General features: G+C 56.3%; 51 protein-coding genes, 1 tRNA gene, 1 other RNA gene and 2 pseudogenes (2 of these 55 only partly in view). 20 read left to right on the top strand and 35 right to left on the bottom strand.

The window, feature by feature from the left end:
• The 3 genes in view from bcsA to bcsR are tightly spaced (at most 12 nt apart) and all read right to left on the bottom strand, a layout consistent with a single transcriptional unit that may run on beyond the window.
• A protein-coding gene (bcsA, locus tag ACA108_00850; GenBank protein ID XEX96124.1) for a UDP-forming cellulose synthase catalytic subunit crosses the window boundary here: on the bottom strand, nucleotides 1–2,306 show its 5' portion. It extends 316 nt beyond the left edge of the window; 2,306 of the gene's 2,622 nt are visible here — the first part of the coding sequence; the start codon lies at nucleotides 2,304–2,306; its stop codon lies beyond the left edge, outside the window.
• On the bottom strand, nucleotides 2,303–3,052 hold the full coding sequence (gene bcsQ, locus ACA108_00845; GenBank protein ID XEX96123.1) for a cellulose biosynthesis protein BcsQ: 750 nt from the start codon (nucleotides 3,050–3,052) through the stop codon (nucleotides 2,303–2,305). The genes bcsA and bcsQ overlap by 4 nt, the downstream gene beginning before the upstream one ends.
• A gap of 12 nt (nucleotides 3,053–3,064) precedes the next feature.
• Nucleotides 3,065–3,250 carry a cellulose biosynthesis protein BcsR gene (gene bcsR / locus ACA108_00840; GenBank protein XEX96122.1) on the bottom strand — a complete coding sequence of 62 codons (186 nt, stop codon included), beginning with the start codon at nucleotides 3,248–3,250 and terminating at the stop codon, nucleotides 3,065–3,067.
• A gap of 172 nt (nucleotides 3,251–3,422) precedes the next feature.
• Between bcsR and bcsE the strand changes: the two genes are divergently transcribed.
• From bcsE to bcsG, 3 genes are read left to right on the top strand one after another with little or no spacing between them, the layout of a single operon-like run.
• Entirely contained in the window at nucleotides 3,423–4,985 is a 1,563-nt protein-coding gene (gene bcsE, locus ACA108_00835) for a cellulose biosynthesis protein BcsE (GenBank protein XEX96121.1), read from the top strand.
• A gap of 2 nt (nucleotides 4,986–4,987) precedes the next feature.
• Nucleotides 4,988–5,179: a cellulose biosynthesis protein BcsF gene (bcsF, locus tag ACA108_00830; protein XEX96120.1), complete on the top strand. Its 192-nt coding sequence runs from the start codon at nucleotides 4,988–4,990 to the stop codon at nucleotides 5,177–5,179.
• Complete coding sequence (gene bcsG, locus ACA108_00825) at nucleotides 5,172–6,851, top strand: cellulose biosynthesis protein BcsG (GenBank protein XEX96119.1); 1,680 nt, start codon at nucleotides 5,172–5,174, stop codon at nucleotides 6,849–6,851. Before bcsF ends, bcsG begins: the two co-directional genes overlap by 8 nt.
• 50 nt (nucleotides 6,852–6,901) lie before the next feature.
• Here the strand turns inward: bcsG and ACA108_00820 are convergent, their stop codons facing one another.
• From ACA108_00820 to ACA108_00785, 8 genes are all read right to left on the bottom strand, one after another.
• On the bottom strand, nucleotides 6,902–7,795 hold the full coding sequence (locus ACA108_00820; GenBank protein ID XEX96118.1) for a LysR family transcriptional regulator: 894 nt from the start codon (nucleotides 7,793–7,795) through the stop codon (nucleotides 6,902–6,904).
• Between the two features lie 59 nt (nucleotides 7,796–7,854).
• Nucleotides 7,855–9,039 carry an MFS transporter gene (locus tag ACA108_00815; protein ID XEX96117.1) on the bottom strand — a complete coding sequence of 395 codons (1,185 nt, stop codon included), beginning with the start codon at nucleotides 9,037–9,039 and terminating at the stop codon, nucleotides 7,855–7,857.
• Between the two features lie 269 nt (nucleotides 9,040–9,308).
• The gene (gene dppF / locus ACA108_00810) at nucleotides 9,309–10,313 is read right to left on the bottom strand and encodes a dipeptide ABC transporter ATP-binding subunit DppF (GenBank protein XEX96116.1); all 1,005 of its coding nucleotides are present in this window, start codon (nucleotides 10,311–10,313) and stop codon (nucleotides 9,309–9,311) included.
• Nucleotides 10,310–11,293 (bottom strand): dipeptide ABC transporter ATP-binding protein, encoded by a 984-nt coding sequence (gene dppD / locus ACA108_00805; GenBank protein ID XEX96115.1) that lies wholly within the window; start codon nucleotides 11,291–11,293, stop codon nucleotides 10,310–10,312. The genes dppF and dppD overlap by 4 nt, the downstream gene beginning before the upstream one ends.
• 10 nt (nucleotides 11,294–11,303) lie before the next feature.
• Complete coding sequence (dppC, locus tag ACA108_00800; GenBank protein ID XEX96114.1) at nucleotides 11,304–12,206, bottom strand: dipeptide ABC transporter permease DppC; 903 nt, start codon at nucleotides 12,204–12,206, stop codon at nucleotides 11,304–11,306.
• 8 nt (nucleotides 12,207–12,214) lie between these two features.
• Nucleotides 12,215–13,234 carry a dipeptide ABC transporter permease DppB gene (dppB, locus tag ACA108_00795; GenBank protein XEX96113.1) on the bottom strand — a complete coding sequence of 340 codons (1,020 nt, stop codon included), beginning with the start codon at nucleotides 13,232–13,234 and terminating at the stop codon, nucleotides 12,215–12,217.
• A 168-nt stretch (nucleotides 13,235–13,402) separates the two neighbouring features.
• Entirely contained in the window at nucleotides 13,403–15,010 is a 1,608-nt protein-coding gene (gene dppA, locus ACA108_00790) for a dipeptide ABC transporter periplasmic-binding protein DppA (GenBank protein ID XEX96112.1), read from the bottom strand.
• Nucleotides 15,011–15,637: 627 nt separating this feature from the next.
• Entirely contained in the window at nucleotides 15,638–16,153 is a 516-nt protein-coding gene (locus ACA108_00785) for a hypothetical protein (protein ID XEX97996.1), read from the bottom strand.
• A gap of 178 nt (nucleotides 16,154–16,331) precedes the next feature.
• Between ACA108_00785 and ACA108_00780 the strand changes: the two genes are divergently transcribed.
• Nucleotides 16,332–18,374, top strand: a complete 2,043-nt coding sequence (locus ACA108_00780) for a lipase family protein (GenBank protein XEX96111.1) — start codon at nucleotides 16,332–16,334, stop codon at nucleotides 18,372–18,374.
• Entirely contained in the window at nucleotides 18,358–19,143 is a 786-nt protein-coding gene (locus ACA108_00775) for a hypothetical protein (protein ID XEX96110.1), read from the top strand. Before ACA108_00780 ends, ACA108_00775 begins: the two co-directional genes overlap by 17 nt.
• Before the next feature lie 427 nt (nucleotides 19,144–19,570).
• Here the strand turns inward: ACA108_00775 and ACA108_00770 are convergent.
• From ACA108_00770 to eptB, 5 genes and pseudogenes are all read right to left on the bottom strand, one after another.
• Nucleotides 19,571–20,473, bottom strand: a pseudogene (locus ACA108_00770) (DUF5906 domain-containing protein).
• 87 nt (nucleotides 20,474–20,560) lie between these two features.
• Nucleotides 20,561–20,740 (bottom strand): annotated as a pseudogene (locus tag ACA108_00765) (integrase arm-type DNA-binding domain-containing protein).
• Between the two features lie 11 nt (nucleotides 20,741–20,751).
• Nucleotides 20,752–20,877, bottom strand: a non-coding RNA gene (locus ACA108_00760) — RtT sRNA.
• Nucleotides 20,878–20,909: 32 nt separating this feature from the next.
• Nucleotides 20,910–20,986 (bottom strand) — tRNA-Pro (locus ACA108_00755).
• A gap of 100 nt (nucleotides 20,987–21,086) precedes the next feature.
• Nucleotides 21,087–22,769 carry a kdo(2)-lipid A phosphoethanolamine 7''-transferase gene (gene eptB / locus ACA108_00750; protein XEX96109.1) on the bottom strand — a complete coding sequence of 561 codons (1,683 nt, stop codon included), beginning with the start codon at nucleotides 22,767–22,769 and terminating at the stop codon, nucleotides 21,087–21,089.
• Nucleotides 22,770–23,045: 276 nt separating this feature from the next.
• Here eptB and ACA108_00745 point away from each other — a divergent pair, with 276 nt between their 5' ends.
• Nucleotides 23,046–23,630, top strand: coding sequence for an HD domain-containing protein (locus tag ACA108_00745; GenBank protein XEX96108.1), 585 nt, complete (start codon nucleotides 23,046–23,048; stop codon nucleotides 23,628–23,630).
• Here ACA108_00745 and ACA108_00740 read toward each other — a convergent pair.
• Both ACA108_00740 and ACA108_00735 read right to left on the bottom strand, forming a co-directional pair.
• On the bottom strand, nucleotides 23,621–24,835 hold the full coding sequence (locus ACA108_00740) for an MFS transporter (protein XEX96107.1): 1,215 nt from the start codon (nucleotides 24,833–24,835) through the stop codon (nucleotides 23,621–23,623). The genes ACA108_00745 and ACA108_00740 overlap by 10 nt on opposite strands.
• Before the next feature lie 368 nt (nucleotides 24,836–25,203).
• Nucleotides 25,204–25,920, bottom strand: a complete 717-nt coding sequence (locus ACA108_00735; protein ID XEX96106.1) for an autotransporter domain-containing protein — start codon at nucleotides 25,918–25,920, stop codon at nucleotides 25,204–25,206.
• A gap of 140 nt (nucleotides 25,921–26,060) precedes the next feature.
• On the opposite strand from ACA108_00735, the gene tag reads away from it, so the two are divergent.
• Entirely contained in the window at nucleotides 26,061–26,624 is a 564-nt protein-coding gene (tag, locus tag ACA108_00730) for a DNA-3-methyladenine glycosylase I (protein ID XEX96105.1), read from the top strand.
• A complete protein-coding gene (locus ACA108_00725) occupies nucleotides 26,621–27,061 on the top strand; it encodes an N-acetyltransferase (GenBank protein XEX96104.1) in 441 nt (146 codons plus the stop codon). Before tag ends, ACA108_00725 begins: the two co-directional genes overlap by 4 nt.
• Here ACA108_00725 and ACA108_00720 read toward each other — a convergent pair.
• Nucleotides 27,030–29,303: a molybdopterin guanine dinucleotide-containing S/N-oxide reductase gene (locus tag ACA108_00720; GenBank protein ID XEX98192.1), complete on the bottom strand. Its 2,274-nt coding sequence runs from the start codon at nucleotides 29,301–29,303 to the stop codon at nucleotides 27,030–27,032. The two genes, ACA108_00725 and ACA108_00720, sit on opposite strands and share 32 nt — an antisense overlap.
• A 210-nt stretch (nucleotides 29,304–29,513) precedes the next feature.
• Here ACA108_00720 and ACA108_00715 point away from each other — a divergent pair, with 210 nt between their 5' ends.
• From ACA108_00715 to ghrB, 6 genes are all read left to right on the top strand, one after another.
• Nucleotides 29,514–30,173, top strand: coding sequence for an OmpA family lipoprotein (locus ACA108_00715; protein XEX96103.1), 660 nt, complete (start codon nucleotides 29,514–29,516; stop codon nucleotides 30,171–30,173).
• Between the two features lie 136 nt (nucleotides 30,174–30,309).
• On the top strand, nucleotides 30,310–31,329 hold the full coding sequence (locus tag ACA108_00710; protein ID XEX96102.1) for a LacI family DNA-binding transcriptional regulator: 1,020 nt from the start codon (nucleotides 30,310–30,312) through the stop codon (nucleotides 31,327–31,329).
• A gap of 113 nt (nucleotides 31,330–31,442) precedes the next feature.
• Nucleotides 31,443–32,192 carry a sugar phosphate isomerase/epimerase family protein gene (locus ACA108_00705; protein XEX96101.1) on the top strand — a complete coding sequence of 250 codons (750 nt, stop codon included), beginning with the start codon at nucleotides 31,443–31,445 and terminating at the stop codon, nucleotides 32,190–32,192.
• A 3-nt stretch (nucleotides 32,193–32,195) separates the two neighbouring features.
• Nucleotides 32,196–33,134, top strand: a complete 939-nt coding sequence (locus ACA108_00700; GenBank protein XEX96100.1) for a sugar kinase — start codon at nucleotides 32,196–32,198, stop codon at nucleotides 33,132–33,134.
• 67 nt (nucleotides 33,135–33,201) lie between these two features.
• Complete coding sequence (locus ACA108_00695; GenBank protein XEX96099.1) at nucleotides 33,202–34,485, top strand: MFS transporter; 1,284 nt, start codon at nucleotides 33,202–33,204, stop codon at nucleotides 34,483–34,485.
• 63 nt (nucleotides 34,486–34,548) lie between these two features.
• A complete protein-coding gene (gene ghrB / locus ACA108_00690) occupies nucleotides 34,549–35,523 on the top strand; it encodes a glyoxylate/hydroxypyruvate reductase GhrB (GenBank protein ID XEX96098.1) in 975 nt (324 codons plus the stop codon).
• Nucleotides 35,524–35,565: 42 nt separating this feature from the next.
• Here ghrB and ACA108_00685 read toward each other — a convergent pair whose 3' ends face one another.
• From ACA108_00685 to ACA108_00660, 6 genes are all read right to left on the bottom strand, one after another.
• Entirely contained in the window at nucleotides 35,566–35,868 is a 303-nt protein-coding gene (locus ACA108_00685; GenBank protein XEX96097.1) for a type II toxin-antitoxin system RelE/ParE family toxin, read from the bottom strand.
• A complete protein-coding gene (locus ACA108_00680; GenBank protein ID XEX96096.1) occupies nucleotides 35,868–36,122 on the bottom strand; it encodes a type II toxin-antitoxin system Phd/YefM family antitoxin in 255 nt (84 codons plus the stop codon). The genes ACA108_00685 and ACA108_00680 overlap by 1 nt, the downstream gene beginning before the upstream one ends.
• A 219-nt stretch (nucleotides 36,123–36,341) precedes the next feature.
• A complete protein-coding gene (locus tag ACA108_00675) occupies nucleotides 36,342–36,704 on the bottom strand; it encodes a YibL family ribosome-associated protein (GenBank protein XEX96095.1) in 363 nt (120 codons plus the stop codon).
• A 78-nt stretch (nucleotides 36,705–36,782) separates the two neighbouring features.
• Complete coding sequence (mtlR, locus tag ACA108_00670) at nucleotides 36,783–37,325, bottom strand: mannitol operon repressor MtlR (GenBank protein ID XEX96094.1); 543 nt, start codon at nucleotides 37,323–37,325, stop codon at nucleotides 36,783–36,785.
• Nucleotides 37,326–37,370: 45 nt separating this feature from the next.
• Nucleotides 37,371–38,519 carry a mannitol-1-phosphate 5-dehydrogenase gene (mtlD, locus tag ACA108_00665; GenBank protein ID XEX96093.1) on the bottom strand — a complete coding sequence of 383 codons (1,149 nt, stop codon included), beginning with the start codon at nucleotides 38,517–38,519 and terminating at the stop codon, nucleotides 37,371–37,373.
• Nucleotides 38,520–38,696: 177 nt separating this feature from the next.
• Nucleotides 38,697–40,616, bottom strand: coding sequence for a PTS mannitol transporter subunit IICBA (locus ACA108_00660; GenBank protein ID XEX96092.1), 1,920 nt, complete (start codon nucleotides 40,614–40,616; stop codon nucleotides 38,697–38,699).
• A 503-nt stretch (nucleotides 40,617–41,119) separates the two neighbouring features.
• On the opposite strand from ACA108_00660, the gene ACA108_00655 reads away from it, so the two are divergent.
• The 3 genes from ACA108_00655 to selB all read left to right on the top strand — a co-directional run bounded on the left by ACA108_00655 (nucleotide 41,120) and on the right by selB (nucleotide 45,017).
• On the top strand, nucleotides 41,120–41,728 hold the full coding sequence (locus ACA108_00655; protein XEX96091.1) for a glutathione S-transferase: 609 nt from the start codon (nucleotides 41,120–41,122) through the stop codon (nucleotides 41,726–41,728).
• Between the two features lie 71 nt (nucleotides 41,729–41,799).
• On the top strand, nucleotides 41,800–43,191 hold the full coding sequence (gene selA, locus ACA108_00650) for an L-seryl-tRNA(Sec) selenium transferase (protein XEX96090.1): 1,392 nt from the start codon (nucleotides 41,800–41,802) through the stop codon (nucleotides 43,189–43,191).
• Nucleotides 43,188–45,017, top strand: coding sequence for a selenocysteine-specific translation elongation factor (gene selB / locus ACA108_00645; protein XEX96089.1), 1,830 nt, complete (start codon nucleotides 43,188–43,190; stop codon nucleotides 45,015–45,017). Before selA ends, selB begins: the two co-directional genes overlap by 4 nt.
• Nucleotides 45,018–45,121: 104 nt before the next feature.
• Here selB and ACA108_00640 read toward each other — a convergent pair whose 3' ends face one another.
• Entirely contained in the window at nucleotides 45,122–45,991 is an 870-nt protein-coding gene (locus tag ACA108_00640) for an ROK family protein (GenBank protein ID XEX96088.1), read from the bottom strand.
• A gap of 189 nt (nucleotides 45,992–46,180) precedes the next feature.
• On the opposite strand from ACA108_00640, the gene ACA108_00635 reads away from it, so the two are divergent.
• A complete protein-coding gene (locus tag ACA108_00635; protein ID XEX96087.1) occupies nucleotides 46,181–47,719 on the top strand; it encodes an aldehyde dehydrogenase family protein in 1,539 nt (512 codons plus the stop codon).
• A gap of 179 nt (nucleotides 47,720–47,898) precedes the next feature.
• Here ACA108_00635 and ompA read toward each other — a convergent pair whose 3' ends face one another.
• Together ompA and ACA108_00625 are read right to left on the bottom strand one after the other, a co-directional pair.
• On the bottom strand, nucleotides 47,899–48,936 hold the full coding sequence (ompA, locus tag ACA108_00630) for a porin OmpA (protein ID XEX96086.1): 1,038 nt from the start codon (nucleotides 48,934–48,936) through the stop codon (nucleotides 47,899–47,901).
• 157 nt (nucleotides 48,937–49,093) lie between these two features.
• Nucleotides 49,094–49,723: a helix-turn-helix domain-containing protein gene (locus tag ACA108_00625; protein XEX96085.1), complete on the bottom strand. Its 630-nt coding sequence runs from the start codon at nucleotides 49,721–49,723 to the stop codon at nucleotides 49,094–49,096.
• A gap of 186 nt (nucleotides 49,724–49,909) precedes the next feature.
• On the opposite strand from ACA108_00625, the gene ACA108_00620 reads away from it, so the two are divergent.
• Together ACA108_00620 and ACA108_00615 are read left to right on the top strand one after the other, a co-directional pair.
• On the top strand, nucleotides 49,910–50,260 hold the full coding sequence (locus ACA108_00620) for a DUF3302 domain-containing protein (GenBank protein ID XEX96084.1): 351 nt from the start codon (nucleotides 49,910–49,912) through the stop codon (nucleotides 50,258–50,260).
• A gap of 2 nt (nucleotides 50,261–50,262) precedes the next feature.
• The gene (locus tag ACA108_00615) at nucleotides 50,263–51,402 is read left to right on the top strand and encodes an HlyD family secretion protein (protein ID XEX96083.1); all 1,140 of its coding nucleotides are present in this window, start codon (nucleotides 50,263–50,265) and stop codon (nucleotides 51,400–51,402) included.
• Between the two features lie 298 nt (nucleotides 51,403–51,700).
• Here the strand turns inward: ACA108_00615 and yajD are convergent, their stop codons facing one another.
• The 7 genes from yajD to hypA all read right to left on the bottom strand — a co-directional run.
• Nucleotides 51,701–52,045 (bottom strand): HNH nuclease YajD, encoded by a 345-nt coding sequence (gene yajD, locus ACA108_00610; protein XEX96082.1) that lies wholly within the window; start codon nucleotides 52,043–52,045, stop codon nucleotides 51,701–51,703.
• A 51-nt stretch (nucleotides 52,046–52,096) separates the two neighbouring features.
• The gene (gene flhA / locus ACA108_00605) at nucleotides 52,097–54,181 is read right to left on the bottom strand and encodes a formate hydrogenlyase transcriptional activator FlhA (protein XEX96081.1); all 2,085 of its coding nucleotides are present in this window, start codon (nucleotides 54,179–54,181) and stop codon (nucleotides 52,097–52,099) included.
• 171 nt (nucleotides 54,182–54,352) lie between these two features.
• Nucleotides 54,353–55,363: a hydrogenase expression/formation protein HypE gene (gene hypE, locus ACA108_00600; protein XEX96080.1), complete on the bottom strand. Its 1,011-nt coding sequence runs from the start codon at nucleotides 55,361–55,363 to the stop codon at nucleotides 54,353–54,355.
• A 66-nt stretch (nucleotides 55,364–55,429) separates the two neighbouring features.
• Entirely contained in the window at nucleotides 55,430–56,536 is a 1,107-nt protein-coding gene (hypD, locus tag ACA108_00595) for a hydrogenase formation protein HypD (GenBank protein ID XEX96079.1), read from the bottom strand.
• The gene (locus ACA108_00590; GenBank protein XEX96078.1) at nucleotides 56,536–56,796 is read right to left on the bottom strand and encodes a HypC/HybG/HupF family hydrogenase formation chaperone; all 261 of its coding nucleotides are present in this window, start codon (nucleotides 56,794–56,796) and stop codon (nucleotides 56,536–56,538) included. Before ACA108_00590 ends, hypD begins: the two co-directional genes overlap by 1 nt.
• A complete protein-coding gene (hypB, locus tag ACA108_00585; GenBank protein ID XEX96077.1) occupies nucleotides 56,787–57,650 on the bottom strand; it encodes a hydrogenase nickel incorporation protein HypB in 864 nt (287 codons plus the stop codon). Before hypB ends, ACA108_00590 begins: the two co-directional genes overlap by 10 nt.
• Nucleotides 57,643–57,671, bottom strand: the end of a protein-coding gene (gene hypA / locus ACA108_00580) for a hydrogenase maturation nickel metallochaperone HypA (protein XEX96076.1). Its footprint extends 331 nt past the window's final position; 29 of the gene's 360 nt are visible here — the last part of the coding sequence; its start codon lies beyond the right edge, outside the window; it ends in the stop codon at nucleotides 57,643–57,645. The genes hypB and hypA overlap by 8 nt, the downstream gene beginning before the upstream one ends.

The following is a 57,671-nucleotide window of genomic DNA, read 5'->3' as shown; positions in this document are numbered from 1 at the left end:
CCGTCAAAGACGCGCACGACCTGCGCCGGGAAGAAGAACTCCTGCTGCCCGCGTTTGAGCAGCAGGTTCACTTTCTGCCCTTCCAGCACGTTGGCGGAGCCGTCAAGTTTGATCCCTACCCCACCGTCTGAATAATCCAGCACGGTGCAGGGGAAGAGGTGACCGTCTTCGCGGGCGACAGCCGCTGGCATACGAATCTCAACGCGGTGGGAATGGCGAACCTGCTTACTTTCCACCGAAACCGCAACGGCACCGCCGAGTATAATCAGGTTATAGGTCACCCACACGATGCTCACAATACAGGTCAGCGCCTCGTTTTCAGGCCCGTAGAAGAAGCGCCAGATGCCGAACGCGACGCCAAGCAGGTTGAGCATCACCAGCCACAGATACGGCTTGGTGATCACCCAGTCGACATATTCGTTCTCCACCAGGCCGCCCTTCGCCGTCACGTTAAACGTGCCCTTGTGCGGGTTAAACAGCGCCACCAGCGTCGGCTGGGCGATGTACCAGGCCAGCACCGTTTCGTAAATTTCACTCCAGAACGAGTGGCGGTATTTCCCCTGAATTTTCGAGTTCGTCAGGCTTGCGTGAATCATATGCGGCAGTACGAACAGCGCGATACTCAACGCCGGCGCGTAGATGATATAGGCATGAAGCAGCAGAAACGCCAGCGGCGCGGTCAGGAATATCAGCCGTGGAATACCGGACAGGAAGTGGAACATGGCGTTGGCGTAGCACAAACGCTGCGCCAGCTTCAGCCCCTTGCCGAACAGCGGGTTATCGAGGCGGAAAATCTGCGTCATTCCCCGCGCCCAGCGAATACGCTGGCCGATGTGCGCCGAAAGGCTTTCCGTCGCCAGGCCCGCAGCCTGAGGGATACGCAGATAGGCAGACGTCCAGCCCCGTCTGTGTAAACGCAGCGAGGTATGGGCATCTTCGGTCACGGTTTCTACGGCAATACCGCCAATCTCATCCAGCGGCTCACGGCGAATAACCGCGCAGGAGCCGCAGAAGAAGGTGGCATCCCACATGTCGTTTCCGTCCTGCACCAGCCCGTAGAACAGCGTCCCTTCGTTAGGGGTTTTACGGAAACGCCCCAGATTGCGTTCAAAAGGATCCGGCGAGAAGAAGTGGTGCGGCGTCTGCATCATCGCCAGCTCTTTCTCTTTGAAGAACCAGCCCATGGTCAGCTGCAGGAACGAGCGTGTCGGCACGTGGTCGCAGTCAAAAATCGCCACGAACTCGCCGGTGGCGTGCTTCAGGGCGTTGTTGATGTTACCGGCTTTGGCATGCTCATGTGTGGTACGGGCGATGTATTTCACGCCCACCTGTTCGGCAAACTCACGGAATACCTCGCGGCCACCGTCATCCAGAATCCAGATGTTCAGCTTGTCTTTCGGCCAGTCGATGCCCAGCGAGGCGTAAATCGTGCCCTTCACCACGCTTAAGTCTTCGTTATAGGTCGGCACAAAAATATCCACTACCGGCCAGGTGCTGGTATCTTTCGGCATCGGCACCGGCTGGCGGTTGAGCGGCCAGACAATCTGGAAGTAACCCATGATCAGCACCAGCCAGGCGTAGGTTTCCGCGAACAGCAGAATCAGCCCGCACACCAGGCTGACCGGATCGTTCCAGTTCAGCGTCGAGGTATAGCGCCACCAGATATAGCGGCACGACACGGTCAGCGACAGCACGATAAGCACCAGCGCGGCGAAGCGCCCGGGAATGCGGCGCACCAGCAGCGCCACGCCCCACAGCAGCATCAGGAAGATGAACTGGGAAAGCGGGTTAAACGGCTGGGTCACGCACATGATCGCCAGAATAAACGAGAACATCACGATCACGCCTATCAGCACGCGGCGCAGACCTTTACTCAGGTGGCGCAGCTCTTTCTGTTTGCTAAGGTGACTGGTCTGCTCCGAAAAACGCTCGGGCATTTTATCGAGCCAGGCATGCCAGCGTGCGCGGACAGCCTTAATTCTGTTCAGGGTGGTGAAGCGATCCCACATGCTAAGCCGATGTGGACGGGTGGCAACCAGCAGCCAGACGCTTTGCACGAGATAACGAAACGCATCCAGCGGACGAGGGCGGTTCGGATTGAGATGGGGATAAAACTTCGCGTGCTGGGTGCGGATGCGCGACCAGCGGGCGTTCTCAAGCGGGAAAAACATCCACGCCAGCGCCAGCCAGATACAGCCAATCGCCGCGCTGAACGGCGGTGCGCCGTGACGACGATATGTCTTATAGCGCGCGCCAAGCCGCTCGCTCGCAGCAGGCAGCAGCAGCCACTGAGTCAGGCTGGTCATTCAGTCACTCCGGCATGGCTTTTAGCCGAGAAGCGCAGCAGGCACCAGTTGGCAAGCGTCATTATCTCATTGGCAACCAGGGAGTCCGGGCTGTACTCGCCCACCGGCTGCTTGCTGGCCGCCGATTCCGGCAGCGCCTCATCCCGGTGTAGCACAATCGGGATCATGCTGCGCTGGCTTTGCAGCCAGATCTGGTAAATATCATCCTGCAGCTGGCTTGCCACCAGAAGATAGTTAACCAGCAGCAGCGAACCGGCCGGCAGCGTCTGCTGATGCAGCCGCGTATGGCAGTTGGTATCGGGCTTAACAACCGTGATGACGTGATCAATCTGGCTTAATAACTGACGCGTCAGCGGATCGTAGCCGTGCGGCAGATCCACCAGTATCCACTGGTAACGGCCGCTGGCTTTTAACTCTTCCAGCGCGTTGCTGAAATAGCCGAGGGCTTTTTCAAGAGAGGTAAAGGTTTGACGCTCGCCGCAGGTCAACTGCCCAAAAGGCAGAACGTCAAGATGCGTGGTATAGCTCCACGCCGCAGCGTGCCAGTCGCGGTTATCCAGTAGCGCGCGCGCCCAGCCGCCCGTTTCGGCGAACTCAATATTAAAATACAGACGCAACAAATTGTCCGGTGAGGCATCCACTACCAGAACTGATTCACCTAATTGTTGTAAAGACCAGCCAAGCGCTGCGGTGATAGAGGTGGTTCCCACGCCACCACGCAACCCCTGTAACCCAATGATCGCCATCAGGCTCACTCCCTATTGTTGCGTTAATTCTGCCAGCAAAGGCCAACGTTTGAGCGCCGTCGCCAACTGTTCCCGCGCTGATATATCGGTATAATCTATTTCCGGCAAGGAGAAAGCTTTGCTGAGTGCTAAAAAATCATTCTGGAAAGCATAGGCAAGCGGCGTCTCCTGAACATCTTCAGCTTCTTTTTCACGCATTATGACTAATGTTCCTTAACCGTACCCGTGACAAGGATACTGGCAAATGTTCGGAAAACGAAAATTGATTTACAATGCTAAAACCGATGCTGTTTATTTTCAATGTTAGGTTTATTTCCAGGCTTTCGCTAGTAAACTGACATACATACTAATTTTTCATCAAGGGGACGCCATGGAACCCATATTTTCGGTCGGCATCCGTTCTTTGTGGGACGAATTGCGACACATGCCAGCCGGTGGGGTTTGGTGGCTCAACGTTGATCGTCATGATGATGCTGTAAAACTTATAAATCAAACGGTTGCAGCCCATGACAGGCGGGCTAAAGTGGCGGTAGTCACCCAGGGAATTAAACCCCACAAAATAGTTAAATTGGATGATAATCACGGTCCCGAGAAAATTCGCCTTTTTAGCATGCCGGCCTCAAAAGATGGTCTAAAATATATGCGCCGCGATTTGATGTGTAGCCTCAATCCGGAGCATTATTTCTTTATTTTGCTACTTTCTGAACAATCCTGGGAAAATATATCTGCTGAAGAACTGCGTCAATGGTTGCAGGACCTTGCAAAATGGACCCAGCGCTATAAATGCAGCATCTTATTGCTTAATACCGGAAATAAAAGCGATAAACAACGCTCTTTATTGGTTAGCGAGCACAGGATCCTTAACGGCCTCGCGACGATGCGCTATCAGGGAGACATTTGCCGCTACGACGTCTCCTTCTGGTGCAACGAGAAGGGTGTCAGCGCCCAGCAGCAGCTCGATCTACAGTGGCAGAACGAGGAGTGGCGGCTAGTGGAAACAGCAGACGCCGACCTGCAGCCGCGCAGCGACGAAAAGCAGATCCTCAGCCACAGCGCCATCCTCGAAGGGGCACCGCCGCTCTCCGAATACTGGCAGCTGTTCAACACTAACGATGCCCTGTTTGAGGCGGCGCGCAGCGCGCAGGCGTCTACGGTCATCTTCTCGTTGGCCAAAAATAACCAAATTGATGATCTGGCCCACCAGATCCACACCCTGCGCCGCCAGCGCGGCAGCGCAATGAAAATTGTCGTCAGAGAAAATAATGCCAGCCTGCGCGCCACGGACGAGCGGCTGCTGCTGGGGTGTGGCGCAACGCTGATTATTCCCTGGAACGCACCGCTCTCCCGCAGCCTGACGATGATTGAAAGCATTCAGGGCCAGCAGTTCAGCCGTCACGTGCCGGAAGATATCAACCTGCTTATTGAACAGATGCAGCCGCTTAAGCTGCGCGGCTATCAGCCGTGGGACGTCTTCTGCAATGCGGTTGTCGCACTGATGAACAACACCCTGCTGCCGCAGGATGGCAAAGGCGTGATGGTCGCCCTGCGTCCGGTTCCTGGCCTGCGGGCCGAACAGGCGCTGACGCTGTGCCGCCCTAACCGCCTGGGTGACATCATGACCATCAGCGAAAACCGCATCACGCTGTTTTTACCGTTCTGCCGTATTAACGACCTGGATATCGCGCTGAGCCACATCTTCCCTCTGCCTGCGGGCGATATCTTTTCCAACCGCATGGTGTGGTATGAAGATAACCAGATTTCCGCCGAAATCGTGCAGATGCAGGCCATGAACCCGGAAAAGTGGAACAAACCGCTGGACGTCTCGCTGGAAATTAGCGAGGCACGCCGGGTAAAACATAACAGCCAGGCCGTGCGACGCATCGCCGTACCGACCACGCTCCTTAAAGCGGCAAACCAGGAACCAGCGGAATAACCATGAACCTGACCGATATCCTGCAGCTCATCGCCCTGTGCGCGATAGTCTTTATCCCGTTTGGCTACGTGAGCCATCGCTGGCTGCCACGCCTGACGGCAACGATTCGACTTTTATTCCTGAAACCACGTTACGTGAAGCCAGCCGGCACGCTGCGCCGCACTTCTGTCAAGGCAGACCATCGACATGACTAAAAAAGTACCGGCGGGATCTCCGTCAGCCCCCTTGTGGCAATCCTGGCGCGGCCTCGGTGGCTGGAACTTCTACTATCTGCTGAAGTTCGGCCTGCTGTGGACGGGCTACCTGAATTTCCACCCGCTGGCCAACCTGGTGTTCGTCGCTTTTCTGCTCTTCCCGCTGCCGAGCCTCAAGCTCCACCGTCTGCGCAACTGGATTGCACTGCCCGTGGGGATTGGCCTTTTCTGGCACGATACCTGGCTACCCGGCCCGGAAAGCATCATGAGCCAGGGCTCGCAGCTGGCTGGCTTCAGCATGGACTACCTGATTGACCTGGTAACACGCTTTATCAACTGGGAGATGGTCGGTGCCACCTTCGTGCTGCTTGTTGCCTGGCTGTTCCTTTCCCAGTGGATCCGTGTAACCGTGTTTGTGGTGGCCGCGCTTATCTGGCTGAACGTGCTGACCATCGCTGGTCCAGCTATTTCGCTATTTCCGAGCGCAGCGCAGGCGCCAGCAGCGGCTACGGCGGGCGCGACCGCCGCCGCGACAGAAACCGGCGCTGCCATCGCTCCGGTGCCTGGCGATATTCCGGCCCAGACCGCTCCGCCAACCACTCAGAACCTGACCGCCTGGCTGAACAGCTTCTACGCAGCCGAAGCAAAGCGCGTGACCACCTTCCCGACCTCGCTGCCTGCGGATTCACAGCCGTTTGAGCTGCTGGTGATCAACATCTGCTCGCTCTCCTGGTCAGATATTGACGCCGCGGGCCTGAGCGATCATCCGCTTTGGAAGCACTTTGATATTCTGTTCAAGAACTTTAACTCGGCAACCTCCTACAGCGGTCCGGCGGCGATTCGCCTGCTGCGCGCCAGCTGCGGACAGCCGTCGCACAAAAATCTCTACTCGCCGGAAGGCAGCCAGTGCTACCTCTTTGAAAATCTGGCCAAGCTTGGCTTCAGCCAGCACCTGATGATGGACCACAACGGCGTGTTCGGTGACTTCCTTAAAGAAGTGCGCGAATATGGCGGCATGCAGTCGCCGCTGATGGATCAGAAAGGGTTGCCGACCGGCCTGCTGTCGTTTGATAACTCCCCGGTCTACGACGATACGGCCGTGCTGAACCGCTGGATGGAAGGCAAAGAACGCGAGCCAAATACCCGTAGCGCAACCTTCTATAACCTGCTGCCGCTGCACGACGGCAACCACTTCCCGGGCAACAGCAAAACCGCAGACTACAAAGTCCGCGCCCAGAAGCTGTTTGACGAACTGGATGCGTTCCTGACGACTCTGGAGAAATCGGGCCGTAAAGTGATGGTGGTGATTGTGCCGGAACACGGTGCAGCGCTGAAAGGCGATAAAATGCAGGTCTCCGGCCTGCGCGATATTCCAAGCCCGGACATTACCCACGTGCCGGTCGGCATCAAATTCGTCGGCATGAAGGCGCCGCACGATGGTGACGCCATTGAAATCACTCAGCCAAGCAGCATGCTGGCGGTGTCCGAGCTGGTCGCCCGCTCCGTCGACGGCAAGAACTTCGTAGCCGACCAGGTGGACTGGGATGCCCTGACGAAGAACCTGCCGCAGACCGCGCCGGTGTCTGAGAACTCGAACGCGATAGTGATTCAGTATCAGAACAAACCTTATGTGCGCCTCAACGGCGGCGACTGGGTGCCTTACCCGCAGTAATGCTGAAACAAAAACGGATGGCGCAATGCCATCCGTTTTTTATCCTCCCTTCACTTAAACCGCTCCACCGCCCATTCGATAAACACCCGCAGCTTGGCGCTCAGGTGGCGGTTGGAAGGATAAACCAGGAACATATTTTCCCCCGGCGGCAGCCAGTCGCCGAGCACGCTGACCAGCTCGCCGCTTCGCAGATGAGGCTCGGCCATAAACCTCAGCGTCTGGATTATCCCCAGCCCCGCCAGCGCCGAGGCCAGCAGCGCGCTGCCCTCGTTGACGCTGACCTGATAGCGATAAAGCAGCTCCATCGTTTTTCCCCGGTCGACAAAGCGCAGCGGCAGCACGCGGTCATTTACCGCATGGCGATAGTGGGTCAGCGGGTAGCCCTGCTCCAGTTCAGCGGGATGTTTTGGGGTGCCGTAGCGGGCGAGGTAGTCAGGGGAGGCGCAGGTCACCCATTTCAGCTCGAACAAGCGGCGGGCAATCAGCGTAGAGTCGGCAAGCGGGCCGCTGCGGATCACGCAGTCCGCGCTGTCGTTAATCAGGTCGATATTGCGGTCGCCCACGCCGAGGTCTATCTGAATCTGCGGATAGCGCTCAAGAAACTCCCTCAACGCTGGCAGCAAAACGTGCTTTGCCGTTCCTCCGCCCACGTCTATCCGCAGTACGCCCTGCGGCGCGCTCTGGGATTCGGTCATGCAGCCTTCCATCTGCTCCAGGTCGGCGAGCCACTTCACCGTGCGGCGGTAATAGCACTCCCCTTCCGGCGTCACCGATACGCTCCGCGTGGTGCGCTGAAAAAGCTTGGTTTGCAGATGATCTTCCAGGTTCTGAATCAGCTTAGTGACGGTGGCTTTCGGCATGCGCAGAGAGTCCGCCGCGCGGGTAAAACCGCCCGTCTCCACCACGCGGTTAAAAACGCGTATTGCCTGTAAATGATGATCCATAGCGCTCTCAGTGGCAGCCCCGGATACTGCCCGGGACTGTTTATCGGAAGGAATAATCGTTATGACTGTTTAGCGCTAATCAGGCTGGTGCGCAAGGAGAGGCCGAACACCAGCGCGGCGGAAAGAATCAGCGCCCCGCCGAACAGCATCGCGCTGCTCACGCCCTGCCAGTCGACCACTTCACCGCCCAGCAGCGCACCGGAAGCCAGCGCAATCTGGATAACGCAGACCAGCAGCGCCTGCCCGGCTTCGGGAGCCTGCGGCACATGTTCGAACATCCAGTTTGTCGCACAGACGGGCACCGCACCGAACGCCAGGCCCCAGACCAGCACCATCAGCGTGGCGCCCGGCAGGCCGCTCAGGAACGGGGAAACAATCAAAATGCTCGCCAGCATGGCAGCGACCAGGATAAACGTGGCGCGCAGGCTATGCGCCGCCAGGCGCTCCCCGGCAAACGTACCCAGCAGCCCCACGGCACCGTAGGCCAGCAGCTGCACGGATATCGCCGAGGGACTCAGCACAAACACCTGCTGCAACAGAGGGCGCAGGTAGGTGTAGGCGGCGAAATGCCCGACAAACAGCAGCACGATGGCGATCAGGCCAATGCGTGCCATCGGCAGGCGGAACGGCAGCAGCAGATCCTGCGGCGTGACGGGGCGGGATGGCGGCACGGGGGTTAACAGACGCAGCTGGGCAATGAACACGCCGACTGCAAGGGCCGCGCTGCCGAAGAACGCCGCGCGCCAGCCGAACAGATCGCCGATCAACGCCCCGGCAGGTACACCACAAACCGCGCCTACGGACACGCCGCTGATAATCAGCGCCACGGCCCGCCCCTGGCTGGCTTCGTGCACAAGATGACGCCCGTAGTTCATCGAAAAGGACCAGAATCCCCCCACGCAAACGCCGAGCAGCACGCGGCCCAGCAGCATCATCGGGAAATTCACGGCCACGGCGGAGATAAGATTAGAGACCACCAGCAGCGCGGACAGCCCAATCATCAGCCAGCGCCTGTCGAGACGTCCCGAAATCAGGCTAAGCACGGGAGCGGCGACGGCGGCAACAATCCCCGGCGTGGTGACCATCAGCCCCGCCGTACCCGTACTCACGCCCAGCGAAGGCGCTATATTGGTCAGCAGGCCGATAGGCAGGAATTCGGTGGTAACCATCACGAAGCAGGCAACGGTCAGGGAAAAAACGGCCATCCACGATGTCAGTGCAGGTTTATCTTTATTATTCAGCATAGTAACGCTCATCTCAGGTAGAAGCGCGATCCGCGCACCGGGCGCGGAAGTGACAGGGATCACAATCTACGCAGACCTGCAAAAGCGATAAATCCATCAAACACGATTTCACTGTTTCCGTGGGTGAACAATAGCGTTTTGCGGTGGAGAGGTGCGGTATCACCGCATTGCTGGAATCTGGATAAGGATGGGAGAAAATTATAGTGTCGGATGACGCAGGCTTATCCGCCCTACAAATAAGAAAGCCGGGATAATTCCCGGCTTTTTATTTAACGGATTTCCCCGTTCTCATCCTGGTCAACGGCGAAGCAGGCGACCAGCTGGCCGCCGTACTCCTTGAGCTGCGGCTGCAGCTGGGTGCAGGGACCGAAGCGGCGGCGGCAGCGGGCGTTGAAGGCGCAGCCCGGCGGCGGGTTCAGCGGGCTTGGCAGCTCGCCGGTCAGCTTGATACGTTCACGGCGGTCGTCCGGGTTCAGACGTGGGGTCGCGGAAAGCAGTGCCTGGGTGTACGGGTGACGCGGGTTAGAGAAGATCTGGTCTTTCGTGCCCTTCTCTACGCAGCGGCCCAGGTACATCACCATCACTTCGTCGGCGATGTGCTCTACCACGGACAGATCGTGGGAGATGAACACGTATGACAGCCCCATATCCTGCTGCAAATCCATCATCAGGTTCAGCACCTGCGCGCGCACCGACACGTCCAGCGCGGAAACTGGCTCATCGGCAATCACCACGTCCGGATCTAACATCAGACCACGGGCGATAGCGATACGCTGGCGCTGACCGCCGGAGAACATGTGCGGGTAACGATCGTAATGCTCGGTTTTCAGCCCCACCTTCGCCATCATCGCCAGCGCTTTTTCACGGCGCTCGGCTTTGCTCAGGTTCGAGTTGATTTGCAGCGGCTCTTCCAGAATCTGCCCTACTTTCTTGCGCGGGTTCAGAGAGCCGTACGGGTTCTGGAAGACAATCTGGATTTTCTGACGCCTGAGCTTTTCAGCCGTAACGTCCGGCACCAGCAGATCCTGGCCCTGATAGTACAGCTCGCCACCGGTCGGGATTTCGATCATCGTCAGCAGGCGGCCCAGGGTGGATTTCCCGCAGCCGGACTCGCCCACCACCGCCAGCGTTTTACCGCGCTCCAGCTCAAACGACACGCCGTCCAGCGCCTTCACCAGGCGTTCCTGCCCGAAGATGCCCTTCTTAACCGGGTAGTGTTTCTTTAAATCGATGGCCCGCAGCAGCGGTTGCGCGGTGGCCTGTTCGGTACTCATAGCGTTGGCCTCCCGGCATCGTCGAGGGGATAGTGGCACTTGGACTGGCGCCCATTGTCCACAAGGTTCAGTTCTGGTTCTTCTGCGCGGCAGCGGTCAGTTGCATACGGGCAGCGCGGGTTGAGCAGGCAGCCGTTCGGGCGGTCGTACTTGCCCGGCACCACGCCCGGCAGCGAGGCCAGACGAGCTTTATCCTGCGCAAACTCCGGCAGCGCGCGCAGCAGGGCTTGGGTGTACGGATGGCGCGGCGCGCGGAAGATATCCTTCGCTTCGCCCGTTTCCACCACCTGGCCTGCATACATCACGATGATTTTGTGCGCCGCTTCCGCCACCAGCGCCAGGTCATGGGTGATTAAAATCAGCGCCATGTTCTCTTTTTGCTGCAGCTCCAGTAACAGCTCGATGATTTGCGCCTGGATGGTCACATCCAGCGCGGTGGTTGGCTCATCGGCAATCAGCAGCTTAGGCCGACAGGCAATCGCCATGGCGATCATTACGCGCTGGCTCATGCCGCCCGAAAGCTGGTGCGGATAGACGTCCAGACGTGATGCCGCATCGGGAATGCCTACCAGGTTCAGCAGATCGATTGCGCGCTGAACGCGCGTTTTTTTGTTGCCGCCCTGGTGCACCTTGATGGCTTCCATGATCTGAAAACCAACGGTGTAGCACGGGTTCAGGCTGGTCATCGGATCCTGGAAGATCATCGCTACTTCTGCACCAACCAGGTTGCGACGCTCCTTCTCAGAGATCTTTTGCAGGTCCCGACCGTTAAATTCCAGCTTCTCGGCCATGACGCGGCCGGGATAGTCAATCAGCCCCATAATTGCCAGCGAGCTAACGGACTTGCCGGAGCCGGACTCGCCCACGATACCCACGACTTCGCCCTGGCTAACGTTGTAACTGATGCGGTCAACGGCACGGAACGGGGTGCCTTCGTCGCCGAAATGCACCGATAATTTATCTACATTCAATAACGCCATCTCGAGCCTCTTACTGCTTCAGTTTAGGATCGAGCGCGTCACGCAGCCCGTCACCCATCAGGTTAAATGCCAGCACCGTCAGCAGGATTGCCAGACCCGGGAAGGTCACAACCCACCAGGCGCTTTGCGCGAACTGCAGCACGTCGGAGAGCATGGTGCCCCACTCCGGCGTCGGCGGCTGCGCACCCATGCCAAGAAAGCCAAGGGCGGCCATGTCGAGAATGGCATTAGAGAAGCCAAGCGAGGCCTGCACGATAAGCGGTGCGAGGCAGTTCGGCAGAATGTTGATAAACATCTGGCGCATCGGGCTTGCGCCCGCCACGCGGGATGCCGTCACGTAGTCGCGGTTTACTTCCACCAGCACCGCGCCGCGCGTCAGTCGCACATAGTGCGGCAGGGCAACGAACGTCAGTGCCAGCGAGGCGTTAACAATCGACGGGCCAAAGATCGCTACCAACACCAGCGCCAGCAGCAGGCTTGGCAACGCCAGCATAATGTCGACCACGCGCATAATGATGTTGTCGATGAGGCCACCGAAGTAGCCGGCAATCAGACCCAGTACCACGCCCATCACCAGCGAGAGCACAACCACCAGGCAGCCGACCAGCAGCGACAGGCGCGCGCCGTACATCAGGCGGGCCATGATGTCGCGGCCGACGTCATCGGTACCGAGGATAAACTGCCAGCTGCCGCCTTCCTGCCAGACCGGCGGGTGCAGCAGCGCGTCGCGGAACTGTTCAGCCGGGCCGTGCGGCGAGATGAAGTTGGCGAAGATGGCGATCAGAATCATCACCGTGACATACACCAGGCCAACAACCGCGCCTTTATTACGTTTGAAGTAGTGCCAGAATTCCTGGAACGGCGTCATTGGCTTAGGTGCCGCCACCACTTTTTGTTGAGTTATTTGCGTCATGATGGCCCTTATTTCTTATGGCGGATACGCGGGTTCACCACGCCGTACAGCAGGTCGACTATCAGGTTGACGAGAATAATCATCGTCGCCACCAGTAAGACACCGCCCTGCACTACCGGGTAGTCACGACGCTGCAACGCGTCAATCAGCCAGCGGCCAAGGCCGGGCCAGGAGAAGATAGTTTCCGTCAGGATCGCACCGGCCAGCATGGTACCGACCTGCAGGCCGATGACGGTGACGACGGGCAGCATGGCGTTACGCAGAGCGTGAACCACGATAACGCGCATGCGGGTCAAACCTTTGGCGCGAGCGGTGCGGATGTAATCCTCGCCCAGCACTTCCAGCATCGCCGAACGTGTCATACGCACGATAACCGCCAGCGGTATGGTGCCGAGCACGACGGCAGGCAGCACCATGTGGGCCAGCGCGTCGATAAAGTCGCCCTGCTCCCCCCATATCGCCGTGTCTATCAGCATAAATCCGGTGAGCGGCATGGTGTCGTCGAGGAAGACGGTGTCGCTTATGCGCCCGGAAACCGGGGTCAGGTTCCAGTACACCGAAACCAGCATGATCAGCATCATCCCCCACCAGAAAATCGGCATGGAGTAGCCGGTCAGGGCCAGGCCCACCGCGGTGTGGTCAAAAACGGAACCGCGCTTAACGGCGGCCAGCACGCCAACCGGGATACCCACGGCAACGGCGAAGATCATGGCGCACACTCCGAGTTCCATCGTCGCTTTAAAGCGCGGTACGAACTCATCCCAGACCGGGAGGCGGCTTTTTAAGGAGATGCCCAGATCGCCATGCATCACGCCCCAGACGTAATGGAGGTACTGCTGCCACATCGGCTTATCAAGGCCAAGTTCTGCCAGCAGCTGTGCATGACGAGCAGGAGAGATGCCTCGCTCACCGGCCATGATCAGTACCGGGTCACCGGGGATCATATGCACGAAGGCGAAGGTCAGTAGGGTAATACCGATAAACGTGGGGATAACTAATCCCAGACGTCGGAGAATGAACTGCAACATAACCCGGATTCTCTGTAGTGACGGTGCGCCTGGTAACGCGCCGTCTGTATTGCTCACAAATTACAAATAATACGCCCCTCTTTGCCACGGCCTCAGCGTTGGATGGCGCTGGCGCTTATCCACCCTACAACTCCACAGGGCGGAAAATGAGAGGGGCTATTGTGCTTATTATTCTACGGACACGTTCTCAAAGTGGTGTTTGCCCAACGGGTCGACCACGTAGCCTTTCACTTCTTTGCGCACCGGCTCATAGACGGTGGAGTGGGCAACGATCAGCGCTGGAGCCTGGTCATGCATCACTACCTGAGCCTGCTTATACAGCTCGATACGCTTGTTGTGATCTTCGGCTGCGCGAGCAGGCTGGATCAGATCTTCAAACGGCTTGTAGCACCAGCGAGAGTAGTTGGAGCCGTCTTTCGCCGCTGCACAGCTGAACAGGGTCGCGAAGAAGTTGTCCGGATCACCATTGTCCCCGGTCCAGCCCATCATCACAGCCTGGTGCTCACCCGCTTTGGCGCGCTTCAGGTACTCGCCCCACTCGTAGGTTACGATTTTGGCGGTTACGCCCACTTTCGCCCAGTCAGCCTGAATCATTTCTGCCATGCGGCGAGCGTTCGGGTTGTACGGACGCTGCACGGGCATCGCCCACAGGTCGACGGTGAAGCCGTCAGCGTGGCCGGACTCTTTCAGCAGCGCCTTAGCTTTTTCAGGATCGTAGGTGTAATCCTTCACGTCATCGTTGTAGCCCCACATGGTTGGTGGGATCAGGTTTTTAGCCGCGGTGCCCGCGCCCTGATAAACCGCTTTAATGATCGCTTCTTTGTTCACCGCGTAGGTCAGCGCCTGACGCACTTTCACGTCGTCAAACGGCTTTTTCTCGGTGTTGAAAGAGAGGTAGCCCACGTTCAGGCCAGCCTGCTCCATCAGGTTGATGTTTTTGTCCTGCTTCATACGGGCGATGTCGGCCGGGTTCGGGAACGGCATAACCTGGCACTCGTTTTTCTGCAGCTTGGCGTAACGCACGGAGGCGTCAGGCGTGATGGAGAAGACCAGACGGTCGATCTGCGGCTTGGTGCCCCAGAAGCCCGGGAACGCTTTATACAGAATGCGGGAGTCTTTCTGGTACTGCAGCAGCTGGAACGGACCGGTACCGATTGGGTTCAGGTCAGTTTTTTCCGGCGTGCCGGCTTTCATCATGTTGTCCGCATACTCTTTGGACAGGATAGACGCGAAGTCCATCGCCATGTCCGCGAGGAACGGCGCTTCAGGACGGGTCAGCACGAACTGAACGGTGTTGTCGTCCACTTTCTTGATTTCGCTGATCAGGTCAGGCAGGCCCATACCTTCGAAGTATTCGTAGCTGCCGCCAGAAACTTTATGGTACGGGTTCTGAGCATTTTTCTGGCGGTCGAAGGAGAACACAACGTCGTCGGCGTTGAAGTCACGCGTTGGTTTGAATTCTTTGTTGTCCTGCCACTTCACGCCTTTGCGCAGGTGGAAGGTATAGGTTTTACCGTCTTCGCTCACTTCCCACTTTTCAGCGAGGCCAGGGACGATTTCGGTAGTGCCGATTTTGAACTCTACCAGACGGTTATAGATTGGCACCGAGCTGGCATCGTAAGTGGTACCAGAGGTGAACAGCTGTGGGTTAAAACCTTCAGGCGAGCCTTCTGAACAATAGACGAGGGTTTTAGCCTGAACGCTGGCTGCTACGGTCAAAGCGACGAGGCTCAGACCAAATTTCAGCATCCCTGACTTCTTCAAGGAAATACTCATTCTTCCGCTCCAATGTGAGATGTGTTGTTTTTATCCGTGAGACCTTTGTTATTTGTTTGCGGTCTGTACGGTGTGCCCGGAGGCGAGTGGTGAGGCCAGGGATTCCATGCTTCTGGAGAGCTGTGTGGTAGTGCGGGCTGTCCATAAAGTGCCCCTCACGCCCTACAATCTGTCAACAGATCGGTAAAACGTCAATACAGGTAGCGGGGATTTACAACAGGGGTGCGAAACGGCAAACAAAGTTTAAAAAAAGCGCGCCGGGCTATTTCCAGCAGGGAAATTTATGCTACCGGCTTGTTGCCAGAATATTACACTGCCTAATTTGCAACCGATAGCGGTAATCGGTTGCGCACATTTTAAAAAAATTCTTGCCGGATGCTGAATATATAACCGATTTATTTTGTGATCTGCGTCCAGAACAGCGAATCATGCTGGCGGCAAACATAAGCAACGACGCAAAAAACCGCCGTCTTTCATAACAAAAAACGATGGAATATGTCACAAAATCAATTAAAGACGGGGAATGAGCGATGGAAGCGTCATTTTCCATAGGGAGGCGGAAAAAGGCGCGAGATAATAAAGAAGTATTTTATACCCGGTTCGCCTTCACCCCATACGGCGTAGCGTTCATTGCACATCCGGCGCCACTGGCAGTCTTTCGGGGTTTCGTTCTGACAGGCATAACGCAGATTGAGGTACAGGCGGTAGGCTATAGCGCTTTGCATCCAGTACAGCGCCCCTCAGCGACGGGTGCAGTATGGGCAGCGTGCTTATCTCAAGTCCCAGCGCGTCAGACGCATCCAGGATGCGGGCCTGTAATTCGTCATACGTTGCGGCTGGTGGGTATGCATCATCGAACGTCAGCACCATTGCGGCAGCCTGTTCTGTATCCACGGCAAGAGGCTGGTAGCCCTCCTGTGAATAATCATCATCGCGTGAGTGCATCACGGCTTTGGGAGAGATATTAACTTTCTTGTCTTCATCCGCCCATGCATCAGGAATGACAAACTGTGTTGTCGCTTTCTGGTCTGTCGCGCCTGCGTCAATTTTACCGCCCACCAGCACAAGCTCGCCTCTGGCTATCCAGTCGTAGACGGTCTGAGGGCTTACGCCTTTATGCCGGGCGTAGTCAGCTTTAGTCATTAACACGATGTTTTTTTTCCCCTTCGTTATGGTACCTGGGCAAAATTTTTACACAAAAGGTCTGAATTAAGAGTACGCCATTTTCAGTAACATATTATTCCTGCGAGGGAATTTTGGTTAAGTCTCACGCGATGTATGATGGGCATTGTTTAACCATTTTAAGTGCAAGGACAATGGCATGGCTATGGAAATCATCGGCGACAATACGACCGTCACCAGCATCAGGCCCAAAGGGAAAGTCGTTATCTGTCGTGGGGAGCCCCACAAATACTGGCTGGAACTTCAGTTTGTAGACGAGAATAACAAGCCCGTTTCCGGGCTGAACGTGTGGCTGGAGTACCGCCCGCTTGCCTCGGCTGAGGAAGTGGCTGTAGCTAAACGTCGCGGCTATGACTTCAACCCCACGCCTCCACCTAACCCACCTGCTGGTATCACCGACAGTCAGGGGCTGGTCCGTTTCGATGACCTTTACTGGGTAACGGTTGATGTGAAGGTTGACGGCCAGCAACTGACTGATGAGATGGAGCAGCGTCCGCTGGGACTCAGCAGGAACCCGAACTCTCAGCCGGTAAGCAATAACATCTTTAAACCGGAGACCCGTGACCCAAAATGGCGCTCGAATGTGCAACTTAGCGCCGGGCAGCACGGTTATGTGCATCACTATGCCACCATCGGCGAACTGTGCGACAGGATGCCCGAGATTGAGGGCTGGACGGATAAAGAGCCGCCAAAGTTTCATTTTCCGACCGGGAAGGATTTGAAAGGTACGGAAATCGCGCGGGAGGCGCTCGAAAAGCGCCACGTTATCGAAATCTGCCCGTTCCGGGCGTGGTCGCTGGTCCTGCATGACACGAAGGATTACTCGCTGGCGAACGGTTACAATCTCGGCGTTATGGCGGATATGGCCTACGCGGATAAAGAGATGGTGGAGGATTTTTTCAAACGCAAATGTCTTGATTTATCCTGTACGCCAAAACATGAAGAATTCCCGGCGTACCCCCATGCGCTGGTCGTGGATGTTCCGTTCCGTGAGCGCTACAGCACCGCAGAATTTCTGGATTCCAGGCGCGCTGATGAGAAAGGGAAATCCCGGCCGCTGCTGGACAGTACACAGCTTTTTTATGTGGAAAATGGTTCCCATGTGATTGTGGCATGGCGAGGTACACAGGAAGTACCTGACTGGCTGACTGATGGCTCCTATTCGCCACAGCCCTGTCCTCCCGAACTGGCTAAGGCCGGATGTATCCATGGCGGTTTTCTGGATGCATATCATCTGGCGAAGGAGCGGTTCGGGGATGATTTTAAAGAAATAAAAAGAATAACTGATGGCGGGAAAAAACTGTTTATTGTCGGGCACAGTCTGGGCGGAGCACTGGGGCTGACGTATGCGGCGGAGATGAAGGGATTTTCGCCAATACTCTACACCTACGGAATGCCGCGCACCTTTACCGCTGATGCCGTCGGGAATCTGTACCAGATAACCCATTACCGGCACGTCAACGACAGTGATGTGATCACCACGGTGCCTTTTGACGCCAATCTGGATAACTGGCTGTACGATAAGTTCGGGCCTCTTGGCAGTACGCTGGGTTTTTTCTGGACGCTGACAGCAGAGCTACCGGCACAGATGGCTGGGGCATATGTCGGAGAGCATTTCTGGCATCACGGTAAACCGGTTGTGTTCTTCCGTACCACTCAGACCGGCTCCTATGAAGAATGTAATACGATGAACAGCCATACCTGCCGTCGGCTTCGCTACAGTCAGCAGTATAAAATCAAACTGTTCCTTGTCCCGTCACTGGCCGAGACCGAAAACGAAGAGGCGAAAGCGGCTCAGGAGGCGTTTGTCCGGGAGTTTCCGGTCGCAGATATTCAGAAGATTTTCCCACGGAATACCAACCCACTGATGGATCATGCGCCGAATCCCTTCCGCCACTCGATGGCCGGGGAGTATCTGCCGTTCCTGAACAATCAGTTGCTGGAATCAGCCTGGCCGGAGCTGGAACTCCAACGGAAAGTATACCGCGAAGATTTCAGGCAGCAGATGACACAATACGGCAAGGATGCCCCCCCGGAAGAGATGAAGCGTAACCGGATGTTCCTGGCACTCCAGGATATGCTGGGCAGTACGCTGGATCAAACCCGAAAGTTGCCGGGCGGAGAGAATGCGCTGGTTCGTTTTAAATCTGTCGCGGAGGAAGAAATTGAATCGTCTCGTTAATGCTATGGCAGGGCTGCTGCCACTTTTGGCACTGTTACCCCTTAGTGGCTGCGCCAGCCGCCCAGACTACACCCTGAGTCCTCCGGGCAATACTGAATGGGTGACTGTGGCGGTAAAACTGCCTCCGGAGACGGAGGCTCTGCCAGTGGATGTACTGTATCGCTCGGAGAGTTGTAGGCGTAAAGATTATGATCCCACGACCGAGTCACATGTTCGTACCATTCGTGGGTTTAATCCAATACGGATTCCACTCAGTCCCCCGGATAATAGCGGCCTTCGTAAAGCCCGTATTGCTCTTGATGGAGGCACACAATGTGGCTGGACACTCAGCGGTGTTCGGGTCGGGATTCAGGTATCCAGAAGCTCAGATCTGGCTCAGGGAAAAGATGTTACTGCTGCAAACTATGTCTTTGATTTTGATGATGAGGGATACGGGAGCGCGTTTGGAAAAGGAAAACCAACCCCTGTGAGTGGTGACCTAATCTTTAAAACTGAATTTTTCCCGATGGAATATGTATATCGTTCAATTAGTGAGACAGATCTAGACCTCTTTGCAGGGGATGAAAAATACGACAAATGGAATAGATATTATAGAGTTACTGATAGTAGGAATATAAAAATTGAACCAGTTTTATATTTGAATAAGGTAGTAAAACTTCAAACATCAGATTCATCTCGCGGAAAAGTTATTGCCACATATCCGGATGGTAGTTCGGAGAACATAAGTGGCAGAGCTCCCGATTATGACAAGTTACTTCGAATGAAATAGTAGGATCTCAAAAAGATCCTCTTGAGATCATTTTCCGCTGCGCGTAATCTCTTGCCCTGTAAACGAAAAACCACCAGCCCCAACTGGTGGTTTTCTGTTATCAGTATAATTTTCATTTGTTTATCTCCTGACAAGCCCACCCCTGTAAATCTTTTTGCCGTTGTGGAGGGCTACACCTCTACCAGCGGCCAGAATACTATTTTTTCCCTTTAATTACAGCCAATTAACCAGGTAGACGTTTGGTTTTATACGTCTATCTTATATCTACTTACCTCTACCTGATTTTCAGGGCTTTTCCAGCTGGTGGTAGTCGTAAGTAGACGTAAGGTAGAGGTAATTATAGTTACCTCTACCTGCCTGTAAGCCTCGCCCTCTCTGGTGTGGTGACCTTTCTGGTAGAGGTGTAGACGTAAGGCAGGGGTAAACCTTAAGCATGGGGGCCAGCATCCGGCACATCACAGCCCCAGGCGCGGGGCAGAAATTCGTCTGCCTGTTCGTTCAGGTTGACGTTAGTCTGTGTCCTGCCGTTGATTTTTCGGGTCAGATAGACCGCCCGGTATTCCTTTGCGGCCTGCCTGACCGCGCGGGAAAACTTTTCCACGGACAGCGGTTTGCCGAGGTTGTGATAGTCCATAAAGGCCAGATAGCAGTGATAGAGATAAACTTTCGACTCTGGCTGGCCTGACCACGTGCCGCCGCCCATCATCATGCCTTTCGGCTCGCTCATGAAATACAACGCCGCGCACAGGTCAATCACCGGGTCTGTGCCGCGCTTAATGGCGAGCGCTTCCACAGAATCGCGCTGCTCAGTTAAAAGCCGGTGGGCGGTCTCCGGGTCGCTGAACGTGGACAACAGGCGGCGAATGATAACCGGGAGTTCCTTCGCGATTTTGTCGGTCAGTTGCTGGTCTTTGTCCTTCTCGCTCACCAGGTTATCAAACGGGAAGATAACGCGCCGCCGCGCAATGCCGCCGTTGCGTTCGGTGAATATCATTGGTTCATTATTGGTCGCCAGTATCACCGCCCTTAGAATGGTGGTGTACTGCTTCTCATATTTGCCGTCAGTCTCTACCGGGTCGCCGCCCGTGATGGCCTTAATCCCGGTGCCCTCTCCGGTATATTTCGGCTGGTCAGGGAGAATAATCAGGCTTTTTCCGACAATCTGTGCCCGACCTCTGGCTTCGTCGAGTGAGCGCATATTGCCGCTGGCGGTGTTGGGAGTGCCTGCCAGCATTGAGGCTATCGCCGTGAACACACTTTTCCCGCTGCCGCCTTCGCCCGTCACTTCAATAAACAACTGCCAGTCGTGACGGTTTGCCAGCACCATATGCCCCCGCCGTAATTGTTCGGATTCACGTTGCTTTTGCTGGTGGTGTTGTGGGTCAATACCTGCGGCGACCATGGCGCGGTATTCGTCGCGGCGCTTACGGGCCTCCGCCAGCGTCACATCATCCAGCGAGCCGAAACTGACCAGCGCACGCTTTTTATCGCCGGGGCGCACATAGTTAATTCGCCAGATTTTCGCGCCCATAGATTTAACGAGAAAATAAAGCCCGTTACCGTCCTGTAAGGTGTATTCCTTTTCAGTCGGACGCACCGCGCGCGCTTCTGTTGCGGTAAGAGGGTTAGTGATTCGCGCCATGCTATACGATCCGTTGCTAAAGCAACGTTGTCTCGCTGCGCTCGGCTCAAACCTCCTTCGGAGGTTCTCATCCTCTATAAATTACAGGCGTAAAAAAACCTGCCGAAGCAGGTTTTCTTGAATGTGGTCGGCGAGAGAGGATTCGAACCTCCGACCCACTGGTCCCAAACCAGTTGCGCTACCAAGCTGCGCTACTCGCCGAATGCGGAGCGCATCTTACTGCGCACCGTTTTAGCCGTCAATCCCTTAACTTAAAAATCCCAACCAACTGCTTTAAAAGCCAGCGATTGTGTCCTCAATGTTACTGACTGGCCTTCTGGGGCACGTGGCACCAGTCATTATTTTCGTTAATCCCGCCGTCCGGCGAGGTGTAACCCAGGCAGCCCATGATTGTGTCATACAGCTCTACATGACGGTGCGGGATCTTCATCGCCGCCTGCTCTTTCATATGCTCGAAGGAGCGGGCGCGGTCAGGATCCTCCAGATACTTATCGGATGCCCAGACAATCAGCGGTACGCGGAACTGCTCTGGCGGTGCCATTTTACGCGGCGTACCGTGCAGGTGCTGACGCTCGTTAATGGATTCACCGTGGTCCGAGGCATAAAAGATAATCGCGCGCTTGTCGCGCAGCTGGTTGATAACGTCGGAGATAACCGTATCGGTATACAGCACTGAGTTATCGAAGGCGTTAATCAGCTGCTCTTTGCTGCACTCTTTATCGATGCTCACGCACTCCGGGGTCCACTTCGCAAAGCTGCGCGGATAACGCTGGACGTAAGAGAAGTGCGAGCCTTTAGTATGCAGTACAACCAGGTGTTTACCATTAGGGTGATCCGCGAGAGAGCGTTTCATCTCTTCTACCAGCAGCATGTCATCAACCTGCTTGCCGCTGTTGCGCGGCTCGGCTGCGATCTGCTCGCGGTAGGCGATGTTGTCCGCCATGGTGTTACCGTAAAACCACATTTCGCTCTGCATCGCGTAGAGGCTGGACGAAAAGCCGAGCTGCTTAAGCACCGCAAAGACGTTCTGCTCTTTTAAGGTACGCTGAGGATTCTCTTCCGCCCCGCCCTCTCGCACGAACATACAGCGCAGGGAGAGCTTGGTTGCGGTATCGCAGGACTCGCCGCGGAACGCGACCAGGTTCTTTTCCTTAGACAGTTTAGGCGTGGTATCACGGTCGTAGCCCAGAATACCCATGTGGTCCCAGCGCGTCGTTTCGCCAATAATGAACACCATATAGGTATCATCAATGTCCTTCGGCGCAACATAGGTGAATTTCTTCGCCGGGTTCATCAGCGAGCTGTTATCGGTAGACTCGTCCATCTGCGCCCAGGCAAACAAGCCAAGCGCAGAGACCCAGTTAGACGGCAGATAGGAGTTAGCCACCACGCCGCCGTAGCTTGGCATATCGACGGTGGAACGCTTTTCGATTCGATTTTGCTGTTTATCGAGGAAACGCAGCGGCGCCCATACCATTAGCCCTGCGAGCAGGACGATAGCCACGCTTTTCACGCGGTGTCCACGCGTGCGCAGCTGTTTTAACAAGGTATAGCGGCAGGTATTGCTCCAGATGAGCACCAGCGGCAAGATGCTGACCAGCACCATCCACAGAACAAAGTGAAAGCCCACTACCTCTTTAGAAAGGTCGATATCCGTAGTCATGACCGAGGCGATGATCCCATAGCCGATCACCACGTTCAGGAAAGTCATGTAATAGCTGGCGGCGACGGAGATAACGAGTATTAGCGAGGTCAGAATGCGCCAGCCGAGGCGGCCAAACAAAGAGAGCACGCGAAGCAGGAAGAAAGTGACCAATACCGTAGCGCAAATTTCTGCACCAGCAGCGAACAGCTTCCAGCCGTTAAAGCCGTGCAGTAAGCCATCAAAACGGTGATAAAAAACCGAGATGTTCAGAAACAGGCCGATGTATACCGCTAACAGAAAGCATAATTTCTGCTGGGTCATCGATTTAATATAATTCATTCAGGTTGTCCGAAATAAAGCGAATACAGCTTCTCAAAGACTATTCAGACCTCCTGGATGAAGCAGAGTTCTGAACGGTAGAAAATAGCTAACGAATCGGGACGATTCTTAGGCATAGGTCATAAGTAAGACCCGCGCCGCGTAGTAGAGCACAGGGGCCGGGAAATGTATCGCCCAAAATAAAGTTCCAGCATGTTCTTTACATACTGCTGGTACAAATATCACGATACGTTTACAACATTGGGTTGAATAGTTACGGCAATCGCAGGGATCACCATGCAGACCTTAGAAGAGCGCGCCCGTCGTTTCGCCAGCAAAGCGCATGCCGCCAGCGAGCAGCGGCGCAAATATACTTTCGAACCTTACATCGTTCACCCTGCCGCGGTGGTGGAACTGGTGCGCAGCGTGACCAGCGCCGAAGAGGTACTGGCTGCCGCATGGCTGCATGACACCGTAGAAGATACCGACACAACGATTCTCGACATTGACGAACGTTTCGGACCGGAGGTTGCTGCCCTGGTCGCCATGCTCACCAATCCCGAACAGCTTCCCGGAACCAACCGCGCCAGCCGTAAACGCGCCCATTTTCTGCATACCGCGCAGGCAAGCCCTGATGCGCAAACCGTTAAACTTGCCGACATCATTGATAACACGCGAGGGATTCTAAAATATGACCCGCATTTTGCCCGCGTTTACCTCATTGAGAAAAGGCTGCAGCTCGCGGTAATGACTCAGGGAAATGAAAAGTTAAAAGCGCAGGCGGAAGGGATAGTCGAACAGGGGATATCACAATTAATGATGCCGCCGTATAACGTCCCGGCGGCATGGTTTTCGCAGCTTATGGCGCGCTATCAGGCGTGAGCGTGTTCGTGCTCTGTCTGCGCTTCTTCACGGGCTGGCTGACGAATAGTGGTGGAAAGGGCCAGAGACAGAATCAGCAGCGCGAAGATAACGCAGAAGGTGATGTAGAAGCCGCCGAACAGTGAAGCGATGATGGAACCACCGAGGCTGCCGATACCGAAGCCCAGGTAAATCACGCCGTAGTTTTTGGTCAGATTATTCAGGCCAAAGAACTCGCTCACCAGCGATGGGTAAACGGTGATAGTACCGCCGAAGTTAAAGGCAACACAGGCGATAGCCGCAAAGAATGTTGCTTCGGTAAGCGGAGCAAACAGCAGCGCCGCCATCCCCACCAGCGAAATAACCTGGCCGATGGTGATAACGCGGATACGTGCAATCTTATCGGAGAGGATGCCCAGCACCAAGCGGCCGCTCAGGTTAGCAATCGCTATCACTGTTACCGCATTGGCAGCAGAAACCGCATCTAAATGCACCATGCCCTGAGCGATATCTTTCGCCACGCCAATCACATACAGGCCGCTCATGCAGGCGGTCAGAAACATCACTGCCAGCATCCAGTACTGCGGCTTACGCATGGACTCTGCCAGAGTAAAGTCGTTTTCGGTCACGCCGTTGATGGACTGGGCTTCGTGAGCCGGTGCATCTTTCATCAGCGTGGCGCCGAACAGAATCATCACCATCACAATCGCCCCCCAGATCATAAAGGTGTTTTCCAGACCGTAGGTCGCCAGCAGATGGGTATCGATATATTTGAAACCAAGACTGCCAAGGCCGTATGAACCGATGGCAAAGGCGGAAATCAGACCTTTACGCTCCGGGAACCACTTCACGCAGTTGGACAGCGTCAGCAGGTAGCCTGCGCCATCGGCAAGCCCAACCAGCACGCCCGCGCTCAGCCAGAGCATCATCAGGTTGCTGGAATGCGCGGTGAGGAAGAAACCGACCGCCAGCAGCACGCCCGCCGCCATTGTCACTTTGCGAACGCCGAAACGCTCCTGAAGCTTACCGGCTACCGACGAAGAGATGGCAAGCCCGAGACTTAACAAACCAAAAGAGAAAGCGACCTGGCTGATAGGTTCATTAAGCTTCTGGGACAGCGCGCTGTTAAACAGGCTCCAGGTATAAACGGATCCCAGCGCGAACTGGGTAATAATGGTCCCGATAAGGGTTAACCAACGAGTGCGGTTGTATTGAGCAGTATTCATGGCGGCTATCCTGCAATTCTTAAGGGAAGTTATCTGCCGCCTACCATAGCGAAGCGCATTTTATTCCAGGAGAAAAAGGCATGAACTGCACGAGAGACGGAATGAAATGCATCTGAGCGGGAATGAATGACCTGGAACGCCTGGGGGTAATAATGTTTGTGAGTAATCACTATCAATGAGGGATGCTTCAAAACTGTGTATTTAATGTTAAAACATCAGGCATTGAGGTTACTAAAATTCATCCATTGAAGGTTTTAGTGTTAAAAATTGATCTTTAGCCTGGCGGAGCGAGATAACATTAACGTTACTTGTCTAATCGTAGGTCCATGATGCACTCTGGCGATTATGCGCGCTGCATAATCCCCCCCTCAAAACTTCGCGCTTACCCCAAGGTTATAGAGATAGGCCTCGCCGGTGGATAACCCTTCGGCCTGCGACATAGAGGCAAAGGCGGCAACGTTCTTCCCGATCGGCATGTCAGCGCCGACGGTGACGTCCATCCAGCTGGTGTCCTGCGCGCTGGCGGCGTTGGTGCGCATCCCTGACTGTGCTTTCCAGAGGTTATCGCCATACTGATGGTTATAGCTGACCTGCGCCCAGGGGCGAACATAGCCGACGGACGAGTCGAGCCGCCAGCCCACGGTGGAGACGCTGGCGTGCCATAGCCGATCGCTGTAGCGTGACGGCACAACGCTATCCCCGTATTCGTTATAAATATTCGTCGAGCTGCCATCCCAGCTGTAGCCAGCGGTCGGCCCGGTGGTAACATTGCCAAAAACAGGGATATTCCAGCCCACGTCCAGCCGGCTGGCATCGGTATGCGCGGAGTCGTTTCCGGCAGTAAATGACGGTCCTTCCTGAGCCTCCGGTGGCATGGAAGAGAGAATGCGTTCGGCAAGAATGTCGTTATAGTTTGGCACCCGGTCGCTATCCCACGTATAACGATCCTGAGCGTCGCCCACGGCTTCGTCAGAAACATACTCTTGCTGCCACGCAAAAGCATGAGGGGCACAGAACAGGCACCACGAAACCAGCGCCGTGAGAAGCGTGACACGGCGACCACTGCATGAAGTTTTTTTAATCATCAAAGCGACTCCAGAAGAGAGCCAAATCCGGCGATTTTATTGTCTTTTTGTCGGGCTTGCGGATAACCCTGAATTAACTATTGTCTCTTTATCAGACACGTCAAGTTACCGGCCATTTATTTCATCAGAGGGAAGAGAATATGCAGCGTTGTGGATGGGTCACCCAGGACCCGCTTTACCTTGAATATCACGATAAAGAGTGGGGCGTGCCGGTTACCGAGGGGCATAAATTATTTGAGATGATCTGCCTGGAAGGCCAGCAGGCGGGACTGTCCTGGATAACCGTGCTGAAGAAGCGCGAAAATTACCGCCGCTGCTTTAAAGATTTCGATCCCCTCGCTGTGGCGCTGTTCACGCAGGAGGACGTCGACAGGCTGGTGCTGGACGCCGGCATTATTCGCCACCGAGGGAAAATCGAGGCAATCATCAATAACGCTAAAGCGTTTCTGGCGATGGAAGCCAGCGGTGAAAAATTCCCGGAGTTTGTCTGGTCGTTTGTGGATAACAAACCGCAGGTCACCCAAGCCGCCACGTTTGCGGAAATCACCAGCACAACTCCCGCATCAGACGCCCTGTCTAAGGCGTTAAAAAAACGCGGCTTCAAGTTCGTTGGCTCCACGATTTGCTACTCGTTTATGCAGGCGTGCGGGCTGGTGAATGACCATGTGACCACCTGCTTCTGCCACCCTGACAATCAAAAATGATCCGTCGACTGCGTGAGGGGGAAATGGACGAGCTGATTGCGCTATGGCTTGCCAGCACCATTCACGCCCACCCGTTTATCGCCGAAAGCTACTGGCGGGAAAGTGAGTCGATAGTCCGCAACGTTTATATCCCGCAGTCGCTGACCTGGGTAGATGAACAACACGGCAAAATTGTCGGCTTTGCGAGCGTGATCGACTCGCGCTTTCTCGGTGCGCTTTTCGTGGACGAGACCTTCTACGGCCTGGGCATCGGCAAGTCGCTGATTGAGCATACAAAAGCGAGTTTTCCAGCGCTAAGCCTCGAGGTTTATCAGAAAAACCAGCAGGCGGTGCATTTCTATCACCGCCGGGGCTTTCGCATTGAAGAAAGCGCCTGGCAGTCAGAAACGCGCCACCCGACGTGGATTATGAGCTGGCAGGCGGATCGAACGCCGTAACCTCCGGTGCTTTGCCCTGATACTTCTCAACCCATACCAGCGACGAATTGGCCGCACAGCCGTTTGCCAGCCTGGACGTCGGAATATCCAGCGTCAGGACGTTCACCGCGCCGTTTTTACACAGGCGGTCGCTATCCAGATCCGGCCACGCCCCTTCATGAATGCAAATTACGCCGGGCCTGATGCCGTCAGTTACCAGGGCACCGACTAACACCTGCCCGCGATGATTCCAGACCCGCACTAAATCGCCGTCAGCGATGCCCCGCTCCGCTGCATCCTGGGGATGCAGCGTCAGCGGCTCGCGCCCGGCAACCGCATACTTTTCCCGCAGGGCGGCATAGTTAAGCTGGCTGTGCAGCCGGTGCGCAGGGTGGGATGAAAGCAGCTGAAGCTGGCCCTTTTCGGCATTGCCCTGCCACTCATCGGGCGCAAGCCAGGTAGGATGCGGCGGGCAGTCTGCGTAGCCAAAGCTTGCGATGCGCTCGGAGTAAATCTCAATTTTTCCGCTCGGCGTTTTGAGCGGATATTCCTGCGGATCGCGGCGGAAATCAGCGAAGCGAATGAATTCGGCTAATTTCTCATTGACCGGCATTTCAATCAGTTCGTTAGCCTCCCAGAAATCTTTAAATTCCGGCAGCGTAATCTGCTGCGAGGCTCCGCGCTGTTTTGCCATATCGTAAAGGCTTTCCAGCCACTGCAGCTCGTTTTTTTCCTCGGTGAACCGTGCTTTGCCCCCCAGCTCCCACAGCTCGCTTAACTCCGCAAACACATCGAAATCATTGCGCGCCTCGGCCTGCGGGGCAACAACCTGCTTCATCGGCACCAGGTGCTGGTTGCTGTAGTCGCCGGTCATCGTCATATCGTTGCGTTCGAACGAGGTGGTAATCGGCAGCACGATGTCCGCGTGCTTTGCTGCCGCCGTCCAGAAGCACTCGGAAATCACTACCAGCTCCGGCTTTTGCCATGCCTTTATCAGCCGGTTGGTGTCCTGATGATGGGTAAAGTTGCCGCCACCCGCCCACCACAGCATGCGGATGTCCGGGAAGCGCCTTTCCATGCCGTTGTGCTGATAGCCGCCGCCGGGGTTTTCCAGCGCCTCAACAATGCGCGCCACGGGGATTTTTTCTACCGCGTCCGTGCCGCCCGCCACCAGCCCCTGTAGCGAACCGGGCACCGCCGCCCGCCGCGTTGGGTTACCGCCGTTGGCAAAGTGGTAAGAGAGGCCAAATCCACCGCCGGGCGTGCCGATCTGGCCCAGCATGGCCGCCAGCGTCACCAGCATCCAGTGCTTCTGCTCACCGTACTGCTGGCGCTGCATCCCCCAGCCGGACATCAGCATTGTGCGGTTGGCGCTGAAGACCTGGGCCAGATACTCGATAACCTGTACGGGCACGCCGCAGATTTGCGACGCCCATTCAGCATTTTTCGGCTGGCCGTCGATTTTGCCCGTCAGGTAGTCGGCGAATTTGTCGTAGCCAGAGGTGCAGCGCGCCAGGAAATCGGCGTCATGCCAGCCGTGGCGTGCCAGCGTATGGGCGATGCCCAGCATCAGCGCCACGTCGGTGCCCATGTGCGGGGCAATCCACTGGGCTTTATCACCGAAGAAATCAATGGTTTCCGATCGCATCGGATCGATGGCGATCACCGTTTTACCGCTGTTTTTCAGCTGCTCAAGGTACTGCACACCCTGTTCGTCGCTGGCGTTCCATGCAATCTTCAGCGTGTTCAGCGGGTTTGCGCTCCAGAACACCACCACATCGCTGTGCTCAAGCACCAAAGGCCAGCTGGTCTGCTGCTGGTAAACCTCATTCGAGCCGACAACGTAAGGCATGATCGCCTGCGCTGCGCCGGTGGAGTAATCCCCAAGATGACCGGTATAGCCGCCTGCCAGGCTCATATAACGCTGAAGCAGGGTCGCCGCCTTATGCAGCACCCCGTTGGAGCGCCAGCCGTAAGAGCCGGCAAAAATCGAGGCGGGGCCATAAGCGTCGCGAATCCGCTGGTGCTGCTGATGGATAAGCGTCAGCGCTTCGTCCCAGCTGATACGCACGTACTCATCTTCGCCGCGCACGCCCTGAGGTGCATTCGGCGAGGCCAGAAAACCTTTGCGTGCCATCGGAAACTGCACCCGTGCTTTGCTGTGGACCTGATCCGGAACGGCCAGCGTCAGGGAGTTTTCGTGCCCGGTATCAAGTGCTCCACGGGAAGCCAGCACTCGTTCACCGTCGGTCTCAACCTGCATTGGCCCCCAGTGGGCAGCGGTCAGAATGTGTTTAGTTGTCGCGGATGTATTAGCCAATTCGGGCTCCAGGTTTGCAGGTGGCGGCCTGAGGCCACTCAATATTGCTTACAAAATTCAGATGTCACCGGGGAATTTTCTACACAATCACACGTCATAATCAATCGCCGCCTTGCTTCGCGGTGCAGAAATATCAATCGCAAAGGAAATGAGATGAATAAAAGCGTCATGATCGCCGCCCTGGTTTGCGGCACGTTAGCAGTTTCAGGCTGTACCACTAACCCTTATACCGGTGAACGAGAAGTGGCTAAATCCGGCATCGGCGCAGGTATCGGCTCGCTGGTAGGCGCAGGCGTGGGAGCCCTCTCTTCTTCCAAGAAAGACCGCGGCAAAGGCGCACTGATTGGTGCTGCAGCGGGCGCAGCACTTGGCGGCGGTGTGGGTTACTACATGGACGTGCAGGAAGCGAAACTTCGCCAGAAACTGCAGGGAACGGGCGTGAGCGTGACGCGTAATGGCGATAACATCGTGCTGAACATGCCAAACAACGTTACCTTCGACAGCAGCAGCGCAACCCTGAAACCGGCGGGTGCCAATACCCTCACCGGCGTGGCGATGGTGCTGAAAGAGTACCCAAAAACTGCGGTTAACGTGGTGGGCTACACCGACAGCTCCGGCAGCAACGAGCTGAACATGAGGCTGTCTCAGCAGCGTGCGGACGGCGTGGGCAGCGCGCTTATCACCCAGGGCGTTGAAGCAAGCCGCGTGCGCACCACAGGCGCTGGCCCATCTAACCCAATCGCCAGCAATAGCACCGCCGAAGGCAAAGCTCAGAACCGTCGCGTAGAAATTACGCTGAGTCCTCTGGCTTAAATCAGACGGTGGATGACGTTGCACTTCTCCGCCCTTCGGACTGAATCTCGTAGGGTGGATAAGCGCCAGCGTCATCCACAAACAGCCAACCAATTTTGTGTTACTCTCCAGAAAGTTACCCCTCCAGGAGACGGACATGAACGGCAAGGCCGCGCGCCCCACGATTAGCGATGTCGCGAAAGCGGCAAAAACCGGTAAAACCAGCGTTTCCCGCTATCTGAACGGCGAACAGAGCGCACTGTCCGACGATCTCCGCACCCGCATTGAAAACGCCATTGCCGAACTCAGCTATCGCCCAAGCCAGATGGCCCGCGGCCTGAAGCGTGGACGCACGCGCCTGATTGGCCTGATCATCGCCGATATCACCAACCCCTACTCCGTTGACGTGCTTAGCGGCATCGAGGCCGCATGCCGCGAAAAGGGCTTTACCCCGCTGGTCTGCAATACCAACAACGAAGTGGACCAGGAGCTGCATTACCTGGATTTACTGCGCAGCTATCAGGTTGAAGGTATCGTGGTGAACGCCGTAGGGATGCGCGAAGAGGGGTTGAACCGCCTGCAGCAATCAGCCCTGCCCATGGTGCTGATAGACCGTAAAATTCCTGATTTCGCCTGCGATGTAGTCGGGCTGGACAATATTCAGGCCGCCACCACCGCCACCGAGCATCTCGTGGAGCAGGGCTTTGAAGCGATTCTGTTTTTAAGCGAGCCGCTGGGCATGGTTAATACACGCCGTGAACGGCTGCGCGCATTTCGCAGCACCGTCACCCGCTATCCCGGCATCGTGGCTGAAAACGCCGAAATTCCCCTGCACGAAGCCGACCTGATGGACAACACCCTGCGCCAGTTCCACACGCAGCATCGCGGCATGCGCAAAGCGGTGATTTCTGCCAACGGCGCGCTTACCCTGCAGGTCGCCCGCTCTATGCGCCGCATTGGCCTGCACTGGGGCAGCGATATTGGCCTGCTGGGTTTCGACGAGCTGGAGTGGGCGGAGCTGGCGGGCGTGGGCATCACCACCCTCAAACAGCCCACCTGGCAGATTGGCTATGCCGCACTCGAGCAGGTCGTCAACCGCATCGACGGCGCGGCGGACAGCGTGCGTGAACAGGTCTTTTCCGGTGAACTGATCGTCCGCGGCTCCACCGCCCGCTAACCCTCTTCTTCGTGATAGCGATCATAAATTCACCACGAATGTCTTTTCTTTGGAACCGGTTCCATTTAGCGTAATAGCTATGTTAGCAAGGTGTAATCATTCCGGAGAAGTCGATGCCGCGTAAAATTATTGTCGTTACCGCCGCCTATGGCCATGACCGCGTTGCCTCCCTTGGCGGCCAGCAGGCGCTGCTGCCCATTATCGCCAGCGCCGGTGCGGACGGAGTGGAAATCCGCCGCGAACTGTTAAGCAATATCCAGCTCGATGCCCTGCCGGAGCTGGCGAAACAGGTAGCCGGGCACAATCTGGAAGCCTGCTACTCCGCGCCGGAGCCGCTGTTTGCCGAGGACAGTAAGCTTAACCCCCTCATTCCTTCCCTGCTGCTCGAAGCCCACCAGCTCAACGCCCGCTGGCTGAAGCTCTCGCTCGGGGATTTTCGCGGCAGCCAGCAGTTTTCTTTGCTGCAGCAGTGGCTCGCCCAAAGCGACGTTGCGCTGGTTGTCGAAAACGATCAGACCGCCTGCGGCAAACTGGCCCCGATGCAGCGCTTCCAGTCCGCCTGCCGCGTGCTGAATATGCCGGTAACGCTGACCTTTGATATGGCGAACTGGTTGTGGGTGGAAGAATCCCCTGAAGCGGCGGCCCGCGAGCTGGCCTCCTCCATCAGCTACGTTCACGTTAAGGCGGCGATCCCGCACCATTACCACTACCGCGCCATTGCGCTGGATGATGCCGACCCGCGCTGGCTGGCGCTGCTTAAACAGCTGCCGTCGGACGTGCCGCGAGGCATTGAATTCCCGCTGGAAGGCCGCGACCTGGTGGCCGTGACCCGCCACTACGTCAACCTGTTACGCGAGGAGTAAGGGATGCAGAACGAACTTGATGTCATCACCATTGGCGAGGCGATGGCGATGTTTGTCGCCGCCGAGACCGGTGATTTAGCCGCCGCTGAGAAGTTTGTTAAGCGCGCCGCCGGGGCCGAACTCAATGTTGCCACCGGGCTGGCCCGTCTGGGGCTGAAGGTGGGCTGGGTAAGCCGCGTGGGCAACGACTCATTCGGACGATACGTGCTCCAGCAGCTCGCTAAAGAACATATCGACGACCGTGGCGTAACCACCGACGAGCGCTATACCACGGGCTTTCAGTTGAAATCGAAAGTCGAAGATGGAACCGATCCCATCGTGGAGTACTTCCGCAAAGGCTCTGCCGCCAGCCACCTGTCGGTAGAGGATTTTAACGAAGCATATTTCTTCAGCGCCCGCCACCTGCACCTGAGCGGCGTGGCGGCAGCCCTGTCGGATTCGTCACTGGAGCTGCTGAACCACACGGCTAAAGCGATGAAGGCTAAAGGCAAAACCATCTCTTTCGACCCGAACCTGCGCCCGGTGCTGTGGAAAAGCGAAGCGGAGATGGTGCAGCAGCTTAATCAGCTGGCGCTGCAGGCGGACTGGGTGCTGCCCGGCGTAAAAGAGGGCGTCATTCTTACCGGGCAGAAAACCCCGGAGGGCATTGCGGATTTCTATCTCGATAAGGGCGTAAAAACCGTGGTGCTGAAAACCGGCGCTGACGGAGCCTGGTTCAAAACTGCTTCCGGTGAAAAAGGCGCAGTCGCGGCGGTAAAAGTCGATAACGTCGTCGATACGGTGGGCGCGGGCGATGGTTTTGCCGTCGGCGTCATCAGTGCCCTGCTGGAAGGAAAAACGTTATCTCAGGCCGTCAGCCGCGGAAACAAAATCGGCTCCCTGGCTATTCAGGTCATCGGCGACAGCGAAGGGTTACCCACCCGTAGCGCGCTGGGCGAATAAACAAGAGCGTATCGGCTGTACCCTACATGCCGCACGATGCGCTTCTCCTCAACATAGAGGCTAGCCTATGAAAACCAAGACAATCGCAGCAAAACGCTGGTGGTATATCATGCCGATCGTGTTTATCACGTACAGCCTGGCCTACCTCGACCGCGCCAACTTCAGCTTTGCCTCCGCCGCCGGGATCAACGACGATCTGGGTATCACCAAGGGGATCTCCTCCCTGCTGGGGGCGCTGTTCTTCCTCGGCTACTTCTTCTTCCAGATCCCCGGCGCGATGTACGCCGAACGCCGCAGCGTGCGCAAGCTTATCTTCGTCTGCCTGATTTTATGGGGCGGCTGCGCGTCGCTGACCGGTATGGTAAGCAATATCCCGATGCTTGCCGCGATCCGCTTTGTGCTGGGCGTAGTGGAAGCGGCGGTGATGCCCGCAATGCTTATCTATATCAGCAACTGGTTCACTAAATCCGAACGTTCGCGCGCCAACACCTTCCTGATCCTCGGCAACCCGGTCACGGTACTGTGGATGTCCGTGGTGTCCGGATACCTGATTCAGGCATTCGGCTGGCGCGAAATGTTTATCTTCGAGGGCATTCCGGCAGTGATCTGGGCCTTTGCCTGGTGGGTGCTGGTCAAAGACAAGCCTGCGCAGGTTGGCTGGCTCTCCGACGATGAAAAATCCGCATTGCAGGCCCAGCTGCAAAAAGAGCAGGAAGGCATTAAGGCAGTGCGCAACTACGGCGAGGCGTTCCGTTCGCGCAACGTTGTGCTGCTCTGCATGCAGTATTTCTGCTGGAGCATCGGCGTGTACGGCTTCGTGCTCTGGCTGCCGTCCATTATCCGCGGGGCAGGTACGGCGGGGATGGGTATGGTGGAAGTAGGCTGGCTCTCTTCCGTCCCTTACCTGGCGGCGACGATCGCGATGATTGCCATCTCCTGGGCGTCGGACAAAATGCAGAACCGCAAGCTCTTCGTGTGGCCGCTGCTGCTGATTGGCGCGCTGGCGTTCCTGGGATCGTGGCTGGTTGGCGCTAACCATTTCTGGGTTTCCTATACCCTGCTGGTGATTGCCGGGGCGGCGATGTACGCCCCGTATGGCCCGTTCTTCGCCATCATCCCTGAGATGCTGCCAAGAAACGTGGCGGGCGGCGCGATGGCATTGATCAACAGCATGGGCGCGCTCGGCTCGTTCGTCGGCTCCTGGCTTGTGGGCTATCTGAACGGCGTTACCGGCAGCCCGTCCGCGTCCTACATTTTTATGGGGGTGGCGCTGCTCGCCTCCGTGTGGCTAACTCTGATAGTGAAACCGGCAACGAACCAACAGCTTCCGGTCGGCGCTCGCCACGCATAGCTACCCAACGGGCGGCGAGCCAAAGCCGCCCGGTTTGTGTTTAATTTATTTACGGAGAACACCATGAAGCCGCCCGTCATCCTCTACAAAAAGCTCCCTGACGACCTGCTTGCCCGCCTCGAAAACCATTTTTCCGTCACCAGAGTCAGTGATTTAAGCCCGGAAACGGTAGTGCAAAACGCCGATGCCTTCGCCAATGCCGTCGGCATGCTTGGCTCCAGCGAGAAGGTCGACAAAGCCTTTCTTGAGCACACGCCGAAACTGCGCGCCTCCTCAACTATTTCCGTCGGCTATGACAATTTTGACGTGGACGCTTTGACCAGCCGCGGCATCGTGCTGATGCACACCCCGACCGTGCTGACCGAAACGGTAGCGGATACGATGATGACCCTGGTGCTGTCCACGGCCCGTCGCGCGGTGGAAGTAGCGGAACGAGTGAAAGCAGGGGAATGGCAGGGGAGCATCGGCCCGGACTGGTTTGGCATCGACGTACACCATAAAACGCTGGGGATTCTGGGCATGGGCCGCATCGGCCTGGCGTTGGCCCAGCGCGCGCACTTCGGCTTCAGCATGCCGGTTCTGTACAACGCCCGCCGCCATCACAAAGAAGCGGAAGAACGCTTCGACGCCCGCTACTGCGACCTCGATACCCTGCTGGCGGAGTCCGATTTCGTCTGCATCTCCCTGCCGCTGACCGAAGAAACGCATCACATGATTGGCGCGGCGCAGCTGGCAAAAATGAAGCCATCGGCAATTCTGATTAACGCAGGACGCGGCCCGGTCGTCGACGAGCAGGCTCTGATTCAGGCGCTGAAAGACGGCACGATTCATGCCGCAGGCCTGGACGTGTTCGAGCAGGAGCCGCTTCCGGCTAATTCTGAACTGCTGAAAATGGCAAACGTCGTCGCCCTGCCGCACATCGGCTCCGCAACGCACGAAACGCGCTACAACATGGCGGCCTGCGCGGTGGATAACCTGATTGCGGCGCTGACGGGGGAAGTGAAAGAGAACTGCGTGAACCCGCAGGTGCTGAAGTAATTTTTGCGGCGGATGGCGATTGCGCTTATCCGCCCTACGAATTTATCGACGCTTCGTAAGCACTACAGGTAACCGGCTCTGGTGAAGGATGCCAATAATCACGATCCCCGATTCGATTTTTTGGTAATAAAGCATGTGGCTCATATAGGGAAAGCTCTTCAAGCCAGTAAGCAGAAGCTCCGACTCGTCAGCGCCAATGTCAGGCATGTTCGCCAGATGCTGCATTGTAATACGCATGGCCGCCAGATATTCCCGCGTCACCAGCCCTCCAAACTGCTTCAGAGAAAATCCTTTTAGCTCGCGCAAATCCTGTAGCGCATCTTCCGTCAGCCTGTAGCTCGCCATTAAATATCCTTCATTAACTCATCGAATACAGCTTCACCGTCATGGAGATCCCCGGCTTCGAGCTGGGCTACGGAACGTGCCAGTTTTTCGCGCAGGTTCTGTAATTTGAGTTCTTCTAAGGCGTTATAGTCCGCAATCGACATGACAATAACGGAAGGTTTGCCATTTTTGGTGATGCTCACCGGCTCGCGCTGCGCTTTGGTGATCATTTCTCCGAACTGGGTTTTCGCCTGGTTGGCGGTAAAACTGATCATGGCTGAGCCCTCATATCGGTTGAATAGGTATAAATCGAACGATTTGCACCTATTTTAAACTAATCAAAGCGCGTGAGCGAATTTATCAGGGAAGAGTAAAGCAAGGCGGGACGTGCGAAAGAGAGAACCTCTGGAACCCGCTCGCAAAAAGAGAATTTATAGAAAAAATAAAGGGATGAACCCGTGCGGTTCATCCCTTCGATATTTCCTGGGGCTGGATCAGAAGTCGGTCTTTGAAAAACCTGTCATCTCTTCAAGATCCATTTCGCGGCCCAGCGCCGTCATCGGGTGAACGATAACCAGACCGCGCACGGCTTTTTTCAGCTTGCCCATGTCCGCCTGCTCTTTTTTGGTAATCGGGCGCTTGTACGGCATGGCCATCAGCTTCTGCGCTTCTTTGCTCAGCTTCTGGTTACGCACCGCCTGCAGACGCACGATTTCAATTTCCAGCTTCGCCTTCTCTTTTTCCATCTCGGCGTACTTTTCCGCATCGTTGATCAGATGCAGTTCCGGCATCTCGTGGCGGATCAGGTCCAGACGGTCGCTAAGGCGTTTAATTTCTGCTTTTTCGATTTCTTTCATTTTAATTAACCGTGAATAAGTTGCTTGCTGGCAAGGATACACCATTAGCGCTTTGAGGGCGAAAAGGGACTGGGAGGATTATTTCTTCTGGAAGGCTTTTTTTAAGCTGATCCTCGAGATCAGCTCGGTCAGGGAAAGTACCATGGTCGAGCGGACGATCTGCTGGTAGCGCTGGCGCTGCATGGCCTGCAGCTCGGGATCGTCGCCGTCGATGAACGTTGGTGCAGGGGGAAGCGCCGCAACGCAGTGCAGTTCGCCAAACGGGCCGAGTATTTCGTCGTCGGTGAAATGGTAGTCGTTGCCGTCGTGGTTCAGCTCTTCGCGCAGCGCCATCAGCAGCTCGCAGTCCTCGTACTCGGCGCGGTTCATCACTCCAAGCCCGTAGATAAGCTTCATACGCACAGAGAGTTCGCCCAGCGGGCCATCACCGTCCAGAAGCGGCTCGACAGCGTACTTCACCGCATAGTCGTCTTTACGGAATACCTGAAGCACCAGGATATTGACCGCCTCGGTGAGGAGCTCGACAGCGGCAATCAGCAGGCTTCTGACGGTTTTGCCGGCATTCAGACGCTCAAGCACTCGGTTTTCAAAGGCCTGTGTTTCTTCCATCGTTGCCTGCATCACTGAATTTTAGTGTTGGACGCGGCTGGCCGCGCCCGTTCTCCATTACGCCTTAGCGTTATAAGCTTTCACCGCCTGCGCCACTACGTCGCTGCCGGCATCCAGACCGGAGACCTGCGCAAGAGTCGCCTGCGGGCCTTTCTCGGCCAGCATCGCCACCAGCTCCTGGGCCTGCGGGTCCTCCTCGCTGCGGTAGTGCATGGCTGCCGCAATCCCTTCAATCAGGTTCGCGTGCGGCAGGCCGTATTCGAGCGTACCCAGCAGCGGTTTGATCAGACGGTCGCCCGCGCTTAATTTACGCAGCGGCTGACGGCCCACGCGCTCCACATCATCCTTCAGATACGGGTTTTCGAAACGGCCAAGGATTTTCTGGATATACGCGGCGTGCTTCCCGGCGTCGAAGCCGTAGCGCTCGATCAGCACCGCACCGCTTTCATCCATTGCCCCTTTCACGACGGCGCGGATTTTCTCATCCAGAATCGCATCGCGAATGGTCTGGTGACCGGCCAGCTGGCCGAGGTAGGCGGTTATAGCATGCCCGGTATTCAGCGTGAAGAGCTTACGCTCCACAAACGCCATAAGATTATCAGTAAGTTCCATGCCAGCAATGTCTGGCAGCTCACCTTTAAACTGGGTTTTATCGACAATCCACTCGCTGAAGGTTTCTACCGTGACTTCCAGCGGATCGTTGGTGGCGGAAGCGGACGGCGGCACGATGCGGTCAACGGCGGAATCCACGAAGCCGACGTGCTGCTCAACCCAGGCCTGGTCGTCAGCGGACAGGGCTTCCATGACGTGGGCTTTTAGCTGGGAGGTGCCGCGCACCATGTTTTCACAGGCGATGATATTCAGCGGCTTGTCGTTGCCGTTGGTACGGCGCAGCACCAGCCCTTTCGCCACGGCTGGCGCGATGCGCTCAAGCACCACGGGGCCCACGGCTGTTGTCACCAGATCAACTTCAGCGATCAGAGTGACGACGTCATCCCCGATGCTGCTTACTGCATTCACGTTGGAGACGGTATCGATCTGCTCGTTTTCGCCGACCACGTGGACCTGGTAGCCGTTGCGCGCGTTCAGCGCGTCCAGCACAACCTGGTTTACGTCAGCGAAAGTCAGCTGAATGCCCGCGTCCGCCAGCAGTTTGCCGATAAAGCCGCGTCCGATGTTACCTGCGCCAAAATGTAATGCTTTCATGTGCTTCACCTTCTTAAATTTGCATCACCCGAGAGGGCTGGGGTGAAAGGCCATTGTTTAACGACCCTCACCCGAGCCCTCTCCCGTACGGGAGAGGGAATAACTGGAGGATGGCACTTCGCTTATCCACCCTACGCAGGGCCGGTAAGCGGGAGTGCCAGCCTCGGGGGCAAGCCCTTACTTCTTACCGGCCAGCAGGTCGAGGACTTCCTGCACGCTGGTGGTGTGCGCCAGCCGCTCAATCACCGACTCATCATCCAGCGCGTTAGTCAGGCTGGTGATCACCTGGATGTGTTCGTTGTTGCGCGCGGCGATACCTATAACCAGACGGGCAATGTCGTCAGGCTCTTCGCCGAAGTGAACACCCGCAGGGTACTGGCAGAACACAACGCCGGTTTTCAGCACGCGGTCTTTCGCTTCAACTGTGCCGTGCGGAACCGCGATGCCTTCACCCAGGTAAGTCGGTGTCAGTTTTTCACGTTCAAACATCGCATCCACATACTCTGGCTGGACGTAGCCGCCGTTCACCAGCTGCTCACCGGCAAAGCGAATGGCTTCTTCTTTGCTGGAGGCGGTCAGGCCGAGGAACACGTTGCCAGCGCCCAGGCGGAACAGCCCTTCTTCGCTTGGCACGAAACTGTCTTCCAGGCTGCTCATCACCTTCACTTCTTTCTCGCTCAGATTATGGGATGCCACCAGACGTTCGGTCAGGTTGGCGTAAAGGCTGCTGTCCAGGAAGTTGGTCAGGGAGATATGCTGCGCCTGCGGCACCTGGCGCATGGCACGCTCGGTCAGGTCGCGGTGCGTAATCACCAGGTCCACGTCGTCCGGCAGACTGTTGATGGCACAGTTGGTCACGGAGATGTTTTTCAGGCCCGCGTCATTCACTTTCTTACGCAGCACGCCTGCCCCCATTGCACTTGAGCCCATACCGGCATCACAGGCAACGATGATTTTACGGACGTGGCTCAGGTCGTTGGACAGGCCAGCCCCTACCGCCAGCGGCGCTGCGCCACCTTTGGATTCTGCTTTCATTTCAGCCATACGGCGAGCCGCGGCTTCGATATCGTCTTCTTCTTTCACTTTGCTGGTTTTCAGCAGGATGGCAGAGACGATGAAGGAAACGATAGTTGCCGCAACGATCGCTGCGATGTTAGCGAAGTACGCGCCTTTTGGGGTCATCGCCAGCACCGCCAGGATAGAACCCGGAGAGGCCGGAGAAACCAGACCACCGTTCAGCAGGGTCAGGGTGAACACGCCGGTCATACCGCCGAGAATAACGGCCAGGATCAGACGTGGATTCATCAGCACGTAAGGGAAGTAAATTTCGTGGATACCGCCCAGGAAGTGGATGATTGCCGCGCCGCCCGCAGACTGCTTAGCGTTACCGCGCCCGAAGAACATGTACGCCAGCAGCACGCCCATACCCGGACCCGGGTTGGCTTCAATCAGGAAGAAGATTGATTTGCCCAGCTCGTGGGACTGCTGAATACCCAGCGGCGAGAAAATACCGTGGTTAATCGCGTTGTTCAGGAAGAGAATTTTCGCCGGTTCTACGAAGATAGAAGCCAGCGGCAGCATGTCATGGACAACCATGAAGTTAACGCCCGCGGCCAGCACTTTGGAAAGCACTTCAACCGCAGGGCCGATACCCATGAACGCCAGAATCGCCAGGATCATCCCGATGATGCCGGCGGAGAAGTTGTTCACCAGCATTTCAAAGCCGGATTTGATCTTGCCGTCGACCCAGGCGTCGAAGTGTTTGATCGCCCAGCCACCCAGAGGACCGGCAATCATCGCGCCGAGGAACATGGGCATGTCCGCACCGACGATAACGCCCATGGTAGTGATAGCACCGACCACGCCGCCGCGGTCACCGCCGATTAAGCGACCACCGGTATACCCGATAAGCAGCGGCAGCAGATAGGTGATCATTGGGCCTACCAGCTTCGCCAGCGTCTCGCTTGGCAGCCAGCCGGTAGGAATGAATAACGCTGTGATAATACCCCAGGCAATAAACGCGCCGATATTCGGCATCACCATGTTGCTGAGGAAACGACCAAAGCTTTGCACCTTGATCTTGATATCGGATGACATACGCACACCCCTTGTTGTGTTTACGCGCTGGGAGCAGCCCGAGGTTTATTGTTTAGTTAACGTGGCGGCGTAAGCCAGCCAGATGCTCTTAGTGAGGCGAATCTGGCACTGAATCGTTAAGCTGTCCAGAGCACGGGAATTTGTGTGATACAGATCACCAATAAGCGGGGTAACGTGGGCATAGGTTAGTGATATTCATCACATAACATCGGTGTAAAAATAATACAGTGATAATTTTTTAACCGCTTGCGGGGTATATTTGTGATTCAAATCACATTTTGTCTTTGCGTGTTTGTTATTTTTTTGTGATTTACATCACAAATTATTTTAACCGAATTTTTCCGAGTGTGATCCAGCACAGACTCTGTCGTGGCGATAGTTTCATCTTGTAACTTTCTTACAGCGAAGCATATGCCCTGCGGGCCTCTGTGGATTACATCGAATCGCCGTTGCCCGTAATCTGATCCATACTTACCCAACGCTTATAAAAAATGGACGATGTAATGAAACTGATCGGCAATTACACCAGCCCGTACGTGCGGAAAATTTCCGTGATCCTGCTGGAAAAGGGCATTACCTTCGAGTTTGTGAATGACAATCCGTGGGTCGAGGACAGCCACACCCCGCGTTACAACCCGCTGGGGAAGGTCCCGGCGCTGGTGACCGCCGATGGCGAATACTGGTTCGATTCACCGGTCATTGCGGAGTACCTCGAGCTTCTGGATATCGCTCCGGCGCTGATCCCTCGTGAACCCATAGAGGCCCTGAAAATGCGCCAGCTGGAAGCGCTTGCCGACGGCATTATGGACGCAGCCCTGCTTTCCGTGCGCGAACAGCAGCGCCCTCCCGCCCAGCAGTCCGAAACCGAACTGCTGCGCCAGCGGGAAAAAATCAGCCGTGGCCTGGACATGCTGGAAGCTCACGCCGGTGACAAAACCCTGACGGCTGAACCCCTCACCGTTGCCAGCATCGCCGTTGCCTGCGCGGTGGGCTACCTGAATTTCCGCCGCGTTTCGCCCGGCTGGTGCGTAAACCGCCCGCATCTGGTGAAGCTGGTCGAAGAGCTGTTCAGCCGCGAAAGTTTTGCCCGCACCGAACCGCCAACGGCATGATCTCCCTCTATGACAGGGGGAGATTTCTCCCTGTAAACTAACGCCTCTTTTCTCAACGCAACGGCTTGCCCATGACTTCCCAACGCTCCCTGTACAGCCAGCTTCCGGCAACAGACCGCCTGCTGCGCGACGCCTCTTTCAGCACGCTGCTTGAAGAGTTCGGCCATACCCGCGTGGTCAGCACGCTGCGCGACATGCTTGATGATGCCCGCGAGCATATCCGGTTGCAGGAGACGCTGCCCGGCTGGAACGCTGACTGGGCAACGGCGGCGAAGGCAAAGCTTGAGGCGAGCCAGCGCAGCGCCCTGCTGCCGGTGTTTAACCTGACGGGTACCGTGCTGCACACCAACCTGGGCCGCGCCCTGCAGGCCGAAGCCGCCGTAGAGGCCGTCACCCAGGTTATGCGATCCCCCATTACGCTTGAATACGATCTGGACGGCGCGTCCCGCGGCCACCGCGACCGGGCGCTGGCGGATTTGCTCTGCGAGCTGACCGGCGCGGAAGATGCCTGCATCGTCAATAACAACGCGGCGGCGGTGCTGCTGATGCTGGCGGCCTGCGCGGACGGCGGTGAAGTGGTTGTCTCGCGCGGGGAGCTGGTTGAGATTGGCGGCGCGTTCCGCATTCCCGACGTGATGCGCCAGGCGGGCTGCCAGCTAGTGGAAGTCGGCACCACTAACCGCACCCATCCGAAAGACTATCGCCAGGCCGCAGCCAGCGGCAGCGTGGCGCTATTGATGAAGGTCCATACCAGCAATTACCAAATTGAAGGCTTCACCAAAGCGGTGAGCGAGGCCGAGCTGGCGGAGCTTGGGCACGAGCTGGATATTCCGGTGGTGACGGATCTGGGCAGCGGCTCGCTGGTGGATCTCAGCCAGTGGGGGCTGCCGCCGGAGCCGATGCCAAAACAGCTCATCGAGGCGGGCGTCAGTCTGGTGAGCTTCTCCGGAGATAAGCTGCTCGGCGGCCCGCAGGCGGGGATTATCGTCGGCAAAAAAGAGATGATAGCCCGCATTCAGCAGCATCCGCTCAAACGCGCCCTGCGCGCGGATAAAATGACGCTGGCGGCGCTCGAAGCCACTCTGCGTCTATACCAGCACCCGGAAACGCTGGTCGAGAGGCTGCCAACCTTGCGCCTGCTGACCCGCAGCGCCGCAGACATTAGCGAACAGGGCGGGCGTCTGGCCCCGGCGCTGCAGACACGCTTTAGCGATCGGTTCGTCGTGCGCGTCGAGCCGTGTTTATCCCAGATTGGCAGCGGCTCGCTCCCCGTCGACAGGCTGCCCAGCGCGGCAATAACCTTCACGCCGAAAGACGGGCGCGGCACCACGCTTGGCGGACTGACGCAGCATCTGCGCACCCGGCCTAAGCCGGTGATTGGCCGCATCAGCGATGGTCGCCTGTGGCTGGATTTACGCTGCCTGGAAGACGAAGCCAGCCTTATGGAGATGCTGACCCAATGATTATCGCCACCGCCGGACACGTCGACCACGGCAAAACCACCCTGTTACAGGCCCTGACCGGCATTAACGCCGACCGCCTGCCGGAAGAGAAAAAGCGCGGCATGACCATCGACCTCGGCTATGCCTACTGGCCGCAGCCGGACGGCCGGATAATCGGCTTTATCGACGTGCCGGGACACGAAAAATTCCTCGCTAATATGCTGGCGGGCATCGGCGGCATCGACCACGCGCTGCTGGTTGTCGCCTGCGACGACGGGGTGATGGCGCAAACTCGCGAGCATCTGGCCATTCTTCAGCTGACCGGCAGGCCGACAATGACGGTTGCGTTGACCAAAGCCGACCGCGTGAGCGAATCGCGCGTTGAAGAGGTGCGGGAAGAGATCAAAACCCTGCTGGGCGAGGTAGCCGTATTTGTGACGGCGGCAGCCAGCGGCCAGGGCATAGAAGCGCTGCGCGAGCATATTCAGCAGCTTGCCGAACGCCCGCACCCGACAGCCCATCGCTTCCGGCTGGCGATTGACCGTGCCTTTACGGTGAAGGGCGCAGGCCTGGTCGTGACGGGAACGGCGCTGAGCGGCGAAGTTAAAATTGGTGATTCGCTGTGGCTGACCGGCGCGGAGAAACCCATGCGCGTCCGTGGCCTGCATGCGCAGAACCAGGCAACAGAACACGCCTTCGCCGGGCAGCGCATCGCACTGAACATTGCGGGCGATGCGGAAAAAGCAGCTATCAGCCGTGGCGACTGGCTGCTGGCGGAAAAGCCGTTGCAGCCTGCTGAGCGAGTCATCGTCCAGCTGCAAACCCTTGCCCCGCTCACCCAGTGGCAGCCGCTGCATATCCACCACGCCGCAAGCCACGTTACCGGCCGCGTGTCGCTGCTGGAAGGGGATCTAGCGGAAATCGTGCTGGACGTGCCGCTGTGGCTGGCGGACAACGACCGGCTTGTCCTGCGAGATATTAGCGCCCGCACCACGCTTGCCGGGGCGCGCACTCTTCTGCTGCATGCGCCACGCCGGGGTAAGCGCCAGCCCGCGTATCTTGAGTGGCTGCACCAGCTTGAGCAAGCGGAAGATGACCAGCAGGCGCTGGAAATAGCATTGCAGCGCGGAGCCGTCTCTGTGAGCACCTTCGCCTGGGCGCGCCAGCTCACCGCCAGCGGCATTAAGGCGCTGCTGGACGGCAAAAACCACATTCAGGCCGCAGACAGCCTGCTCAGCAACGAGGTCGCCGCCCGCTGGCAGCAAAAGCTGCTCGCTACGCTTGCGCACTACCATCAACAGCACGACGACCAGCCGGGCCCGGGCCGCGAACGCCTGCGCCGCATGGCCTTACCCGGCGAAGACGAGCCGCTGGTGCTGGTGCTGGCGATTATTGAGAAAATGCGTCGTGAAGGAGCTATTGTCAGCCGTCAGGGCTGGCTGCATCTGCCGGACCACAATCCGGGCTTTTCAGCGGAGCAGCAGGCGCTGTGGGAGCAAATCGACGCCCTGTTTGGCGATGAGCCGTGGTGGGTTCGCGACCTGGCCGCGCAGACAAAGCAGGATGAGCAGACGATCCGCCAGCTCATGCGCTTTGCGGCGCAGTTGGGCCTGGTGACGGCGATCTTAAAAGATCGGTACTACCGCAACGATCGGATCCAGGCATTTTCCAGGCTGATCCGCGAAATGGATCAAACCCAGGGCACAACCAGCGCCGCCGATTTCCGCGACCAGTTAGGCATCGGCCGCAAACTGGCGGTGCAAATCCTCGAGTATTTCGACCGGATTGGCTTTACGCGCCGCCGCGGGAACGACCATTTGCTGCGGGATCGTGCATTATTTGAGTAATGAACCGGTGGATGGCGCTAACGCTTATCCACCCTACACGTTACGTAGAAAAGTAGAGTAGAAACGTAGGTCGGATAAGCGCAGCGCCATCCGACAAAAGCTCGTCACTTTTGCCGCGCCAGCCACACCGCGCCCAGCATCCCAGCCTTGTTGCCAAGCTTGCACGGGCGAATCGGTACTTTCAGGACATCCCAGAACTTAAAGCCTTCCAGGTGACGCTCCAGCATCGGATAGAGCATCTGCTGCGTGCTCACACCGCCGCCCAGTAAAATCGCCTGCGGATCGAAGAGCGACACCACGCTGTAAATCCCGCGCGCCAGATACTTCACCCAGTTATCAATCACGCCCTGAATGTGCAAATCCGTCTCGGCGCGGGCAAAAATATCCTGACCGTGGATTTTCTCGTCCGCCGGGATATTCATCTCCCTGCGGCAGGCATCCATCAGCCCTTTGGCCGAGGCCAGCTGGTGCATATCCTCACCGTACTGCCCCACCGGCAGCACGCCAAACTCTCCGGCCCGGTAGTGAGAGCCGCGCATCAGCTCGCGGTTGACGATAATCCCGCCGCCAATGCCGGTACCGATGGTAATGCACACCATTGAGTCATATTCATTCCCCGATCCGAGCCACATCTCGCCCAGCGCTGCGCAGTTGGCGTCATTCTCAATCGTCAGCGGCAAATCGGTCAGCTCGCCGAAAATCTCCAGCAGGTTGCAGCCGTCGAGGAAGGTTAACGCTCCGGCCTTGGGGACGCTGCCGGTATGGGGGTTGATGTAGCCGGGAAAACTGATGGCGATACCGGCAATTTCATTATGTTGCCGATATCCCGCCACCACGCTCTGCCAGGCCTCCAGAAACGGCTGGAGTTCGTTGTGGGTATCGTATGACTCGGTGATCAGCGCCTCCCCCTCTTCGGTAAATAAGCCATGTTTTACATGGGTACCGCCTACGTCGAAACTGATAAACAGGCGCATGAACAATCCTTTTGCGAAACGGTAAAAAGGTAATCTTAAAGTATGTATCAAATCATTCAGGTTGCTGGTCGAATCCTCCGAATCACGGAAATTTTTATCCGTGAGCCGTGTCGTAAAGCCTTCAAACAGTGGCGAAGAAAGCACCGCCGCCGTCTACCCTTGAAGGAGTAACCACCACAGGAGACAACCATGACCAACAATCCTCCCGATACCCGAGTCATCCCCGGCGAGTATGGCTTTCCGCTTAAGTTAAAACCGCGTTACGACAACTTTATCGGCGGCCAGTGGGTCGCTCCGGTGGGGGGCGAATATTATGAAAATCTCACCCCGGTCACCGGCCAGCCGCTGTGCGAAATCGCCAGCTCCGGTAAAGGCGATATCGACCTCGCGCTGGACGCTGCCCACGAAGCGAAAGCGGGCTGGGGCGCTATGTCGGTTCAGGAACGCGCCAATATCCTGCTGAAAATCGCCGACCGCATGGAACAGAACATCGATCTGCTCGCCGCCGCCGAAACCTGGGATAACGGCAAGCCAATTCGCGAAACGACAGCCGCCGACGTGCCGCTCGCCGTGGACCATTTCCGCTATTTTGCCTCCTGTATTCGCGCACAAGAGGGCGGGATCAGCGAAGTTGACTGCGATACCGTGGCGTATCACTTCCATGAGCCGCTGGGCGTCGTCGCGCAGATCATCCCGTGGAACTTCCCGCTGCTGATGGCGAGCTGGAAAATGGCCCCAGCGCTGGCAGCAGGTAACTGCGTCGTGCTCAAACCGGCACGTCTTACCCCGCTTTCCGTGCTGCTGCTGATGGAGCTGGTGGGCGATCTGCTGCCGCCGGGCGTCATCAACGTGGTGAACGGTGCGGGGGGGGAAATCGGTGAATATCTGGCAACGTCTAAACGCATCGCTAAAGTGGCCTTTACCGGTTCCACCGAAGTCGGCCAGCAAATCATGCAGTACGCGACCCAGAATATTATTCCAGTGACGCTGGAGCTGGGCGGAAAATCTCCGAACATCTTCTTCGAAGATGTCATGAACGAGGAAGATGCTTTCTTCGACAAGGCGCTGGAGGGCTTCGCGCTGTTTGCCTTCAACCAGGGTGAAGTCTGCACCTGCCCGAGCCGTGCGCTGGTGCAGGAATCCATCTACGAACGTTTTATGGAGCGCGCAATTCGACGCGTGGAGTCCATCCGTAGCGGCAACCCGCTGGATGCCCGCACGCAGATGGGCGCACAGGTTTCCCAGGGCCAGATGGAAACCATCCTCAACTATATCGATATCGGTAAGAAAGAGGGGGCGGATGTTCTGACGGGTGGGCGTCGCAAAGCGCTGGAGGGCGACCTGAAAGCAGGCTATTACCTGGAGCCGACCATCCTGTTTGGGAAAAACAACATGCGGGTCTTCCAGGAGGAGATCTTTGGGCCAGTGCTCGCCGTCACCACGTTCAAAACGATGGAGGAAGCGCTGGAGCTGGCGAACGATACGGAATATGGCCTGGGTGCGGGCGTCTGGAGCCGCAACGGCAACGTGGCCTATAAGATGGGACGCGGCATACAGGCAGGGCGAGTCTGGACAAATTGTTATCATGCCTACCCGGCCCACGCTGCGTTCGGCGGTTATAAGCAATCAGGCATCGGCCGTGAAACCCACAAAATGATGCTGGAGCACTATCAGCAAACGAAGTGCCTGCTGGTGAGCTACTCCGATAAGCCGCTTGGGCTGTTTTGACAGGAAAAGAGTGGATACCGTTAGCGCTTATCTACCCTACAGCCCTTGCTCTGCCATGCCTGAACCACAAAAACAAAAAAGCCCGATGTAGGCACATCGGGCAACGGACAATAATAACGCTATTTTTTTAATGCTACATCAACGAACCCTGGCGAAAGCAAATGAGGCAGTATTTGCTTTTACTGCTGGCCGGAGATCTCTACCACTACGCGGCGATCTGGTGCCAGGCAGGTGACGAGCTGGGAGTGTGGCATGTTGTCGTCACAGTTGTTGCCAGTAACGGGTTCACTTTCACCACGGCCTTCTACAGAAACGTTTTGAGCTGGCATACCTGCTGCAATCAGCGCGTCAGCTACGGCCTGAGCACGTTCTGTAGACAGCTGCTGGTTGTAAGTTTCTGAACCGATACGGTCAGTGTAGCCAATAACAGTGGTGCTGTTGTTTTTAGCAGCTTGCATATCCGGGCTGTTGTACAGCTGGGTAATAGCAGCCTGGCCTTCCGGAGACAGCGTGGCTGAGTTATAGCCGAACAGCACGTCAGACTTCATGTTGAATGTCTTCACTTCTGGCACCACAGCTGCTGCAGCTACAACCGGTACGATATCATCGTGCTGGCCGAAACGGTAGACGAGGCCTGCGGATACGGAACTAACGTCTGCGCTTGCGCCGATCTGGTTGGAGTTACCTACGTTAGCAACCCATTGGTATTCCAGACGACCAGCCCAGTCTTTGTTGAATGCATATTCGGTACCTACGGCGGCCAGTGGGCGCACGCCAGTTTCCATTTTACTGCGACCAGCGGTGTTAGTTTCAGCGCGGTAGCCCATTGCACCGCCACGCAGGTACAGATCCCATGCGTCGGTCAGCGCATAGCTGCCTTTCAGGGAAAGCTGCAGGCCCTGGGTTTCAAGCTTGGAGCCAGGCACACCGTTATTGCCATGAATGTCCATGTTGCCTAAGTAGTCGTAACCACCTTCAACCGCTAACCAATCGGTGATCTGATAGCCACCGAACACGCCGCCGCTGACATTGTCTTTATCGAAATCAAAGTCGGTTGCTCTGCCAGACTGATCGTTAAAGTTTTCACCGCTTACGTCGAAGTAATGGGACCAGCCTACTTTCGCGCCGCCATACCAGGTGTTAGCGTCCGCTGCTGCAAAAGCGTTAGAAGCTGCGAATGCGTTTACCACAAGTAATGCTACAAGAGTCTTTTTCATGTTATTCCCTGAATTTTTCACATTTTGAAGCGGTGCTTCAGAACTTATCCACCAAAGTATTGTCGATAAATAATATTGTGAATACTTCAGGAAAAGAAACATTAATCAATTTATTTTTAAACAGTCTGCCATTGACATTCACCCTGGCTGCAAGGGATTAGAATGTTTCCGGAAGTTCATGTACATGAATTAAATATCCACCTCTTTTTGTTTCGATATATTTAGCTTCCTTGAGAGAGAACACCATATTTAATACGCTGCTGCGCGACAGGTGAGTTCTGTCCTGAATGTATTCGAGAATAGAGGTGCGCATTCTTGTTTCTTCAGGAAGCTTAATCATTTCCATGAGGTGGTTACGTATAACAGAATAGGTTCGCTGTTGCACAACCAACGCATCACGATAAAGCAGATACGTGGTGAAGTAGGCCATCATAATGGCAACATCCTGCCACAGGTTTTTCTCAGTGATTATTTGCATCGCCTCCTGCGCATCCACTCGAAATATTTTGGATTCAGTTTCTACGCGCAGGTGCTGCCATTGAAGCGGCTGCAAGCCTTCACCAATGCCGAAAATATGGGGATCGTAGGCGGTGCCAATGACCAGGCCATCCTCCAGTCGCAGCACGGATATTTCACCCTCCAGAAACAGATAAAACTGCGGCTGTCCTTTGTAATCCCAGTGCAGACGCTTACGGGGAGGGACGTTAAGCTCGGTGCTAATCGGCAGCAGGACGTTGATCAAGCGAGCAATCGAATCATCTGGTCGAACAGGTACAGAAACAGTCACGGGCATTCCTCAAAATTTTAGTTACATTTTCTGGTAATTATAGACGAAAAGAGCAAAAGGTGGTCGTTTGCGTATTATTACAAAGCATCCCACCTGTGGAAAGTTTATTTATACACTACTTAGAGGTAGCGCAACGACTTTTGAATAATTATTGTACATTCTCACGGATTACAGGGATCTTTCTTTATGATTTTAAACTACCTTGCGCTGGGTCTGCTGTGCTTTGGCGGACTGGTAATTTTCTACGGTATTATTGTGATTCATGATATTCCCTACGAAATTGCTGTAAAACGCAATCATCCGCATCAGGACGCTATTCACGCCGCGGGTTGGGTTAGTCTGCTAACACTGCATGTGTTATGGCCGTTCATATGGATATGGGCGATGTTATATAGAGAAGATCGCGGCTGGGGATTCAATAAAAAAGAGAGCGATGAGCTTGCACAACTGCACACCCGACTCGCTTTACTGGAAAGACAACTGGCATCAAAAGAAGAAAAGAACGCCTCTCCATCTCCCAATAAAAGATATATATAATCGTGGAAACATTAATTTTATTGCTCTACGCAACAATCTGCATTGTGATATTCAAAGTATTCAGCATCCCTCTGAATAAATGGTCAATACCTACGGCAATTCTCGGCGGCATTCTGTTGCTCAGCGCATTAATATTGACCATGAATTACAACCATCCTTATACCGAACGAGCGCAAATGATTACGGTGACGGTTCCTATCATTCCCGAAGTGCAGGGGCGAGTAATAAAAGTCACACAAAATAGCAATAAGCTTCTGAAAAAAGGCGATTTTCTCTTTAAAATCGATCCCACTGTTTACCAGTCAAGGGTCAACGTTATTAAGGCCGAAATTGAGAGCGCGGAGCAGAACGTTAAAAAACTCGAGGCTCAGCTTACCTCCCAGAATGCCGACATCCAGCAGTATAAAGCGAATCGCGATCTGGCGTTAAAAGATGCTAATCGCTATCGTGACGGTAGCCGTAACAAATTGATGAGCCCATTTACTGACCAGGAAGTGGTCACTGCGCAGCAACACTATCTTTCAGCTGAGGCACAATGGCGCTCTGCACAAGCAAAACGTGATCAAACGGCTGCACAGCTTGATGCGATGGTGAATGGCGAAAACGCCAGCGTTTACAGATTAAAATCTAGCTTGAAAGAGGCGATGTACAATCTGGACAAAACAGTTGTTCGCGCACCTGAAGACGGTTACGTAACGCAGGTTCTTTTGAAACCAGGCATGTTTTTACGTACCCTGCCGCTGCGCCCTGCGATGGTCTTCGTTCCTAAGCAAAGTGGCGATATCTATGCTGCATTCAGGCAAAACTCTGCCTTGCGCCTGAGGGCGGGTGAAAAAGCAGAGGTTGTGTTCGACGGTCTACCGGGCCAGGTCTTTAGCGGTACTGTGAAACAAATTCTGCCGGTAGTGGCCAACAGTAGCTATCAGGCTCAGGGAAATCTGCAGGGCATAAACCAGAATGCAACACTGGATGGTGTCTATGCAGACATTGTTCTCGACCCGAATATGGATATCGAAAAGCTACCTTCCGGGAGCATGGCTCAGGCTGCGGTATACAGCGAGCACTTCGAAGGGCTATCTATTCTGCGCAAAATCCTGCTACGCATGACAAGCTGGACGCATTATCTGTATCTCGATCACTGATAATAATGGCTCTCTGCGCGCAGAGAGCCATTTTTAACTTACTCGCCGCTCACCCTAATCCGCCTCTCCCTTTCCCCACTGTTCGCCCTGCTAAATAGCGGAATAAAGATTAGTTTCTGCGGCCCAGCGCTGACCAGCCACTTGACGTAGCAGACCGGCTTAGGCAACGTCAGCGACGTTTGATGTATTGATAGCCCTTAGGCACCTTCCGCATCAAGCAGGTAACTCTGCGCCATAAATAATAATTCTATCGCACAGAGATTGGGGAACCGGCATTCCCCTGGGAAACCAGCTCAGCTTACTTCTTATTCAGCATCGCCTTTAAATCGGCAAAAGGATTATAGGTCGCTTCGCCAACGTCCTTCTGGGCATCTTCCCCCGCCACGACTCTTGAACCGTACTGGTCGGCTTCAGTGTATTTCGAGTGTTCGTGATCGTGGCAGTACAGGCACAGCAACTCCCAGTTGCTGCCGTCTTCCGGGTTGTTGGTGTGGTCGTGGTCCATATGATGGACGGTCAGCTCGCGCAGGTTAGAGTAAACAAACTCGCGGGAGCAGCGCCCGCAGACCCACGGGAAGAGCTTTAGCGCCTTTTCGCGGTAGCCGCTTTCGAGGCGCGTATAGTTTTTAGGGATAATGGCCATGTCAGCACGTGTCCTGGAATAAAAGTTAGAGTATCTCCCGCCAGTGTCCGGCTAAATGCCCTCTTTATCAATCCCCAGACGCTTCATACGGGAAAGAAGCGTGGTGCGTTTCAGACCTAAACGCTGCGCCGCACCGCGCGGACCAGCGACAACGCCGTTGGTTTCTTTCAGCACGCGCAGAATGCGCTGCGCCTCATCTTCACCTTCGCGCACTTCAGCGCTCGCCGCCAGCGGCACGGTTTTCTCTCCCGGCGGACGGTAATCCATTTCCGGCAAGGTCAGGTGCAGCACGTTGCCCTGCGTCAGCAGCACGGCGCGTTCAATGACGTTTTCCAGCTCGCGCACGTTGCCCGGCCAGTCCATACGGGAGAGCGCGCGCAGCGTTTCGGCAGAGATGCTGTCGATACTGCGGTTCATGCGGTGGGCAATTTTAAAGGTGAACGACTTCACCAGTAGCGGGATATCTTCCGGGCGCTCCCGCAGCGGTGGCAAGGTAATCGGGAAAACGTTCAGGCGATAATAGAGGTCGCTGCGAAACTCGCGGTCCGCCACCATCTCTTTAAGATTGCGGTTGGTGGCGGCAATCAGCCTGACGTCCACCTGCTGGATTTTGTTGCTGCCCAACCGCTCAAACTCCTGCTCCTGCAAAACGCGCAGCAGCTTAGGCTGCAGCTCCAGCGGCATATCGCCCACTTCGTCGAGGAACAGCGAGCTTTTGTCCGCCAGCTCAAAGCGCCCTATACGCTGGGTGTTGGCCCCGGTAAACGCGCCGCGTTCGTGGCCGAAGAGATCGCTTTCCAGCAGCCCGGCGGGCATCGCCGCGCAGTTAATTTTCACCATTCGGCGGCTGTTACGGTCGCTCAGGTTATGAATGGCTCGGGCTATCAGCTCTTTACCCGTGCCGGTTTCCCCGAGGATCAGCACCGTACTGTCGCTTCTTGCGACCATCTCCACCTGCTTGAGCACGTTCGACATCACTTCGCTGCGACCGATTATCTCGCCGAAGTCGCTGGCGACATTGTTGATCTGCTCGGTGAGATACAGGTTCTCGTCTACCAGGTTCTCTTTTAAACGGTTAATCTCCTGGTAGGCCAGCGCGTTATCCACCGCGATGGCTATACGCTCCGCAATCTGGCACAGCAGCTTAAGGTTCGCTGGGGTGAACACCCCAGCCTCGCACTGTGCCAGCTTGAGCACGCCCAGCATGTTATTGCCGAACTTCAGCGGCAGCAGGCACAGCGTCTGGATCTGGTTGCCCCACATCTCGAACAGCATGCGTTCAAAGGGGGCCAGCTGGTCGCCCTGATGCAAGTTAAGCAGCAGCATTTCGCCGCTTTTAAACACCCTTTCGGTGAGCGTACCGGTTTCCGCGACGTCGCTCTGGTCGTGGATCGGTGACTGCTCGTCCACGTAATGCGTGGAGTGAATCGTTAGGCGGTCTTTGCGATTGCCGCGCAGCACGATGCTGATCGAATCGATCGAGAAGTGATAGTGGATCTCCCTGGCAATTTCGCCGATCAGTTCGTCGAGATCTAACTTGGAAAGCACAGCGTTGGTCACCGCCACCAGAATGCGGAAGTCGTCGCGCTCCCGACACAGCAGGTTGTAATCCTGATTGGAGTTCAGGCGAGTCTGGATTTGCTCCGCCACCAGGCCGACGATTTGCGCCAGGGTATGCAGGCGCTCCAGTTCTTTGTCCGTCCAACTGACGTCGCCGTTGCGGGTAAACTCGCAGCCGCCAAAGATTCTGCCTTCCGCCGCCAACGGCAACAGACAGTAGCGGCCAAACGGTGCGTACAGATCAAGCGCCATCACCTGCGGCCAGGTCTCGCTAAACTCTTCCTGATTGCAGATCAGCGCTTCCGGGCGCGACAGCACCCGCCGCACCGGGCCGTTCGCCAGCACCATTTCATCTTCGTAGTGCAGCCCCTGGCCGTGCTTGTCCATGCCATAAAACCCCACGCGCTGATGAATCGGGTGGTAAAGCAGCACGTTCGCCCTGTCGGCAAGCGCCCCTTGTTTGACCAGCTGCGTCAGACAGTAAGCAAGTGCCGGGAGATCGGGCTGTTGCAGCAGGGAGCGCGTGATGTCGAATAACCCTTGCTGACCGAGATCGCTCATCGGTGTATATGGCATCTTTGTTTATCCAGAAAATGATGGCTGAAAGACGTTCGTAGGGCGGAGAAGCCTGCGTCATCCACCAAAATTAACGGCCTTGTGGATGACGCCTACGCTTATCCATCCTACAACTGCCGCGTTCACTGCGGTATTTGTATTATAAATATCGTTTAAAGATACTGGTTTGCGTCAACAAATACGTGGAAGCGGCTCGGAATGCGGCAGGTCGAGCGTGCGCTTCACGCCGTACAAGCCCGCAACGCGAATGCCTTTACGTTCAACCGCTTCACCAATCACCGCTGCATTTTGCCCCAGCGGATTCGCCTGTAAAGCGGCCAGAACGCTTTCTGCGGCGTGCCTCGCAACCGCGATAACAAGCTTGCCTTCATTAGCAAAATTCAACGCATCCAGGCCCAACAGTTCGCAAACGCCGCGCACCGCTGGGTTCATCGGCAGCTGACTCTCGGTAATCTCCATCCCACAGCCGCTGGACGCGGCAAATTCGTGCACAACGGCGTTCACACCGCCGCGCGTCGCGTCGCGTAAAGCTTTAATACCCGGGATGTTCACCAGCGGCGCAATCAGCGGAGTCAACACCGCGCAGTCGCTTTCGAGATCGCCTTCCAGCCCTAACGATTCGCGCAGATTAAGGATAGTTGCTCCGTGGTCGCCCAGCGTTCCGCTGACGATCAGCACGTCCCCGGCGCTAATCTGCTGAGCGCCCCAGCTCAGACCAGCAGGAATAGCCCCGATGCCAGCAGTATTGATAAAAATTTTATCCGCCGCGCCGCGCTGTACCACTTTCGTGTCGCCTGTGACGACAGCGACACCCGCCGCTTTTGCCGTTATGGCCATGCTTCCAACGACGCGTTTGAGCGTTTCTACCGGCAGCCCTTCCTCAAGGATAAATCCGCAGGAAAGCCAGCGCGGCGTGGCGCCGCTGACCGCCACATCATTCGCCGTGCCGCAAATAGCAATTTTGCCGATATCTCCGCCGGGGAAGAACAGCGGATCGATAACGTAGCTGTCGGTGGAAAACGCCAGCCGGTCGCCGCTGTCGGTGAGCTCGGAAAGCGGCAGCCGGGCCTGGTCCTCCTGCTCCGCCAGCCACGGATTGTCAAACGCACGTATAAAGAGATCGGCGATGAGCTTTTGCATGGCCAGCCCGCCGCTGCCGTGGGTTAATTCTATGGTTTTCATAACTTTTGCCTTTGTCGGATGACGCTTTGCTTATCCGACCTACGATTAGTGTTCATATTAGATGGGCTACGCGCGATACTGATACCACGCGGCGCAGGCCCCTTCGGTGGAGACCATCAGCGCGCCAAAGGCATTTTGCGGATTGCAGGCTTCGCCGAACATCGGGCATTGATGAGGCTTGCAGCGCCCGGTCAGCACGTCGCCGCAGCGCGCTCGCGGGTCGTCATAAACCTGCTGTGGCGCGGGTTTGAAATGCTTCTCTGCGTCAAACTGCCGATACCCTTCCGTAAGCCGCACGCCGGATTCGCTAATCGTTCCCAGCCCGCGCCATTCGGCGTCACCCTGCACGGCAAAGACTTCCGCTAATACCTTCTGGGCAAGCTTATTCCCCTCGTCAGGCACCACCCGCTTGTACTGGTTGGCAACGCAACTGCGCTTTGCGATTTTCTGCTCCACCAGCATCACCACGCCCTGCAATAAATCCAGCGGTTCAAAGCCCGCCACCACCAGCGGACGCTGATACCGCGTGGCGATAAAATCGTAGGCTTCAGTGCCAATCACCATGCTGACGTGGCCCGGCGCCAGAAACGCGTCGATGCCGTTATCCGGCTGTTCGAGCAGGCTGCGCAGGGTCGGGATCAGGGTGATGTGCTGGCAGAAGAAGTAAAAATTGTCAATGCCCTGCGCCTTCGCCTGCAACAGCAGGATCGCCGTGGCGGGCATGGTGGTTTCAAACCCCAGGCCGAAGAACACGACTTTGCGATCGGGATTTGCCTTCGCCAGCCCGAGCGCATCCAGCGGCGAGTAGACCACCCGTACATCCGCCCCGCGCGCTTTGGCCTGCATCAGCGAACCGTTTTTACCCGGCACGCGCATCGCATCGCCAAAGGTGCAGAAAATCACCTCTTTATGGCTGGCGATTTCAATGCAGGTGTCGATGCAGCCCATCGGCAGCACGCAGACCGGGCAGCCGGGGCCGTGGATAAATTCGATATTTTCCGGCAGCAGCCGATCCAGCCCGAACTTAAAGATGGCGTGGGTGTGGCCGCCACAGACTTCCATAATGTGCAGCGGTCGCTCGGCGGTGTGATCCAGCAGCGGAGCGCGCTCGCGCAGCACGTCAATCAGCTGCATCACCTTTTCCGGCGCGCGGTATTCATCGACAAAACGCATCAACCGCGCTCCTCGCCAAACAGCAGGCCGCCCACGTCCGGCTCAACTTCATACATGTTTTGCAGCGCATCCAGCGTGTCTCGGGCCTCGGCCTCGTCGATAATGCTCATCGCAAAGCCAACGTGGACCAGCACCCACTGGCCGATCTGCGCGTCGCCCACCAGCATCAGGTTCACGTCGCGCCTGACGCCGCAGACGTCCACTTTTGCGCTGCCGTCGGGCAGGCGCTCAACAATCTGGCCGGGAATGCCTATGCACATCGCTGCGCCTCCAGCCAGTCCAGCCACGGCTGCATGCCTTCACCGCTGGTCGCCGAAACCAGCATGATCTCTATGTTCGGGTTTACCTGCCGGGCGTAATCGAGGCACTTCTCGACGTCGAATTGTAAGTACGGCAGCAGGTCGATTTTGTTAAGCAGCAACAGCGAGGCGGCCGCAAACATATGCGGATATTTCAGCGGCTTGTCTTCACCTTCGGTTACCGAAAGCACGGCGACTTTGTGACGCTCGCCAAGATCGAAGCTCGCCGGGCAGACCAGATTGCCGACGTTCTCGATAAACAGGATGCCGCCGCGCTCGAGGGGCAGACGCTGCATGGCATCGCGGATCATTAGCGCGTCAAGATGGCAGCCCTTGCCGGTGTTCACCTGGATGGCGGGCGTGCCGGTAGCGCGAATGCGGGCCGCGTCGTTCACAGTTTGCTGATCGCCTTCAATGACTGCGCACGGCACGTTGCCATGCAGGCGTTTTAAAGTTTCGGTCAGCAAAGTAGTTTTGCCGGAGCCGGGGCTTGAGACCAGGTTCAGCACCAGCTGCTGTTGTTTCGCAAACTGCTCGCGGTTATAGACGGCGAGCCGGTTGTTTTTATCCAGCACGTTGAGCTCAATTTCCAGCATGCGGCGCTGGGTCATGCCCGGCGCGTGGGTGCCAGCGGCCCCGTATCCATAGTGCAAATCGCCCTGTTCATCGGCGGTGGGCGCGAACTTCACGCCGGTAATTTGCATGGCCGGACGGGATGCTGGCGCGAACGGCGCGCTGCGAAATCCGGAATGCGGATTGCGTTCATCGCCTTCTACATAGAGGTTGCCTTCGGCGCAACCGCAGGTGCTACACATGGTTTGTCTCCTCAACTTCCA

This window comes from Dryocola sp. LX212 (assembly GCA_041504365.1).
Classification (GTDB): domain Bacteria; phylum Pseudomonadota; class Gammaproteobacteria; order Enterobacterales; family Enterobacteriaceae; genus Dryocola.
Note: the sequence above shows the minus strand (reverse complement) of the source record. Positions and strands in the feature narration are given on the sequence as shown.

Coding starts and splice junctions, on each gene's coding strand:
- ACA108_00815 (XEX96117.1), bottom strand. CDS start 9,039: ATGCTGAATAATAAAGATAAACCTGCACTGACATCGTGGATGGCCGTT.
- ACA108_00745 (XEX96108.1), top strand. CDS start 23,046: ATGCAGACCTTAGAAGAGCGCGCCCGTCGTTTCGCCAGCAAAGCGCAT.
- ACA108_00735 (XEX96106.1), bottom strand. CDS start 25,920: ATGATTAAAAAAACTTCATGCAGTGGTCGCCGTGTCACGCTTCTCACG.
- bcsR (XEX96122.1), bottom strand. CDS start 3,250: ATGCGTGAAAAAGAAGCTGAAGATGTTCAGGAGACGCCGCTTGCCTAT.
- mtlD (XEX96093.1), bottom strand. CDS start 38,519: ATGAAAGCATTACATTTTGGCGCAGGTAACATCGGACGCGGCTTTATC.
- ACA108_00820 (XEX96118.1), bottom strand. CDS start 7,795: ATGGATCATCATTTACAGGCAATACGCGTTTTTAACCGCGTGGTGGAG.
- hypB (XEX96077.1), bottom strand. CDS start 57,650: ATGTGTAGCACCTGCGGTTGCGCCGAAGGCAACCTCTATGTAGAAGGC.
- ACA108_00740 (XEX96107.1), bottom strand. CDS start 24,835: ATGAATACTGCTCAATACAACCGCACTCGTTGGTTAACCCTTATCGGG.
- selA (XEX96090.1), top strand. CDS start 41,800: ATGACTTCCCAACGCTCCCTGTACAGCCAGCTTCCGGCAACAGACCGC.
- ACA108_00680 (XEX96096.1), bottom strand. CDS start 36,122: ATGATCAGTTTTACCGCCAACCAGGCGAAAACCCAGTTCGGAGAAATG.
- tag (XEX96105.1), top strand. CDS start 26,061: ATGCAGCGTTGTGGATGGGTCACCCAGGACCCGCTTTACCTTGAATAT.
- ompA (XEX96086.1), bottom strand. CDS start 48,936: ATGAAAAAGACTCTTGTAGCATTACTTGTGGTAAACGCATTCGCAGCT.
- ACA108_00780 (XEX96111.1), top strand. CDS start 16,332: ATGGCTATGGAAATCATCGGCGACAATACGACCGTCACCAGCATCAGG.
- dppD (XEX96115.1), bottom strand. CDS start 11,293: ATGGCGTTATTGAATGTAGATAAATTATCGGTGCATTTCGGCGACGAA.
- dppC (XEX96114.1), bottom strand. CDS start 12,206: ATGACGCAAATAACTCAACAAAAAGTGGTGGCGGCACCTAAGCCAATG.
- ACA108_00700 (XEX96100.1), top strand. CDS start 32,196: ATGCAGAACGAACTTGATGTCATCACCATTGGCGAGGCGATGGCGATG.
- mtlR (XEX96094.1), bottom strand. CDS start 37,325: ATGCAGGCAACGATGGAAGAAACACAGGCCTTTGAAAACCGAGTGCTT.
- ACA108_00785 (XEX97996.1), bottom strand. CDS start 16,153: ATGACTAAAGCTGACTACGCCCGGCATAAAGGCGTAAGCCCTCAGACC.
- yajD (XEX96082.1), bottom strand. CDS start 52,045: ATGGCCATTATCCCTAAAAACTATACGCGCCTCGAAAGCGGCTACCGC.
- ACA108_00660 (XEX96092.1), bottom strand. CDS start 40,616: ATGTCATCCGATATCAAGATCAAGGTGCAAAGCTTTGGTCGTTTCCTC.
- ACA108_00590 (XEX96078.1), bottom strand. CDS start 56,796: ATGTGCATAGGCATTCCCGGCCAGATTGTTGAGCGCCTGCCCGACGGC.
- ACA108_00685 (XEX96097.1), bottom strand. CDS start 35,868: ATGGCGAGCTACAGGCTGACGGAAGATGCGCTACAGGATTTGCGCGAG.
- ACA108_00725 (XEX96104.1), top strand. CDS start 26,621: ATGATCCGTCGACTGCGTGAGGGGGAAATGGACGAGCTGATTGCGCTA.
- ACA108_00715 (XEX96103.1), top strand. CDS start 29,514: ATGAATAAAAGCGTCATGATCGCCGCCCTGGTTTGCGGCACGTTAGCA.
- bcsF (XEX96120.1), top strand. CDS start 4,988: ATGAACCTGACCGATATCCTGCAGCTCATCGCCCTGTGCGCGATAGTC.
- dppA (XEX96112.1), bottom strand. CDS start 15,010: ATGAGTATTTCCTTGAAGAAGTCAGGGATGCTGAAATTTGGTCTGAGC.
- bcsG (XEX96119.1), top strand. CDS start 5,172: ATGACTAAAAAAGTACCGGCGGGATCTCCGTCAGCCCCCTTGTGGCAA.
- eptB (XEX96109.1), bottom strand. CDS start 22,769: ATGAATTATATTAAATCGATGACCCAGCAGAAATTATGCTTTCTGTTA.
- ACA108_00720 (XEX98192.1), bottom strand. CDS start 29,303: ATGCAGGTTGAGACCGACGGTGAACGAGTGCTGGCTTCCCGTGGAGCA.
- flhA (XEX96081.1), bottom strand. CDS start 54,181: ATGCCATATACACCGATGAGCGATCTCGGTCAGCAAGGGTTATTCGAC.
- selB (XEX96089.1), top strand. CDS start 43,188: ATGATTATCGCCACCGCCGGACACGTCGACCACGGCAAAACCACCCTG.
- ACA108_00695 (XEX96099.1), top strand. CDS start 33,202: ATGAAAACCAAGACAATCGCAGCAAAACGCTGGTGGTATATCATGCCG.
- ACA108_00640 (XEX96088.1), bottom strand. CDS start 45,991: ATGCGCCTGTTTATCAGTTTCGACGTAGGCGGTACCCATGTAAAACAT.
- bcsE (XEX96121.1), top strand. CDS start 3,423: ATGGAACCCATATTTTCGGTCGGCATCCGTTCTTTGTGGGACGAATTG.
- hypD (XEX96079.1), bottom strand. CDS start 56,536: ATGCGTTTTGTCGATGAATACCGCGCGCCGGAAAAGGTGATGCAGCTG.
- ACA108_00655 (XEX96091.1), top strand. CDS start 41,120: ATGAAACTGATCGGCAATTACACCAGCCCGTACGTGCGGAAAATTTCC.
- ACA108_00675 (XEX96095.1), bottom strand. CDS start 36,704: ATGAAAGAAATCGAAAAAGCAGAAATTAAACGCCTTAGCGACCGTCTG.
- dppF (XEX96116.1), bottom strand. CDS start 10,313: ATGAGTACCGAACAGGCCACCGCGCAACCGCTGCTGCGGGCCATCGAT.
- dppB (XEX96113.1), bottom strand. CDS start 13,234: ATGTTGCAGTTCATTCTCCGACGTCTGGGATTAGTTATCCCCACGTTT.
- ACA108_00710 (XEX96102.1), top strand. CDS start 30,310: ATGAACGGCAAGGCCGCGCGCCCCACGATTAGCGATGTCGCGAAAGCG.
- ACA108_00620 (XEX96084.1), top strand. CDS start 49,910: ATGATTTTAAACTACCTTGCGCTGGGTCTGCTGTGCTTTGGCGGACTG.
- ACA108_00635 (XEX96087.1), top strand. CDS start 46,181: ATGACCAACAATCCTCCCGATACCCGAGTCATCCCCGGCGAGTATGGC.
- bcsQ (XEX96123.1), bottom strand. CDS start 3,052: ATGGCGATCATTGGGTTACAGGGGTTGCGTGGTGGCGTGGGAACCACC.
- hypE (XEX96080.1), bottom strand. CDS start 55,363: ATGAAAACCATAGAATTAACCCACGGCAGCGGCGGGCTGGCCATGCAA.
- ACA108_00705 (XEX96101.1), top strand. CDS start 31,443: ATGCCGCGTAAAATTATTGTCGTTACCGCCGCCTATGGCCATGACCGC.
- ghrB (XEX96098.1), top strand. CDS start 34,549: ATGAAGCCGCCCGTCATCCTCTACAAAAAGCTCCCTGACGACCTGCTT.